We start from the raw sequence: 57671 nt of genomic DNA on the forward strand, positions 1-57671 counted from the left end.
TGTGAGAATATTCTTTGCATATAACCTTTTTTCTGAGCTTCTAATTGCTCAAGTTTTTTCTCTTCAAGTTCAATTTGCCGGTCGATCTTACTGAAGAAATCGCCAATTTTTTGTTGTTCTATCTGTTTTGGAATAAACTTTTTAATTTTTTAATCGTTGCTTTACTTAAGCTGGGGACGCCAGTTGATTCATCATATTTTTGTTAAATTTATTTTTTTAAATAAATTTAACAAAAATAAAGTATCATTATTATTTTTAGATGTACAATAAAATAATGTATCGACTGTCCAAAATGGGGGGATTAATAAATATGGTTTATTAATTGTCCCTTTTCTTCCAATTCCTATGGCTAAATCATCGCAAAGATAGTCTGATACACTTGATATATAGCCTCCTGTGCCATATACAGGATATGATCCTTGTTTTAAGTGTTTATAATCTTTTCCAGAATTAACGAAAACAATATTATCCAAACTTTGTTCTTCCCACTCTTCATTAAACTCTGGAAACCTGAGTTCTGGTTTCATTCTCATCACACCTATGTATTTATTGTAACATCTTTATGCTGCAAAATATTCTTATATTCACGTTCGACTCGATAGTCATTTATATTTGTTGGACTGTTCATTTTACTTCTCCTTGGGTATCATAGAATTTTCGCTCCTTCCAATACTTATTTATTATATTATATACTCTTTAGTGTTCATATTGACAATTTATATTAAACCTTAGCTTTCATCTACTTTACTTTCAATAATTTTAAGCACCTGTCTTACTTTATGAGATGTGATATCTTTAGGTAAAGAATAGGTGAAGTAATTATTTTTATTCGTTTTAACTTCGTAAACAATTTCATTTAATTTTATTTTGCAGTTTAAAATTATCAATTCTTGTCTCCTTAAAATAGATAAATTCAATATACCTCATACAATCTATATACTCTCAACGGGTCAAACGTAATAGAGTAATTGGCGTAGTGGAATGTGATACATATAAAGTGCGTACCACATTCACTCAAAAATTTGATAGTTATAAATCACTTTACCTATCACTTCAATTTCATCTGTATTGTCAATATCATATGTATTCGTTTTAAACTCATCTGAATAACTGACAGGGTCTAAATGTAATTTTGTTTCTGTTCGTCTCACTCGTTTTACAGTATATTCACCACCCAAACGCAAAACTAAGATATCGTTATTATTCAATCTATAATCTTGGTTGCGTCTGTAATCATGTATAATGATATATGAGCCATTAGATAACACTTTGTTCATGCTATCTCCGTTCACTTGTAAAGCAATACACTCTTTAGGGTTTCGACCATTAAAAGCAATATCAGGAACTTCTAATTCTTTAGTATCAACTTCCACAGTTTCGAAATTACCAGCTGACACTTGACCGTAGTAAGGTACTTTGAATTGAGTGTTTATATTAGGCATTTCTACTTCTTCCACTTCACCTAACAAATAACTTTTTGAAACATTAAATAAACTAGAAATCTTTTCAACCATTCCCATTCTCGGCTCGTTTTTACCGTTTTCCCACATTCGTATTGTTCCTTCTGAAACATCTAATTTTTTAGCCATTTCAACTTTTGATAATTTGTTTTTCAAACGCACTTCTTTTATCGAATTTTTAAAAGCCACTTCAAAACCCTCCTTATATAGCAATTTTTTAACTACCTTTATTATACTATGAAAAATCATAATTTCAATACATAAAATACGATAATCAAAAATAAAAATTCGATTTTTTAAAAACAAATTATGAAAAAGGCTTGATTTCGTATTTTAGATACGATATACTTAAGTCAGTTCTTAAGCAAGGAGGAAACAAAATGAATGATACTAATCAAACGCTAACTTTAGAAGAATGGCGTAAAAGAAGACGACATACTCAAGAATCATTTGCTAAAGCTCTTGGTATATCATCTTCAACTTATAATATCTGGGAGAACAATCCTGACATGATTAGACCTAAAGAAGCGTTTAGAATTGCTAAAACGTTAGAAGTCTCAATTGATGAGATTATTTTTTAAAAGATAAATCGTATTTTAAATACGTTTTAGTTGAAGAAAAAGAACCACAAACAACTTAAAGGAGATGAAACAAATGCAAGAACAAAACAAAAAGCCTCAAACTACTCATGGCAGTGAGCAGAGTGAGGATAAGTATTCAGTCCAACACTTTAAGGGTGGACTAACAGTCAAATGTAAGAATGTTACCTTACATCAGAGTGAAAAATTATGAACGAACTTATAACAATTCTTGCAGGTAGTGTTTCTGGATTAATTCTTGTTTTGGCAATGCATTTCTATAATGTTCTGTCGAATACATTTCAGAAAGTAGCTGTGTGGATAATTGCGGTAACTTTAGTTCTTTTGATAACTTTTCCGATTCTTGTAAAGACTTTTTGATAATTAAATGACTGTGGTAATCAAGTATTTTAGCTAAAACTTCTTTTTTCTGAATGTCTTTATCTAAAGTTTCATGATTGTACTTTTTAAGTGTCAAATTATACTTTTTCCAATTTTCAAGTATTGCATTAGGCACATATTGAAAGTTCTCGATGATTATTTTAGATAATTTTTCATCGTGATAATAAGCAATGAAAGAAAAAAAGTCTAACAGTGATTGAGAAGGCAATCCATAGCACAACTTTAAAATTTCGCTGTAGTAATTATTGTATATTTCTTTCTTAACTGATTTTTCATAATTACTTTTAGACGCGACTAATCCTAATAAATAAGATACAACAACTGCAATTATCGGAACTATCATTTTAAGAAATTCTTTATAACTATCGTTCAAAAACTAATCACCTCCTAATAAGGAGTATAGCAGAAAGGAGCATAAACGATTGAAAGAATTACAACTCAGCAACGACTTAACCACAATAGAAACGGAAATCAAGAGTTATCAAAATATTGCAGGTCAATCTATTTTCGAGATTGGTCGAAGATTAAAGCATGTGAAAGAAAATGACTTAGCACATGGAGAATTTGGTAAGTGGTTAGAAAACATGAATTTTAATCATAGTACTGCGAACAAAATGATGAGAGTTTCTGAAAAATTAAATTCGTATACGTATACGAATTTGGGGTTAAATGCTTTGGATATGATAGCTACCCTACCTGAGCCTGAACGCACCAAAGAACATACTACATCAAAGGGTGAAGTTAAAACACCTGATGAAATGACAGTTCGAGAGTTACGCGAATTGAAGAAACAACTCAAACAACGTGACGAACAAAACGATCAACTCCAATCTCAAGTAGAACAAGCACAACGATCCGAAGAGATTGCTAAAAAACAACTAGAGGACGCAGAGAGTAGAGAACCGGAAGTGATTGAGCGAGAAGTTGTTAAAGAAGTTGTACCGGACGAAGTAAAACAACAACTCGAACAATTCAAGCAAAAGTTTGAGCGTGAAAGTAACAACGCTAATGAACTACGTGATGAATTACAGAAATACAGAAACAGTTTCAGCGACCCTAACCAAGCGTATGAAGAAAAAGAATTAACGAGGTTAGAACGTGAATCAAGTATCAACGCACATAAGATTTCAATTAGCATACAAAACTTTATCAAAGAGAATTCAGTAGAAACATACAGACTCGATACCGTTATCAAAGCAAACCCGAAATCGAAAGAAAGATTAGAAGAAAATGTAGCTTTGCTTAAAGAATTCACAAGTAATTTAGAGGCAATGTTAAACGGAAGAATCGTCGTAAATTAGGAGGAAAACAAAATGGCAAAACAAAAAGATGAATTAATCTTTTTACAAAATCATATCAAGCAAACAAATGAACAAGGCCAACAGTTAGAACAAGTTATAAACAGAATGCTAGACATGGAAGACCGAATTGAGAATCGAGTTTCATACGTTGAAGACATGGTCGAAGAAATCAAAAAAGAAGTTCCTATCACATATGAGCAACAAAAAGAATTGCAATCAATTGTTCAAACTAAATCAAATCAATTCACACGACAATACTATAAAAACGGATTTCCAGTAGACGGAAAATATCACAATGAATTATTCAAAAAGAAAAAAGGTCAATTCATCCGGGCAATGTGGACTAGAGTCAAAGAATATTTCAACGTACCACGTTATACAGCGATACAAAAAGTTGACTATGACCGTACAAAAAAATTTGTAGAAATGATAGATTTCAAAGATTTCAAACCTCTTGAATTAGAAGATAAAGCGAGTTGGAATATACCAGGATTAGTAGAGGAGTAATACCCACAATCGAACAAACAAAATAGGCCCCACCATTCATAAGAAAGAAGTGAAAGTGATGGAAGAAGAAAGAGTTAATTTGAAGAGATTAATTGAATCTGAAAATGAAGATCTACGTATACCCACATTGTTTATAAAATTGCAATCATTTTTATACAAAAACAATGTAAGCGTAGAAGAACGCAAGGTGCTATCTCGCATTTTCCACGCTTACTATGAAGATTAAAAATCAACTCGATCCATAAAGAAATCATTTAAATCATAGGAGTAATTTTTATTCACCTCCTTTCATAAGGAGATAAAACAAGTATAGCAGAGAGGATGAGAACCATGTTAAAACGTTGGAAAATTCATAAAGAGAAGAAAAAGTTAAAACTCGCTTTGTACAAATCGGCAAACTCAAGCTTAAAAAGAAGTGATAGCCCTGAACTATTGAGGGTAGTTGCAGAGCTATTAAAAATCCTTAAATAAATTCTAAATAGAGAATATCACAGCTGGTTGCTTTAAAGGTAATAAAAGATGAATAAAGGAGGTCAAGCAATGAATAAATTATATAAAATAACCCTCCTTACTACAATGGCAGTTGTAGCTTGGAAGGTTTGGAAAATAGAACAGTTATATGAAAGCGGATATAAAGAAATAAATTATGAATCGTATAAGCCTTCAGCAAACTTTATTGCTTCGATGTATTCGTAATAGAAAGTTCTACGGCGTTTCTTTAAATATTCATTATAAGCGCTTCTATTAGAGAATTCTGAGATAGGTTTTGCATTATCCAAAGTTTGAATATAGGCAGCAGCAAATTCTGAAGGGTTTATTTTAATTTTATCCATATTATCACCTCCTTTCATAAGGGGATAACGCTAGTATACACGAAAGGAGCTAACCATGGCACAACTAACAATAACCATACCGCAAGAATATATATTAATTACACAAGACGAATATCAGCAGTTGAAAGAAAAAGAAAAACCTGTTTGGTGGTCAATGCAAGATTTAATAGATGAAACAGGATTTGAATATAAATGGCTGAAAGACAACATTTTGATGAATCCAAAGTATATGAAGCAACTTAAGCACTTCGTATATTATCCAGATGGCAACAAATGGGCATTTAATAGAGAACCTATGCAACAATTTTTGAAAGAAAATTTCGAAGACATATTTAGTAAAGGGTGAAAATAAATGAGCAATGCATATAAATCACACATTATCGCGACGCTATTCTTCGGAGTAATGGGAATATTGGCAACTCTTATCGGTGTCGATATAATCATCGCATTTGGCATGAGCTGGTGCGCAAGTATACTCGTTTTCTTCTTTTTCTATTATTTCTATTACGATGAGGAGGTTTTAACAGATGAACACAATGTTTGAACTCGGAGAAAAATATATAAAACTACTCGAAATAATCATTGAGGAAGGTGACTCACAGGTACTTCAAGACACATTAGACAGTATTAACGATGCATTGGAAGATAAAGCCGACGGATGCGTTGCGGTTATCCGAAGACTTGAAGGAGATAATGAAGCAATAGATAAAGAAATCAAGCGTCTTAGACGACGTAAAACAACGAACAAAAATGGGATACAAAGAATTAAAGAATCACTGCAATATACGATGGAAACAACCAATAAAGAGAAGTTTAAAACAAAACTTAACAGCTTTACTATCGCTAAGAATAAACCAAGTTTAGACGTTACAGATGAAAAGCAAATACCTAAGGAGTATTGGGTATCTCAGGCACCTACCTTAAACAAATCAGAACTACTGAAAGATATTCAAAACGGAGAAGACATCCCAGGTGTTGGAACGAAACAAACGAGAAGCTTAAGAATAAGATAAAGGAGTATGAGTATGGCAAATACCAACTTATTTAGTCAGTTGAACCAACAAGATGTTAACGACTATGTAGAACAAAAGAACGGGTTTAACTATCTATCATGGAGCTATGCGCATCAAGAGCTCATGAAGATTGACCCTAACTATGAATTTAGAGTGCATGAGTTCCCGCACCCCGAAGTAAGTAATGAACAATATTTCGTGCCTTATCTCGCTACACCTGAAGGCTATAGTGTCACGGTTTCGATTACTTTAAAAGGGATTACCAAAACGGAAACTTTACCCGTGTTGGATCTTAAAAATAAGCCGGTTCCATATAAGCAAGGAAACATGTTCCAAATTAATAAAACATATAAGCGTGCGTTTGTGAAAGCTGCCGCTTTACATGGTTTAGGCTTATATATCTATAACGGTGATGTGATGCCTGAACAACCCTTTGACGAGGCAACAGAAGCCGAATATAAAGAAGTAAGTGAGTTACTAGATAAACTATCACCCATGATGGAGATGACGCGTAAACAGCTCGCTAGACGTCTTAAAATTGATTTGAACAAATTGTCAACTCAAGATGCAGAAGAAGCTATTGTTAGATTAAAAAATGGCGTCAAACAATATGAAAACAAAAAGGAGCATAAATAATGATTAACAGAATTGTATTAGTAGGACGATTAACAAAAGATCCAGAATTAGTAACCACGTCATCAGGAGTTAACATTGTGAACTTTACACTAGCAGTCAACCGACCATATACAAACGCGAAAGGAGAACAAGAAGTCGATTTTATTAACTGTGTCGCTTTCAGAAAGCAAGCCGAAAATATTAATAAATATTTAAGTAAAGGTAGCTTGGCTGGTGTAGATGGCCGTATTCAATCTCGGAGTTATAAAGATAAAGACGGCAAGAATGTATATGTTATAGAAGTGTTATGTGACAGTGTTCGATTTCTGGAGCCTAAGCGTAACAATACAAAACAGGAAGATTCATCTAAGGATGTTTTTAAAGATAATAATATAGCGGAGGATGATTTGCCGTTTTGATTTATTGAATTGAATATTTTTGTAGTTGAAAGGAGAGGGCAGATGAAAAAAAGCGACCATATCATTTATTTATCTTTAATTCTTTTAAATTTAATAGCGCTTGTTCTTTCGGTAATTTCTCTGATAGTTCAGTTTTAAAACTGCCTATACTAGTAAAAATTTCAAATTCATATGATCTCAATAACTTTTCTGAATCGATTACGATAAACGCTTCAAAAAATTATAACAGAAAGGAGATGAGAAATAGTGGGAATCATTAGAGCTAAAAAAACATCTGGTAATTACTTCATAGCTAGTAAACATTACGTAGAAGATGAAACACTATCGTGGAAAGCGAAAGGGCTTATGAGCTATCTGTTTTCTAAACCAGATGACTGGAAAATTTATCAATCTCAGTTAGAGAAAATTTCTACAGATGGGAGAATCAGCGTTAGATCAATTATTAATGAATTGATAGAAAAAGGCTACATGAACAGAATTCCATCAAGAAAAGATAACGGAGATTTTAACGGTTACGAATATACTTTGCATGAAAAACCGCGATGCACATTTCACGACTACGCGAATCACGACAGCGCGAAACGCGACGTCGCGAAACCTGCAACTACTAATAATGATTCAACTAATAATGATTTAACTAATAATAATAGTAATAGAGTCGACCACTTCGCATATAAAGAAATTATTGAATACCTAAATAGAAATACAGGTAAGAAATTTAATTTTAGAGCTAAAGCAAATCAAGAATTAATCAAAGCTAGATTTAACGAGGGTTATTCTAAAGAAGATTTCTTAAAAGTAATAGATAACAAAGTAGCTGAATGGATCAATGTTGATTCTATGAAAGATTACTTACAACCATCTACGTTATTTAGAAAAAGTAACTTTGATAAGTACTTGAACCAAACTGTTAAACAACCAACGAAAGAAGCAAATGTTTTAGATAAATTGATGAAGGAGGAATAACCATTGCCAATGACTAAAAAAGAAGCCGTAACCATACTCAAACTATTAGAGGATGTATATGACATAGGCTTCAATCAAAATGAGAGTAAGGCAAAGACATGGCTTAATTTCCTTATGGAAGATGGAGACTATGAACCTTCACTACAAATGGCAAAACGTTATATTAAAAATGGAAATACGTATCCTCCTAAGTTACCACATATATTAAAAGAACATCCTAAAACAGTAAAAGAAGCACCGATTGATGAAGAAACGGCAAAACATCGTTGGAGAATGGAACATGATTCAGCATATGTGGCACGGCGTAAAAAGATATTAGATGAATTCAAGGAAAAGCTCAATGCATTTGAGGTGCACAACCATGAATGAACGACATGAGATTGAAAGTACGATTGTTGGTAGCTTGTTACAAAAACCAGAGTTAATCGAGCGATTACGTGTCAAACCAGAAATGTTTACACACGAAGGTATGCGTACGTTTATGGCATATGTATTTGAAACAGGGAAAGTTGATCATAATGAGATATATTTAAAAGCAACAAAAGATAAATCGTTTTTAGATATCGATACCATGTCAAGCTTGTACAACTCAAAGTTTATTGGTTATGGATTCTTTGAAAGGTACCAACAAGATTTACTGAATCTATATCAAATCGAACAAGCACAAAATGTATTACAAGCATTTAATGCAGACCCTAATATGGATCGCTTTGATGACATGTTAAACAACCTTCAGAAAGTCAGTTTAATCAGTGCACATGAAGAGAGAGGGACAAAACAAATTGTTGAGCACTTTGTCGAAGAATTGTATAGCGAAGCACCTAAGCAACGTATTAATACAGGTTACAAGCTTATGGATTACAAAATAGGCGGTTTAGAACCTACACAGCTTGTTGTTATTGCTGCGAGACCTTCGGTCGGTAAAACAGCATTTGCACTTAATATGATGCTGAATATCGCCTTTCAAGGTTACCAAACTTCTTTTTTCAGTTTGGAAACCACAGGCATCGCTATATTGAAACGTATGTTGGCAACTGTAACTGGCATTGAACTCACACGAATTAAGGAGATCAAAGACCTTAACGATAAAGAGTTAACAAAACTCACAACGGCTGCAGATAAAATACTTAAACTCGATATCGATATTCACGACCAAAGTAACGTCACAACACATGATATACGTAAGCAAGCTATGAAGAACCAAACAGCTCAACAAGTCATCTTTATCGACTATCTCCAACTGATGCAAACAGATCAAAAGTTAGATCGTCGTAATGGGATTGAGAAGATATCACGTGATTTAAAAAATATCGCTAATGAAACGGGTGCCATCATTATCTTACTTTCACAGTTGAGTCGTGGTGTTGAATCAAGAAATGATAAGCGACCGATGTTATCTGACATTAAAGAAGCTGGAGGCATAGAAGCAGATGCAAGTTTAGCTATGTTGCTATATCGAGATGATTACTACAACGCAGACGATGTAGATGATTTCGATAAATCTACGGTTGAGTGCAACATTGCTAAAAATAAAGACGGTGAAACGGGTGTCGTTGAATTTGAATACTACAAAAAGACGCAGAGGTTCTTTACATGACGGTATTTGAATATCAAAAATTACTTGGCACGATGTACCGAGAAGATTATCGAGATGATTTACTTATAGCGCAATTACTGATTGAGGTTGGCTGGGCAGTTAAGCGATTGATAAATAATGGGACAATATCGCCGTTTGATAGCTACGAAAATGTTCGTGAGTTAATTATGGATGAAACAAAATGGAGGGACGAAAATGGGATATATCAAAGACCCTGAGAACCAATACAATTTATGCGATAGTCAAGGACGTATCGCTTTTGTAGTCTATCCGTTAGGCTATGATTCCAACGTTTTAATTAGCAAAAGCGGTTGGAGATATACAAGTAAAACATCGTTACGTATGAGTGATGAAGAGTTAATGAGATTTAAGGCAAATCGAGGTTTGTATTACGAAGAAGAATTAAACAAACAAATGGAACTATTCGATGATTAATGATTTTATCTAAAACGTCTGAGAAAGCTCACAGAGAGCTTATATAAGCGTTTATATAAAATAGGTAAAATAATACAAGAAATAATATAAAAACCTGTAATGAGCTTATTAGACGCTCATATGAGCTTTTAAATACTTTTGTACACAATATATGATAAAATTAGAGGTGTAACGATTGGAAATAGAGATTAAATTTAATGATGTGCAACAAGCACCGAAAGGTGCACCTCGACCACGTTTTAGAAATACAGGCAAATTTGTTCAAACTTATATGCCCGCTTCATATACACAACATAAACAATTTATACAAAAACAGTTACCACAAGCGATGCTAGAGACGAATTTAAAAATAGAAATATATTTTTATTACAAGCCGCCTAAGAGTTGGTCGAAGAAAAGAAAACATTTCGTCATGGGACAATATAAGGAAACAAAACCAGACATTGATAACTTAATCAAGACGGTACTTGATGCAGGAAATAATCATTTATGGAAAGATGACAAACAAATTGTAGAAATTCATAGTTTTAAACAATACGCGGAGAATCCGAAAATAATTATGAATGTTGAGGAGGTGTAAAGGTGGAACAAAAAGTAAGGATTGCTTATACACTGAAATTCAATCACACGATTACATGGGATATTAATTATAACGATGATACACAAGAACCGGAAGAAGAGATTGCTGACGATATAGAAAAGCATCCAAATGACTATATGGATGGAAATATCACTGATATAGAATTAACTTATTTAGAATGGTAAGGAGAATCGGACATGGAATTAGCAAGAGGTCGAAAAGTCGAAATAAAAAACAACCAAATTTATTACGTATTAATGAAAAATGGAGAGAAAATATACTTACCCGTAGAAGCGGTTCATCAAGCAGAGAAAAACGGGATTAGTTGGCACACGATATGGAATCGAATCCATAACTTAGACCACACAGTCGATCAAGCATTGACCCAATCATTTACAGAAAAGGGCGTCGATGATCTCATTGAAGAAGCAACACTGAAAAGATTACACGATGAAGAACGTGAGAGATTAGCACGAATTGAAAAACGAAAAGAAGCCAAATTACGAGAAAAGAAACCTTATTTATTTAATGTGCCACAAAAGCATCAAATGGGGCGATATGCGAAGCGTCTTTTTGAACATAACGCAATGGTTAAAATTAAAAAAGATAAATACGGTAGAGTACAAAGGGGATGAAAGAACAGAAAGATTAATTGAAAAATTGGAGGAAAGCCAATGAACATACAAGTGGCAACGAAGTTAGCGATGAAAAATGCGAGACCGATACATCGAATAAGTAATTTTGATAAAAATAGAAAACCAGATAAATAAATTATATCAGAATAGGAGATAATTGATATGAACGAACTAATTAAAGCAGTTGAACAATGGAGTAGAGATGAAGGTTTACACAATGACAATTCCGATTTTAAATTAATCAATGATTATCCTAACTATGTTATAAGCAAGAACGGAGACGTAATAGCACTATCGTACATCGGTGCTTCAGGACAAAAAAGAAAAATGAAAGTGCTAAAACAAATCACAAACGCCGACGGATATAAAAATGTCATTCTTTTAAATAACGAGGGTAAGAAATCATTTAGAGTTCATCGTTTGGTTGCACAAGCATTTATACCTAATCCAAAAAATAAAGAAACTGTAAATCATATAGATGGAGACAAAACAAACAACAAAGTTGATAATTTAGAATAGTCGACTAGAAAAGAACAAATGACACACGCTTATAAATTAGGATTGAAGAAAACAAATAACATTATGATTACAAGCTCTAATATAAAAAGTTGCAAACCTGTAAAAGTATATGTAAAGGAAACTAAAGAATTAATTTATTTTTTATCCGCAAGAGATTGCTCAAGACACTTTGGTTATTCGGATAGATGGTGCGATAAATTATTGAAAGAGATGAACGGAGAAACTAAAAAATATTTGTTTGAATATGTTTCTATAGATGAGGTTAAAAATAATACTGATAAAGTTACGTTTGCTACATTAGTTAGATTGATTGAATATTGGTCTTTCGAAAAAGGATTGCATAAATCCAACTCTGCGCAACAAACATTGAAGACGCTTGAGGAAATGGGTGAAGTTGCTGCAGCACTTTGTAGAAACGACAGAGAGGCACTCAGAGACGGCATAGGCGATGTTATCGTTACTTTAGTGATATTAGCTCAACAAAACCATATGACGCTACAAGAGTGCTTAGAACAAGCTTATGGAGAGATTAAAGACCGTAAAGGCAAAATGTCCGAAGATGGGAGTTTCATTAAGAGTTCAGACTTATAAGCATAAGGATATTTACGAAAGAGTTAAAGCATTGATTAAGGGATGAGGTGATTGATTCTGGTACGTAACTTCATAATCGATATATGCTGTTTAGCTGTTAGTTTCTTGTTAGCATGGGCATTAAATGCTTCTGAATTTATATTTGTTACTGCATTTGGCATGTTCGGTGTGTATAAGCTTATTGATTCCTTTGTGTATAATGTCATTAGGGGTGAATAAGTTGGAAGAAACGTTAATAACTAGTATAGCTACATTAGCAGGAGGTACTTTAATATATGTGGGTAAAGAAGTACTTAGGTTTATATTTGATTTAAATCTTAGTAGAAAAAAAGTCAATATCGAACATGTCTATCCCATTTATTTGTCATGTTTCAAACAAGCTAAAAAAGCGATCGGAGCACGAAATATCCCTAATGAGAATGATAAATTTGTCAATATTTTCGATGAAAATACCTATCTAGATTTAGATGATACACAAAAGGATATCTATAGAACAAACTTACCTTACAGACAATATATGAACTTACGTCATCGTTTAAATTTATTAGAAAGATATAAGATAGAGTTCAACAATGAAATTAGTTTAAATCAAATGTTTTTTAAAAGGCGATTTGTACATAAGACAATTGAAGTCGTTCAAGCATTAGAAGATGATATTTCATATTTAAGTGAATGGTTGGCGACGATTGAAGCACAAAAACAAGAGATTGACATGTCAAATATTATAAGCTCATCCTACAGTGATAAGTTACAGTTATATGAAGACTACTTAGACCGATTCGAATTAGAGATTAAAAAGCAATTTAAAATATGAGGTGATTAATGAATGATTTGGATTATTATCAGTATTATTGCGAGTATAACAGCGCTTATTTTAATTGCGGACAACAAAATTAAATCAGATAGAATTAAAGCGTTGGAATATGCATTATTTTATATGACGTTGGAAAAGATAGGACAAGATGATTATGAAGAAAAATTAAATAAGTTGCAGAACATTATTCCGTATCAACGTCCGAAAGATAAATAAGAACAATGGATGTGTGCTGATATTATGCTTAAAGATATTGAATTGAGGCGGATAATGAATGAGACTAAGTAAGAACGATTATTCTAAATTAGAGGAATATTTCAAGAATTATAATGATCTCAAAGAACAACAAAGGTTTAGACGATACGAAATATTGTATAGACCTTCTGATAACAACAGTGGTGGTGGTAAGACGAATATACCTCATTCGCCTGTAGAAAACGAAGTTATGACGTTGAACAAAGATTTGAAGTATAGAAATATTGCCGCAGCTATTCAAGCAGTCGAAGACGTATATAGATTATCTACACCAGAACAAAAGTTGTTGATTGAGTATCGTTATTGGGATAAAGATCCAACTGTATTTGAGTGGGAAGATATCGCACATGAAATGACTAAGTTGCGAGATGACAATAAAATCATTAGTCGTCACGCAGCACTACGTATGCGTAAACATATTTTGATGGCATTAGCTAAACGGATTGGATGGGTGACTTTTGGGTAACCGCACTTTCCGGGTACGTGAAGTGCGCTTCGAAAAGAGATATTATGCTAGTATAGAAAATTTAGAGGTTCACTCAGTTTAAGAGATAGAGCTGAACATATAGTAATCATATTAAGCGAGAGCATCATACATAGAGTTGTATGGTGCTCTTTGTATAGAGGTGATGGGATGCAGTTGGTGGTTGTATACGGTGCACCTAAAAGCGGTAAGACGACATATTTACAACAACATATGGAAGAGCAAGACATCGTTTATAATTACGATATATTGAAAGAGGCGATAACGTCAAAGGCACAAGGCTTCCATACGAACGCACATCAGCTACTACTCAACATACGGGATGCGATGCTTGATTATGCAAAGTGGAATGATACAGGCACGATGTATGTCATTACGACATTCATATCTAAAGTCATCATGCGTCGTATTAAACAGATAGATGTAGAGACAAGATATGTCAGGATGGATACGCCAATGCGAACATGCATGGAACGATTGCGTGAGTCTGATGTAGAAGACAAAGCCGATCAAGAGCAAGTCATTCGTGATTGGTATAAACGCTATGGCAATCAACCAGCAAGCGATCGTGTTGTAGATAAAGAAACGATGCGCTTCTATAAGTCAAAGCAGTGGCGCGATGTTAGAGAGCAAGTATTGAAGCGAGATAACTATGAATGCCAAGCATGCAAACGTCAAGGGAAAGTTACAACGATAGATAAATCCAAACATAAATCGTTGGATGTTGACCATATTTTAGAGTTAGAAAGTCATCCAGAACTTGCCTATGATATGGATAACTTGGAGACGCTTTGTGTGAGTTGTCACAATAAAAAGCACAATCGATATCAATCAAAATGGAAAATGAAAAATGAAAATTCAAAAGATGAAAAATGGTAAATTTATTTTTTGATTTTGAAAATATAAAATTTAATTTTAAAATTCAACTCCCCCGACTCAAATCAAATTGCGTACAATTAAGTAGGGGAGAAACGGCGATAAGGGGCTCGATTTCGAAAGTGCAAAATGCTAACCACAAAAGGAGGATACAGATGAATAAAGACGATTTAAGAGCTTATTTGGAGTCACAGCTCGATATGAATAACCAAACGAACCAAGAAAAGGTTAATCGCTACATTAAGCTTGTAGATGTATTTGAGAACCTTAGAGAAGCCATTGATGATTATGGTTATATTGTAGAAACAGAAAATGGAAGTCAGAAGTTTATTAAACCTAATCCTGCACTCGCAGAGATGAATAAAGTGAGTACTTCCATTAACAATTTAGAGCGTCTGATGAAGTTGGATAAACAAGAAAAAGATGACAAACCTAAAAAGAAAGCATTATTAGATGAATAAGCTACCTCAAGTTGTCACTGATTATATTGATGCGTGGCATGACGGCAAAATTAAACTTAATAAAGAACGTATTCAACTCATCGAACATTTAAATCGCTATGTATTTAGCAGAGATGACGTCTATTTTGATGAAAAAAACATCGAACAACTCATTGCGTTTGCAGAAAAATATTACTTTAAACTTGAATCATTTCAGAAATTTATTATTGCGTTTATTTTCTTAAAATATAAAGAAGATGACGCACTTTTTTATGAGCAATTTTTTATTATGATGGCACGTGGTTCAGGGAAAAATGGATTTTTAAGTGCTTTAGCGCATTATTTTATTAGTGAATTGCACGGCATTAAAAATTATAATATTTCAATCGTAGCTACATCTGAAGACCAAGCTAAAACATCCTTTGAAGAAATCAGACAAAGTATTTTAGACAACGAATTACAAGGTAATTTCGACCCTGCCAAAGGTCAGATCACAGGTTATGAGACGAATTCATACATTAAATACCGTACTTCAAACGCAAATACGAAAGATGGCTTGCGTGATGGTTGCGTGATATATGATGAAGTGCACGCATATGAGAATTGGGACACAGTTAATGTTTTCAGTTCAGGATTAGGTAAAACACGACACCCTAGAGAGTTCTTTATTAGTACTGATGGCATGGTCAGAGACGGATTTATAGACAAAATGAAAGAGCGCGTCAAAGATATTTTAAGTGGTGCTGAATTAGACGACCCAATGTTCCCGTTTATTTGTCGGATTGATGATGAAAAGGAAATTGATCAACCTGAAATGTGGGAGAAAGCAAATCCTATGTTTTGTCAACCGCGTTCAGAATACGCAAGAGGCCTTTTCAGAAAGGTTATGACGCAATATAAACAACTTCCTAACAATCCATCCAATAGACCTGAATTTATGACTAAGCGTATGGATTATCCTCAAGTTGATTTATCCCTTAATGTAACAAGTTGGGAAGATATATTAGCTACTAATCGACGCATTCCACCGTTAGAAGGAGAAACCTGCGTAGGTGGTCTAGATTATGCGGATATTAGAGACTTTGCGAGTGTCGGATTGATGTTTAAAAAAGATGGTGAGTATATTTGGAAAACACATTCGTTTGTTAGACAAGGATTTTTAAATAACGTCAAATTAAAACCACCAATTAAAGAGTGGGAGAAGAAAGGATTGCTCACCATTGTTGATGAACCCGTGATTGATATATCACACATTGTGCAATGGTTTGTTGAACAACGAGAAAAATATAATTTAAATGTGATTTGTGCAGATATGTACCGTTTAGATATCGTTAAATCAGCACTTGAGGAAGCAGGTTTCGAACTTGTTTATATACGAAATCCGAAATCAATTCATTCTATACTTGCGCCAAGAGTAGAGACCATTTTTAGTCAAAACCGTGTGATATTTGGCGATAATCCTTTAATGCGCTGGTTCACAAATAATGTCCAAGTCACAATTAAAAAAGACGGTAACAAAGTTTATGAGAAAAAAGACGAAGTGAGACGTAAAACAGATGGTTTCCAAGCCTTTATCCATGCGTTATGGATATCTGACAATTTCTTAAACGATGAAGAAGCGATGATTATGGACGATATTGACTTTTAGGAGGTTAGATAATGAGTATTTTTGATAAAATTGCTGGGAAAAATGAAGCTATTGACTTTAGTTATGACTTAGATTTTATTAAAGAAGCTTCAGAACGTGCTTATTTGAAACGTTGGGCGATTGATACATGTGTGAATCATATTGCTAGAACCATGAGCCAAACCAAATTCACAGTAGAAGACGAGGTCAATCAGAAAGACTATAGAACCGTGGAATATAAGTTGAATGTAAGGCCGAATACAGACGAAAGCGCAGCTACATTTTGGCAAAAACTAACGCGTAAATTAATTCTAGACAATGAAGTATTGGTCATTAAAACAGATACAGACGATTTAGTAATTGCTGATGATTGGGAACGTGAGGAATGGTCACTTTATGATGACATTTTTAAAAACATTGTAGTCGGGGATTACAAACTAGAGCGTAATTATCTGATGAAAGAGGTAATACATCTCGTTTTCAGCAACTCAACGCTCACCTCATATCTGAATGGGCTGTTTAGAGACTATGGACAGATATTCGGCCGTATGATTAAGATGAATTTAATGAGTAATCAAATCAGAGCCACCTTATCAATGGATAGCAACCAAGCGAATAACGAGGCAAATAAAAAAGCGATGCAAAATTTTATTCATAAAACTTACGAAGCGTTCGAAAAAAATGATATAGCCATCGCACCAGTTCAAAAGGGATTTGAATATAAAGAACACAGTTCAGGCGCTTCAGGAAATAAAGGGCAAAGCTTAATTGAAGACTTAGGCAAAGTCCCAGAACAATTATTAAAATTTGTAGCGCGTACTTTAGGTATTCCAGTGGGATTAATTTTAGGTGAAACTGCGGATGTTGAGGCAATGACTCAAAATTATATGAAGTTTTGCGTTAATCCACTGATAGAGAAAGTCACAGACGAGCTTAATGCGAAATTATTAAGCGAAAAAGAAAGCAAAAGCGGTGTCTATATTCAAGCATCATCAATTGATGAATACAATCCGATTGAAAAATCAGAAGCTATTGATAAATTAGTTGCCAGTGGGGCATTCACAAGAAATGAAGTTCGTAAAATGACAGGATATGAACAAGTGGACGATCCAGAAATGGACGAATTCATACTAACTAAGAACTATCAAACTCAAAAAGATGTAGAGGATGAAGAAGATTATAAAATTAAATTAGGATAACGACACACTGAATTCAAAGTGTGTCTTTTTTATGCCTTTTAAAGGAGGTGAGAAGTTGTCAGATTACGTTATAGACATTTATGGGCAAATTGACTCAACTGCTATAGATGAAAACATTGTAACCCCGCAACTCATACGACGGCAATTGAACGAGATGAAAGACGCTGAGTCCATTGTGGTCAATATCAACAGTAATGGTGGCGATGTGTTTAGTGGTGTGGCCATTTACAACATGTTAAAACGACATCCTGCCAAAATGATCGTTAATATTGATGGTATTGCAGCATCAATTGCTAGCGTTATAGCTATGGCAGGAGATGTGATTCACATGCCGAGTAATGCAGTCATCATGGTTCATAATGCTTGGTCAACAATGCAAGGGGATTCCAAGCAATTAAGGAAGCAAGCGGACGCGTTAGAAAAAATCAACAATGTCATTTATAACAGTTACTTATCAAGAAAGCTAAATATCAAAAGAGATGAGCTACAGTACTTGATGGACAATGAGACCTTTCTTACAGCTGAAGAAGCTAAGGAGATTGGTTTCATTGATAAGATTACGGCAAGCCAAAAATCGGCTGCTGCAATCCACAATATGATTTTTGGAGGGGAAGTAATGAGATACAATAATCGTTTTAGAAACGAAGATGAAGAAAAACAAAGTCAGCCATCACAACCAACTGCTGAGGATGTGATTGATTTATTAGAAGAAATTTTAGAAGTAGTTAAAGACACAAACGCAAAAGTAAAAGGAAAAGATTCAGAAGGTGACCCTAAAGAAAGTGAAGAACCTTCAAATAGTTTTGCTAGATTATTTAATATTTATAAATAAAGGAGTATTAACATGATTCAATTTAATAATAATGATAAATTTCAAAATTCAAAAGAAATTTTTAAAGAATTTGCGAACATGAGTAACCGAAGCACAGACGAACAAATTCAAAATAAGTACGCTGAGTATATGAATGCTTACACTGAAGACTTAGCAAACGCTATTCGAAGCGATATTCAGAAAGATAATTCAGATAGCAGTATTTTAAACTCACGTGGTCAACATCCTTTAACAACAGAAGAAAAGCAATTTTACAATAAACTTGTTACAGATGATGATTTAAACACTGAAGTGGGTTGGAAAGACGAAATTTTATTACCTGAAACGATTGTTGACCGTATCTTTGATGATTTAGAAGAAGATCACCCATTATTAAAGCACATCAATATCAAACGTACAGGATTACGTACGCGTGTGATTCGTTCTAATCCTGAAGGCCAAGTTGTATGGGGCAAAATCTTCAGTGAAATTCGCGGTCAATTAGATACAACGTTCTACGAACAAGACATTTCACTTGGTAAAGCGACAGCCTTTGTTGTTGTACCTAAAGATTTAGAAGATGCAGGTGTTAACTGGGTTGACCGTTATGTACGTACGCAAATCAAAGAAGCGTTCGCCGTTGCGATTGAAAAAACAGCGGTTCAAGGTAGAGGTAAAGCACAAGATGAACCAGTTGGACTCATGAAAGAAATTGATAGAACAACAGGCTCAGTAACAGATAAACCAGCATATCGCTCACTTACATTGGCATCACCTAAAATTGCAATTAAAGAGTTAAATGCAATTATTGCACACTTATCACTCAAAGAAATTTATGATAAAGACGGCAACGTTAAGAAAACTAAAAACGTGAATGTACTTAATAATGTCGTGATTGCACTAAATCCAGCTGACTACGTTTGGACATTGGGCGCATTTACGCAAGTGAACAACGGTCAATTTGTCAGTCCAGTACCGTTTAACGTTATTTTTGAAACAAGTGAATTTGTACCTCAAGGTAAAGCTGTCGCATTTGATAAACAACGTTATATGATTGGTGTCGGTTCTGAAACAATTGTACGTCGTTTCGATCAAACATTAGCGTTAGAAGATTGTGATGTATACACAGCTAAACAGTTCATTTATGGTGAACCAGAAGATAAATACACTTCATTTGTATTAAACTTAGACTTCTCTATACATGGCGCACCGCTTCCAACAGATGAAGAAGGTAACTCAGACGCACCAAATGAAGGCGCAGAGGATACTGAAGACTCAGTGAGCGCTCCAGAAAATGAAGAAACTCCAGAAGCCAAGCCTAAGGAGGTTAAATGATGGCTAAATTTAAAGTGTTAAATAGATTTAAAGACTTAAAGAAAGATGAAGTCCATGAAGCGGGTGAAACTGTAGATATGACGATTAAACGCGCAGATGAAATCAAAGCTAAATTAAAAGACTATAATAGAGACTTTTTAGAACGAATTGACAATAAGAAGTGATTAGATGATATCAGACGAATTAGTACAAACGTTTAAAGCGCGTAATCGTATTTTTTATGATATTGAGGATGAGCGTATTAAAAATGATTTAGCGTTATCTTATGCAGATATTGAAAGTAAATGTGGTTCGTTTGATATTGAACAATCTCCATCCGGTAAAGAATTGGTGCTGGAGCGAGCAAGATACGTATTTAACGATAAATTAGAAGCGTTTCATGATAATTTTCTTTCTAGCATCATTCAATTTCAGATAGAAAACAGCGAGGTGGAGGCTGATGAATAAAAAAGAATGGATCACAGGGGGGCACATGAAGACACCCGTCACTTTTTATAGAGCGGTGCCGAATGATAGCCCCGAACCAGGAGAGCATATTTCAGAGGTTTATTATCAATGTTTTGCTGATGCGTACGCACCATCAACTAAGGATTTAGAGATGACAAATAACGAGGCTGAGATTACATTAGAAACCTACTATCCTTTAGGATATAAAGTAACAACTGAAATGTACTTTGAAATTAACTTGCCTGCCTACAGCGAACAATATTTCAATATTCGTAGCATTGAAAATGATTTAAATAATAAAAAAAGCATTAAAATTATAGGAGTATTGAAAAAATGAGCGTTGAAATTGAAGGGGTAGAAGCGTTATTAGGCAAGTTAAATCAAAAGTATGGTGATTCTAATGTCAATAAAGCAACTGATCAAGCTCTTAACAAAGGTGCTAAGTATTATGAATCTCAAATAAAAAAGAATTTTGAAATTTTTAAAGACACAGGCGCCACTATCGATGAAATTAAACGCTCAAATCCGTATGCGGTTCACAAAAATATTAAAGAAGTGGCCATACATTGGCAAGGTAAGATGAACCGTTACGCTATCATCCACTTAAACGAATGGGGAACAGTCAAAAATCCTAATCCGAGAGGGAAAGGACAACTTCTAAAAACAGAAAGAGAAGCACGTAAACCTTATTTAAATATAGTAAGAGAGGAGATAAAGAAACAGTTATGATAGATATGATTGAACTTATTTATCTCCACTTAATGAAGAGTGACATGATTAGTGAACAGTGTAAGGGCAGGATAAAATTTTATGATTATCCCGAGACAGGAGATACAAGCGCCCCTTATATTTTGATTAGTCCTATCGGTGCTCCATTACCCGGGGAATTTGCGAGTAATAAAGAGCTTACAACGGACTACGTTTTCCAAATTGATGTGAGAGGGTCAGACAGAAAGCAAGTTAAAGCGTTGCAAGAAGAGATAAAACGCATGATGGAGTTGATTGACTTTCATGTCATAGGTGGCACAGACCAATACGATAGCGACATTAAAATATTTTTAGATGGTCGGCGTTACCAAGGTCAACCTTATACAGATGAAGCATTAAAACATATTGATAAAGACATTGCCCATACTGAGTAAGTAGGGCTTTTTTAATAGGAGGAATAATAAATGGGAAAATATAATTCATCTACAGGTTTAGAAAGATTTTATTATGGTGTATTAGATTCTAATGAGAAAGTAAAAAATGTAAAAGTTGTTGATTACTTAAAAGAAATTTCATTAGAATTTGATGAAGATTTGGAAAAAGCATATGGTTCAAATAAAGTAGCAGAAATCGCTAAATCAAATGGCGAAACGTCATTATCTGCGACTTTCCATCGTTTACCAATTGAAGCGCAACAAGATTTATTAGGATTAGTTCAACATAAAAGTTCAGATGGCGTGTATGGATTCTCAAATGCGACAGGTATTAATTATACCGCTTGTGTATTTGCACGTACCATGGAAGACGGTTCTAAAGAATGGTTCGGTCTGGGTAAAGGCGTATTCACTCGTCCAGCTAAAGAAGGACAAACAAAAGAAGATGGCGTAGAATTCGGTGAAGATGAAATCGAAGGTCAATTCATGGAAACTGATTTGGGTGGTTTTGATGATCAGTTAGCGGTTATTATGGCTTACGATGAAAAAGGACAAACCCAAGGACGTGATACAGTCTTTCAATCTGTTTTTGGAAAATCTTACAGTGAAGTGACAGAGGATTTAACTAAAGTTGAAGATGATTCCGAAGCGTCACAAGGTGGTAACGAAGATTTAAGAGATAAACTTAAAAATGGATTAGAAAATTTAAATCGTGATGAGCTTTCTGACCTTGTTTTCGGTATGCCTTATGATGAAGTATTAAAACAATTATCACCAAATTCTGAAGCAAGCGCAGAAAATAGCGAAGCTACGCCAGGTGAAGCAGTGACAGAATCTTCAAGCGGAGAAGAAGCATCAGAAACAGATGCAAATACTTCAGAACAATAAGTAAACAATTAAATATGATCAGATAAACATTAATTTAAAGAGGCGATATCAAATCGCCTCTATTATTTTGTAAAAAAGGAGAATAAATAATGGCTAAAAAATATATTGAATTAAGAACAGAAGATGGAAAGAAAAAACGTTATAACGCACCTACTTTTATTAAAGGTAGTGTAGCACGTGAAGGTTTAGCACTTGGTAAAAAGCTTGAAAAACAAGAGGAAGATTTCGACCCAGATATTATGTTAGAGCTCTATCAATTTATCGCTGATAAATTATACGAAGGAAAATTTACTGCCGAAGAATTTGAAGATGGTATTGATGCGAGAGAAATTTTAGGAGTTGCAATGGAACAACTAACTCAATCATTAGGCGACCCCCAGGAGAATTTGAAGTAGACGATAGCGATTTAAAAGATGAGGATTTTTCCTTTACGAAGCAAAAAGAGTATTTTGATGCTGTCGTATCTGAACTATATAAAATGGGTTATAAAGACCATGAGATTCAACAGGCAGATTTTTATGAAATGATACGCATCATAATGCAAACAAGTGATAAGCAAAGCAAAACAACACGCGTTAAGAAAAATGAGAGCCTTATTGGTGCGATTACTGGGAAAGACCCAAGAAAAAAATAAAGAAGGGAGGTTAGTATATGGCTGAACAATATGAGGGTGTAACGATAAAACTTGGATTTAATACGGCTAATATTGATCGAGGAATGCAAGCATTGTCTCGTAAAATGAAAACGTTGAACTCCGAGATGAAATCACATTTAAGTGCCTTTGATATGGCCGAGAAGTCATCAGATAAATATAATGGTAAAATTAAAATTCTGAACAAGCAACTTGAGATGCAAGGTCAAAAAGTAGCGTCTGCTGAAAATAAATTGAAGTCGTTAAGAGACGAACAAACGAAGGCGAACGAGAAAATAGCGGAGTCATCTCAAAAATTAAAGGCTGAAAAAGCAACACTTGATACGTTGAATCAAACATTATCGCGTCATAACTCAAAATTAAATCAAACGAAAGCGACCTATGATAAAGCTGATGCAGATTTAAAGCGCTATAAAAGCGATTTAGATTTACTCAAAGCGAAGCATCAAGAAGCTGGGGTTTCGGTAAAAACGCTAAAAAATAAGCTGACTGAATTAACGAATTCAAACAAGCAAAATACAGCGGAATTCAAACGAACGCAAGCGCAATTAAATGTAGTCGAATCAGAGTATAAACAATTGGGCGCAGAGGTCGATAAAGCGAATTTAAAATATCGTAGTCAAAAAAAGACCGTAGAAGAAACCAAACAAGCGCATCAAAAAATGTCGCAAACTGTTGATAAAGAGACGCAACAGTTAAAAGTTGACATAAAAGAACAAGAAAAAGTAGTCAATGGCGCTGAACAAGCTCATCAGAAGCTACAAAAACGAATTAGCGGGCTACCTGCTTCTATTGATAAAGCAGAAAAGGCTGTTCATCAAGAAAAGGCAACGTTCAATAGCCTTCAAAGACAGTTAAAGAATACAGGAGCGGAATACGAACGATACAAACAAGAAAATAGTCGCACAGCGCAAGTGACAAATAGAGCTAAAGAAGAAATCAGTGCTTTAACGACACAACTTAAACGTTCTTTGAATCAATTTAAAGCGACAGGTTCAAGTGTTTCTTCGTACCAAACACGGATTAATGATTTGAAAAATGCGCATACACAGCTTAAAAATAATATTGCGATGTTAAATCATGAGCACCGCCGTTTATCTGGTGAACAAGGACGCAATAGTGAAGCGGCTAGAAAACTTGCGGATAAAATAAACGTAGAAAAAATTAAGATGAATGAGCTCTCTACTCAAATCAAACAAACAGAAGGCAGTTTGAAAGAATTTGAAAGAGAACAAAAAATCGCAGCTTCATTAAGTGCAACACCAGCAGGTCGTGCAGTACAAAGCATTAATAAATATCAAGATCGCTTAAGAGATACCGCTAACACAATGAAAAGTGTCGGTCGTACGTCTATGATTTACATGACCACACCGATAGTTGCAGGTATGGGTGGCGCTGTCAAAGCATCGATTGATTGGGAAGACGCTCTAACAGGTGTTGCTAAGACAACAGATATGACTGGTAAAGAATTATCCAATATGGGCGATAAAATCACTGACATGTCCAATAAAATGCCTTTTGCCGCAAATGAAATCGCTGGTGTAGCCGAAGCAGCGGGACAACTAGGTGTTAAAAAATCATCCATTCTTGATTTTACTAAAACGATGATGGATTTATCAGTGGCTACCAATATGACTGCTGATGAAGCAGCAACTCAATTTGCCAAGTTCGCGAATGCTGCCGGCATGCCTATTGATAATGTTGATCGTTTAGGCTCTGCTGTTGTTAACCTAGGTAATAATACAGCGACAACAGAGAAAGACATCGTTAATATGGGACAACGTTTAGCTGGTGCTGGTGCACAAGCTGGATTCAGTGCAGACGAGATTATGTCTATTGCAGCTGCTATGTCTTCAGTGGGTATTGAAGCTGAAGCTGGTGGTACAGCGATGACTCAAATTTTTAATAAGATGACTAAAGCAGCAGCTAGTGGAGGCGATGAGCTAAAAGGATTTGCTGAAACGTCAGGCATGAGTGCAGAGCAATTTGCGCAAACATGGGAGAACAACCCAACGAAAGCATTATCTGCCTTCGTTAAAGGGTTAGGTAATACTAAAGGTGGCGCTAAAGGTGTTCAAAAAGCGCTCGAACAAGTTGGTATTAGTGGCATACGTGAAGCAGATACAGTTAGACGTATGGCGAATAACCATAAAGTATTGGATGATGCTTTAAAAGTAGGTTCTGAAGGTTGGAAAGAAAATAATGCGTTAACTAATGAGGCACAACAAAGATACGATACATTAAAATCTAAGTTAATAGTATTAAAGAATAATTTTGTTAATTTCGGTAAAGAAATTGGGGCAACACTTGAACCTATTTTAACTCCTATCATAAATAAACTATCAGATGTTTTTAAAGGATTTCAAGGTGCCAGTAAGGGAACTAAATTATTCGTAGTTGGCCTTGGAGGTCTTGCGGCCGTTCTACCTCCTATTATCTTTTTAGCAGGTAGCTTTGCTGGTGCGCTTTTGAATATCACAAAAGTATTAACAAGGATACCTAAAATGGCAAGTGTATTTAGTTTACTTACTAATCCAATAGGAATTGCTGTAGCAGCGATTGCAGCACTTGGAACTGCTTTTGTTATTGCTTATAAAAAATCCGAAACGTTTAGAAATATTGTTCATACTGTGATTGACCCAGTTATCGAAGGTGTAAAACGATTATGGGGAAATATTAAACTTTTATTCCAAGGCATAAAAAACCTCTTTCAAGGTAATGATGACTTAGGAGGCAAGCTTCTTAATAAACTATTCCCGCCAGGAGTTGTTGAAGCGATAAGCAACACCATAGATTTTATTAAAGAGAAGTTCACAGTTGTATTTGGTGCTGTATCTGATTTCGCCCATAAAATAGGTGAGACCTTAAGTACTTTCTGGGAAGAAAATGGAACACAAATTATCGAAGCCCTTACAAACATAAAAAACTTTATACAACCTATTATAGAAGCGATAAAAAACATTATTGTTGGCGCAGCGAATATTATAAAAAGTATTGTTGTCGGTGCAATGATGACCATATGGAATATTATGAAATTCATTTGGCCTGCAATAGAATTGCTCATTAAATCTGTATGGGGAAATATTAAAGGCATTATATCAGGTGCACTTGACATTATATTAGGTATCGTTAAGATATTTTCAACTTTATTTATTGGAGATTGGAAAGGTTTATGGGACAGCATTGTTCAAGTTCTTAAAGGTATAGTACAGGTAATTTGGAACCTTGTTCAACTATGGTTTGTAGGTAAAATACTTAAATTATTTAAAATATTTGGTAAATTTGTTGCTGGTGTTTTCCGAGGGCTTTGGAAAAAAGTTGTGTCCATTTTCATTAAAATGAAAGATAGCGTTGTTCGTATAGCTACGGCGATTAAGAATGGCGTTTTAAAAGCATTCACTGCAATTAAAAATACGACTGTTAAACTATTCACTATAGTTAAGAACTTCTTAATCAAGGTATGGACAACAATTAAAAGTAAAGTTGTCAACTTAGCCCAAAGATTACGGAACGGAATCAAAAAGATTTGGCATACACTTAAAACAGTCACAATTAAACTTTTTACTACAATTAAAAACTTCTTAATCAAAATATGGACGACAATTAAAAATAAAGTTGTTAATTTAGTACGAAGATTATGGAATGGCATCAAAAAAGTTTGGAATACACTTAAAAAAGTCACAATCAAACTCTTTACTTCTGTCAAAAACTTCTTAGTCAAAGTATGGACGACAATTAAAAACAAAGTTGTCTCAGTAGTTAAAAAACTGTGGAACAGTATTAGACGCGTATGGTTTAATTTGACCAAAGGGTCTCGAAAAATATTCAATAAATTTAAAGTTTATTTTATTAATATATGGAAAAAAATCAAATCTACTGTAATTAATATCGTTTCTAAATTATGGAACCGCGTTAAACGTACATTTAACAATATGAAAGATGGCCTTGAAGGCATTATTGATAAAATCAAAGACCATATAGGTGGTATGGTTAAAGCAATTAAAAAAGGCTTAAATGGCCTAATTAAAGGATTAAACTGGGTCGGTGACAAATTAAATTTACCTAAAATACCTAAGCTATCCAAAGGGACACAAAAAATTAATCGCAAAATACGTACGACACACGACGGTAAGCTTAAATCTGGAACGATGGCCACCGTAGGCGATAAAGGTAGAGGCAATGGCAAAGGTCGTGACGGACGCAGAGAACTCATTCAATATCCTAATGGTCGTACAGCTCTTACACCTGCGAAAGACACGCACACATACCTTCCTAAAGGCTCAAGAGTGATTAACGGAAAACAACGCCAATCTGTAGAAGGGCCGCCGTTTAGTACGGGTACATTACCTAGATTCAGCAAAGGTAGCTGGTTCGGTAAAACGAAAGATTGGGTTGGAGACAAAGTAAGTAATATCGGTTCTGCCATCGGCAATGGTGCTAAGATGCTGGCAGATAAAGTCGGAGATGTTATGGATTACGTTAAACATCCAGGTAAATTGTTGGATAAAGTTTTATCTACTTTAGGTGTTGATTTCAAATCCATCACTAAAGGAATGGGTATGGTTGGAGAAATCACACGTGCTGCGTGGAAGCGTATTAAAAAAGCGGCTATCCAATGGATTAAAGACGGTTTCGATTCAATGGCGGGCGATGGTTCCGTGTTTGATGGCTATGACATCTTACAGCCATATTCGGCACCACCTAAACCGCCTAACCCCAACTATCCATTTAATGGTGGTGTCCATCACGGTGTCGACTATGATATGCCTGTAGGTACTGATGTACGAACACCAATGGCTGGTAAGGTTAAAAATTGGTATGACAGTTATGGCGGAGGTAACTCAGTCACTGTTGCTAAAGGTAAAACGTATTTATGGTTTATGCATTTAAGTAAACAACTGAAAAAAACAGGCGAACAAGTCAAAGCAGGCCAATTGATCGGTAAGTCAGGAAATACAGGCTCACAAACCAACTACAGACACTTACATTTCCAAGTCAACCAAGGTGGCGAAGCCAATAAATATTCAACTGACCCAATCCCATGGCTCAAAAAACATGATAAAACGGGTGGAGGCAAAAGAAAACCGAGTGAATGGCGCTCTACAATAGAAAAAGCGGCTAAAAGAATGAAAGTAAGTCCGTCAGAAGCGCAAATTAACGGTATTATTGCCCAAATTGAACGTGAATCAGGGGGAGATCCTGGCATTACACAAGGTAATATTGGTGATATTAATAATAGAAATGGAACCCCTGCGCAAGGTTTACTTCAATTTGTTCCTGCAACGTTCAAAAGCTTTGCGGTTAAAGGTCATACAAACATCAATAGTGGGTACGATCAATTGCTTGCCTTCTTTAATAACTCAAACTGGGCAAATGATATACAATATGGTAAATCCGGTTGGGGGCCACGTGGTCATAGACGTTTTGCGACAGGTGGATTAATCAGACAACCTGGTTTCTATCAGTTAGCAGAACAAAAATGGCCTGAGTGGGTCATCCCAACGGATCCTAAACGTCGCACAGATGCTCAAAAACTTTTAGCACTTGCAGGTAAAGATATCATGAGTGGTAAAAAAAATAGACGACCAAGTCATTTTAATTCATCTAGCGTTAAATACAATGAAACAGACAGAAAAGATAATAAAATGATTGAAATCATGGCACAACAGCTTAGAGAGACGCAAAAACAAGTGGAATTACTCACACGTCTTGTCGCAAGCAACCAAAGATTAGAAAATAAACCGAGCGGTTTTAACGAGCGCGACATAAGCAGAGCGCAAGGTGACAGATATCTATTAGATGCTTATTCACTAGGAGGCATATAATATGAAGGAAAAGCAAGTTGAATTGTTTAATGATTATTTTAATTACACATTGACGGATATACCTCGACTTAAGTTTTTAGAATTTGAAGAAGGAGAAGTTCAAAGAAAAAATAATGAAATTGAAATGGAAGGTAGCGATGGCGCACTTGTAGGCGCTTCAAACTTCGCTCCTTTTGAACTCAAGTTAATGTTTTCTTACTTGGGCGATAATATGAATGAATATAAGTTAGCTAAAGAAAAAGTCAGACAAATCATTAATCAGCGCGATCCTTATTATGTATGGCATTCAGAAATGCCAGGGAAGAAGTATGCGGTTGTTCCAAGCGGTCAGTCTATCGAGGATTTGACCGCTACTTTTGGGACTTTTGAGATTACTTTTTCTGTTTATAAAGGGTATTCAGAGTCATATAAAGATACATCTGACTTTGATTTTTCTGATGAAAGTTTTCAGTTTCAACAAGGTGTCATCGGAGATGAAGCGATTCAATACAACCATAATACGAGATATTTCAAAATTTATAATGGGTCTTCGGACACAATCAATCCCTTATTGCGACATAAGTTAAACATTAAATTAAGTGTTGTGGCACCTAATGGATTTGAACTATGCAATTTAACAACAGGTGATATCTTTGAATATAAAAAGGCGTTGAAAAAGCGTACAGAAATATCAATTTTAGGGGTACATCCTTATATTGATAATAAACGTGTAGGTAAAGATACCAATTATGATTTTATCACATTAGCTCCTGGTTGGAATGAAATATTGATTAGAGGCGAATCATTGACCGACAACCCCGAAATTGAATTCGTGTTTAATTATATATACAGATAAAGGAGCGGGCGCATGGAAAATTTAGTATTAGTTGAACGTAATAATGATTTTGCGGAAATTATCAATGATTTTGACTTTGGCTCTTTCAAATATGAGTATGAAATTAATGGTGACAGATCTATTAGTTTTGTTGCCTATAAGACATCTAATAATGCGGATATTTTTAATAATCTTATAAATGAAAATTATGTGCTTTGGAAGGGTCAAAAATATGTGATTAAATCGACAGAATTAAAATATGAAAATGCCGTTATAACAAATGAAGTTATTGCCAAACATATTAGCATGGAATTTCAAAACCATTTTGTGGAAAAGGATTTAAGTAATGAGGCGATGAATGATGAAACATCAGAAAGTGAGAATGATGAAGCTGTAACAATGAAATTGAATACATTTCTTAAAGATGTTTTTAAAAATAATAAGCTCGGTTTTAGTTATGAAGTTCATGGTAAGTTTAAAGATGCAGTCCAAGTTGAAGAAATAGGCGATAAGAACGGTATTGAATCATTACAAGATGGTGCTGAAGCTTTCGGTTACATTTATTTTGGAGATAATAAAACCATTCATATTTATAAGCCTGATGCGTTTTATGAGCCTTCAGATGAAATATTAGTTTACAAGTATAATACAAGTACAGTCAGTGCTAAGACGACGACAACGGAGTTACGCACGTTCATTAAAGGCTACGGCAAGAAGAAAAAGAAATCCGAAACTAAAAATTATAGTCCAATCAAACCGCAGAGTTTGTCCTATTCTGGTAAGTTCACTAAAGAGGGAACATGGAGAACCGAACAAGTCGGCGCAAGTTATTCCAAAACATTAAATTGTAAATGGGGTAATGAAAGTTTGACATGGAGCTTGAAAAAGATGTCTAAAGGTGGCATCGTAGAAGTTTTTTTAGATGGGAAAAGTAAAGGGAAATATAGCTGTTATAGTAAGAGCGCATCGACAGAAAAGATTGTCATTGCCACAGGTTTAAAAAAAGGAAAGCATACATTTAAAGCGATATTCAGAGGCGCAAAAGATGGTGTCGATTACAAAGATTCGAAACCGAATATGTATGTGGGTACCAAAAAGAGCAACGTATTAAATTTAACGGCTGTTTTAAAAGGTAAAGATATTTATCATACTTACGCAGAATATAAATCAGATCACTATGATACCTTCGGTCATGCAGAAGCACCTACTATTTATGACGATAATATCAAAACCAAAAGTGAACTGATAGATAAGTTAAAAGAATCCTTAGATGATGAGCCGACACTTGAAGTTTCAACAAACTATCTTGGTTTAGAGACTTTACACGAAAATAATACAATCCGATTTATTCATAAACCGCTCGGATTGAATGCAGACCTTAAAGTTGTGAAGCTTGTAGCCAAACATCCGCTTACGAATCAACCATTGGAAGTGGAATTCAGCAACGCTAAAACGGACATCATCAAAATACAGCAACAATTAAATAAAAAAATAAAAGGTTTTAATCAATCTATTAAAAAATCAAAGAGTGATGAAAAACAAATCGATGTTCAATCATTATTTGAAGGGTTTTCCGAAGATGTAGGGAGCGTGATTATAGATGAGTAAAGAAGTGATGTTAAAATATTTAATTGAAAATAACGAAAAATTCTTCCCGATGACTCATGTAGAAGCTATTATAGGTGCAGAAAATATTTATAACATGATAGATAAAAATAAAATAGAAATTGAATCACTGAAACAAGAAATTCAAGAATTAAAAAGAAAGGAGGATAATAAATGATTTTAACCTTAGATTTTCCAATTGAGATCGGGCATAATTTCAGAACTAAGATGATTACTAACTTTAAAATCATTTTAGATTACTATAATGAGTTAGACCACCAGCACCAAAGACATACCACAACGGAACCACACGCACATCAAGCGATACAAGTTGATTATAGACATACGAATGTATCTGCTTTTTTAGATTACCTCAATAGTGCCATTAATAATCTTGTTCTTGGTAATAATGGTGACGGGATAGCGGAAACAAAGCAAGCTCGTGTATCAATAGATGGAACAGTCCATCCCTTGTTGCAAGAGAGACTTGTATATGATTTCTTAGGCGTCCATAGTCGTTTGGAAAAACAAGAAAATGTGTTAGGAGATGCTAGTTATATTTGGTATCCACCTTATATCGGAAGTAATAAACTAGGTGAAGATGGGACACCTAATCATTGGGATCCAGAAGCACACTTGAACGCATTTGTTAATCCCCTCGTCGACAATGACTATGTCACTAAAAAGACGATCGGAAAGGATCAAAGTGGGAAATACAACGTTTATCGATATACGTTTGAACCGCAACATTACAGTAAAACGTTGCTTGTTACTTCTTGTATCCACGGAAATGAAACAAGCGGATTCTTTTCAATGTGTCATATTACAAATATGTTAGTTAACGAATGGGAGAAACACCCTCAACTGGCTTATATGCGAAAAAATGTGCGCTTGATTTGGGTTCCGATGGTTAATCCATGGGGGTTTGCGAATCAAGAAAGAGAAAATGTGAATAATTGCGATCTAAACCGTAACTTTGATTACAATTGGGATAAAAGCGGAGGGACAGACCCCGCAGAGAAAAACTACAGAGGGAAGGCGCCTTTCTCAGAGGCAGAATCTCAAAACATGCGTCAGTTGGTTCAAAGTATCAGCGGATTAACCGCACACATTGATTTACATGATATTATCTCAGTCAAAGCAGACTACTGTTTGTTTTATCCGAGATGGGCGAAACAAAGCACAAATCGAATGGCACAGTTAATTAATAAACTTAAAAACGAAGGTGACTTAGTTGTTTGGGGTACAAGTACGCTAGGTTCACTTAGTAACTGGGTTGGAATCAAGAATAACGTCACGTCTTATCTTTCTGAATTAAACGAGGGCAGAGTTGGAGATAAGAAAAGTCCAGCAGAAATGAGACGCTCTGTTCGTTGGATTGGTAATCTTGTTTTCGAATTATGCCAATTAAAATCAGGACAAAATGGGCAAACATCTAACGATCCGTTTATTAAAGCGATGATTTACGATGATAAATTTAACGATAAGACATCTGAAGTGATTACCTTAAGACAAGATCGGAACGAGTGGCAACGTATTATGATGAGCCAACAAAGATTCAGAGTAACCGCAAATGGTTTTGTTGAGTTATATGGCTATATCACAATCAATGTTGACCGTGATGTTACCGTCGGTATCAATCCTAATATCATTCAAAACTATCATCCATTTTTCAGTAAAACGAAAACAAAAGAGAGAAACTTATATAGCATCGAACATGTTATGAATAAAGGGAATACCACCGTTCCTATTTATGCGATTGCAGGTGTACAAATGTCCAGCATCACAGAGGAAGGTTCAGGTCGTGTAGATGAAGTGATGCCAATGCTTGACCTACTGAAAAAAGGAGAAGGTGTCGTCAAGCTCAAGCAAGTGAAGCTATTTGTGAAATTCACACCATCCAATAACGCAGGTGCCGTTCAAATCTTAAAATCAGGTGAGTATGGTAACTTGAAAGAAGATACATTTACACAAGTTTACCCTAATGATTCTAACTTTTCAGATATAAGAAATACCATTAATCCTAATCAATAAGGAGTGAGACGATGGAATTAAAGAAAATCGGAAAAATTGATATTAAAGATGAACCATATTTAAAGCCTATATCTGATTTAGATATAGGTTTTTATAATTTGGATAATCATACGTCCGTCTTACGATTTTATATCACTAAAGATGATCACCCTTTGCTTGTTAGCGATAAAAACGCTAATACCTATGTATATTTGGAATCAGCTAATGGCTCTAATCAAATTGTCGAAGATATCGCGTATATTAATCCGATGAAGGGGCTTGTGGAGATTACGATACCTATTGAATTCTTACAAGCTTCAACAGGTACAGCGGTCACGGGTCAAATTTACATCAGTGTTAACAATATTGGTGATCCTTCAGACGCTGATACTGTGGTGCTAAATGAATTTACGTTTAGTGTGGCAGATGCAAAAATAAATAAAATCAATGGCGCTACGAAAATCAGTTATATTCGCATGTTTGATGAATTGAAAAAGCGCATCGGAGAACGAGAAAAAGATATTCAAGAAAAGTTAGACAACATGGAGGATTATATAACAAAAGTTGAAGCGAAAACAGCTGAAGGCGTGAAAGAGATAGACACTAAATATAAAAACGCTTACGCCTCATTGTCGAAACTTGGACAAACTAGCGAGAATGAAATAAACGAAGCATTAGAGGGAGCCCTCAATACCTTAAATAATACGACGAATGACAATTACAGGAAAGTTAGGGATGTTGGGACAAAACATTTGCGTGATATACGGGCTGAGAAGACGAATATCGAGAATTTGCTTAATTCAAAGGGATTCGTAAGACACGAGACATTAGTGGAGCTTTCGACTGATCTTAAACAATCAGTTAACGAACTGATCCCCGAAGTCAGCGACTGGATCACGTATGATTTAAACGATGATGCAAGAAAAGATAAGCATTATAAAATAAAAAAACAAAATGGTTTTGATTGTGCGTATAAAACAATACAAAACCGAGATTATAAAATGGTTACGGTGCGAATAAATGCCGATACGTTTGAAAGTGGTGATGTTATAGCAAAATTGCCAGAAAATATTGTTACACATACACATACAGCATTCATTAGAGCGGTACCACAAAAGGCGTACGGTGCTCAAATCGTATTAGAACCGACGGGCGAGCTCAAGGTATGGATTAGTAACCCTGGTGAATGGGAAGCTGACGCATCACATTATATTTATGGTGAAACATGCTTTATCGAATAGGAGGTTTTTAAGGATGGCAGACGTTTACAACTCTATGAGCGAGCTCATAAGAAAAGAAAAAGATTATAAATTTGAATATTACGACCAAGGAAGTCACAACTTGATTACAGCGGTTCATGGTGGAGGTATTGAGTCGGGGACGTCTGAACTTGCACAATGTATCGCTGAAAAATCAAGATCGAATTATTTTAGTTTTAAAGCGATGAAAAGAAAAAATAATTATGATTTTCATGTGACCTCTACACATTACGATTACCCTACTTTGATTCAATGGAGTCAGAAGATGAAGCAAGTTATCGCAATTCATGGTGTTAAAGGGAATGATGTTATTACCTACGTAGGTGGTCGAGACAAAGAGATGAGAAATATCATTATTGAATTGTTAAATGGCAACGGCTTTAAAGCTGAAAGGGCGCCTAAACGGCTTGCAGGTACAAATCCTAATAACATCACGAATAAAAATGCGCGAGGTCAAGGTGTTCAACTCGAACTCTCAACACAACAGCGCAAGATGCTTTTTAAAAATAATGATTTTAGTCGCTCAGTTAGAGAAAAAGAAATCAATTGGAGCGACGATATGTATTTGTATGCTGATAGCATTTGTAGAGCGATTAAAAGAGGTGAATCAAGTTGACTAAGCATAAAAACATTTTAGTGCCCCAGAAAATAGCTACATTATCCCTTTTAGCATTGGGTGCATTTATAACGATTCGAGGATTTTATTTCGCAGTAAATCAAGAGGATGTCATACATGAAAGTGAGTTTTATACCACATTATATCGAGTGATGCCTATGTGGATATGGGGATCACTTTTAATTGTTTTTGGATTTTTGTTTATACTTGCAAGTTGCTTTTTTGGCAAACGCTCAACCAATAATATATCTAACTACTGTATGCTTATTGGAGGCGCTGGGGGAGCTATCATATATTTCTTTATCGCATCAGCAAGTATATACAACACGATTAATTGGATTTCACCCGCACAATTTATCACAATAACAGCATGGTTATGTTTTATTAGTTTTTTAGGTGGCAATGATATTTATGCCAGAAGATAAATATGTTTTAAAACATGAGTGGCAAGAAAGCAACGGAAAAATCAATGAAAAAATAAATCAAATTGATAACAAGCACACTAAAAACTATACTGATCTTTTGAATAAAATTGATAAGCAGACGATTTTGCAGGAAAAGTCTTTCGAATCACAATCTAAATCAGAACAACATTTGGAAAAAATAAGTACATCACTGAGTGACATGGGCTACCGCGTTAGGGATTTGGAACATGACTCAGATACAAATAAAAAAAACATTCAAATGATTCAAAATAAAATAGAAGATGAAGCTAAAGGTAATCGAGATGTTATTGTAGCCTGGATTAGTGTTGTGGGTGTGGTACTAGTACCGATTATCACACTCGTCGCAAACGTATTTTTTGAATAAGTAAGGGATCCTGAAAAGGGTCTCTTTTTTATATGGAGGTTTTGAATAATGAATTGGAAATTAAGATTTAAGAATAAACCAACACTCGTAGCTATTGTAGGTGCTTGTTTATTACTCGTTAAACAAGTCACAGAATTATTTGGTTTAGATTTAAGCGCACAACTTGAACAAATCGCAGACATCTTGGGCACAATTATTCTCTTACTTGTAACTGTAGGTATCATAAACGACCCTACAACAGAAGGTGTCAATGATACGGAGCTCGTTAAACAATATAACAAACCACGTAAACAAGGGTTGATGCCCGTAGATTTTGTTAAGCCACCTCAAAAAGAAGATGAAAATGTAGCTCCTGAAGCTAAAGCCAAAGAAATCGAGGATTTCGATACAAACCAGCCTTTCACAGACGATTCAGATGAAGTAGATTTTGATGTTGCAGATGATGAAGTAGACGAAACTTTAAAACGTGGCGCAAGCGCATATCACGATGATCAAATTTTAAAAGAGGATGATGAAAATGCCAGCGAAACTAACTAAAGAGGAAGCTAAAGAATTCATTAAAACGTTGAACGGTAAAATGTGGGATTACGATGGTGCCTACGGCGCACAATGCTTCGATCTAGCTAATGTTTACTGGGATAAATTATTCGGACATGGTTTAAAAGGACAAGGTGCCAAAGATATACCGAATGCAAATAACTTTAATGGTGAAGCACATGTATATAATAATACAGCTTCATTTAAGGCTAAAAATGGCGATTTAGTCGTATTCAACTCGAATTATGGTGGTGGATATGGCCATGTTGCTATTGTAGTTAATGGGAATCATGACGGTGATCTACAGCAACCCAAGTCTCTAGACCAGAATTGGCATGGAGGCGGTGAGGCTATGACAGAGCCAGCACAATACATCGTACATGACTATGATTTCCCAATGTGGTTTATACGTCCTATTTTCAAAAAAGGGAGCGAAACGAAAAAATCAACGCAATCAGCTACAAAAACAACTGAAAAGAAAAAGGAAGCTCCAAAGAAAAAGCCAATCAAACTAAAATATATTGAAGACGAAGTCATAGGGTATAAACTTGATAAGAGAGGTAGCAAACCGAAAGGTGTAGTTTTACACAACGATTGGGGTAGTGCAGGTGCCACAGCTGAATCTTATCATAAAGGGCTTGTCAACGCTTCACAAGAGCGTCTTGAACAAGGTATAGCGCACAGTTACATTAGCGGTAATACTGTATGGCAAGCTTTACCAGAAGAACGTATCGCATGGCATACAGCAAACTCAAACGGGAACAAAAATTATTATGGCATTGAAATCTGCCAAAGCATCGGAGCAAGTGATAAAACATTCTTGAAAAACGAACAAGCAGCCTTTCAAGAAGCGGCTCGGTTACTCAAAAAATGGGGTTTAAAAGCGAATCGTAACACTGTAAGATTGCATGTTGAATTTACTAACACAAGTTGTCCGCATAGAAGCGCATTGTTGCATACAGGACACGATCCAGAAAAACAAGGAATGTTGTCTAAGCAACAACAGAAAAAACTTAAAGACTACTTTATTAAACAAATCAGAGCTTTCATGGACGGCAAAGTCCCAACAGCAAAAGTTGTTAAAGGGAAATCATCTAGCAATACATCATCGACGATTGCTGGAGCATGGAAACGCAATAACTATGGAACTTACTACATGAAAGAAAAAGCGCGTTTTACAAATGGTGATCAGCCTATTATGGTTCGTACACAAGGACCATTCAGAAGTTGTCCGTACGCTTATGATTTCAAACCAGGTGGTTATTGCGATTATGATGAAGTAATGTTGCAAGATGAACACGTTTGGGTAGGTTACGATTGGAAAGGTCAACGATATTATTTATCAATTAGAAAATGGAATGGCGTAGCACCACCTAACCAAAGTGTTGGTGAGTTATGGGGAATAATTAATTAAATTTAACAAAAGCAATAACCTTGATAAAGTTTATACATGTTAGTACAATATATTCAGATGACGTTTCCTATTAGGGATAAGCATAACGGTGCTTGTCCCTGTTTTTTTATGTTCGATGATATGTTCGGTCTATCAAAAAACCAACCTTTGTAATAAAATTAATTTAAAAAAAACAAGGAAGTATAACTATGAGTGAAAAGTTTTTGTACATTGATGATTCAGGACAACTGAGCAACAATGGGACTCATGAATATTTTATATATGCCGGTATTATTTATCGAAAACAAAAATGCTATAAATGAACTAAAAAGACGTGTTAATGGTTTAGCAAAATCTAGAAAAATTAAAGGTGAATTTAAAGGTGCTGAGTTAGGTGGAAGACACCGCAGAAAAATACTTGAAATTATAAGTAATACAAATGAGGTTCATGTTTTCTTTGTGATTGAAAAAACAGAGTTGTTAACCAAAGTTAATTTTGATAACCCAAGTAGAGTTAGATTTCATAAAAACTATTTGATTAGAAGATTAATCGAAAAAATTATTGATAAAAAATTAGTTGACGACGAGGATTTACTTTATGCTTACATTGATAATGAAGCATCGAATGATACTAACCGAGCTAAATATCTGAACCAACACTTAAATAATTACTGGAAAAAAGATAATATAGGGAATTATCAAAAGCATCAATTTTATGCTGGGTGCATACCTTATTGTGATGTTAATATTAAAGTGAAATATTTAGATTCAAAACATGAGAGAATGATACAACTTGCAGATATATTAGCGAACTCTAAATATAAACGTTTCGCTGGTAAAAAAGGTTGTCATTCTGATATAGTGCACCCTGAATTTTGTTTGAAGCTCCCACAAACTTTTTACAGCCCCAAAAGTCATGTTTACAATACATAAATTTGTGGTAAAATAAAGTAACAGCATAGACTGTCTATAGCAAGTTAACCGAAGAGATTCTAAACGTATTAGTAAATACGTGGCGCTTGCTAGTAACCGTATCTTAATAGGTACGGTTATTTTTTTATGTCTAAAAAATAAACAAAACCGGGATAAATTCTCGATTAATTCAGGCTGCTGATTTCATTGCTGGTTGTGTACATCATTACTATACACATAATAATAATTTATGCTATAATTTAATTAAATCAAAACTTGACTGTAAATATCATTATCCTTATAATAATTTCTAGTGCACACGTAAACCTGTGTATTTCGTGCTCAACTTTTAGAAGCATAAAGGCGTTTTAACCGTCCTCGAATACATAGTAGTGTGCACTCTTTTTTTATGTTTAGAGTTTACAAAATAACACTTGAAGAGTATATTATTGTAGAAGGAAAGGAGGGGTTATAGTGGAACGACAACCTAATAAAACCTATATTATAGTTCAAAATTTAGTTTCAATTTATCAAGAAATCACTGGAAATAGTTTAGTGGGCGATGAAATGAAGGTTCAAAAATTGATGTATTATATTCAAAAGACATCTTTAGCTTTAACTGGCAAAACTATAATTGATGAACAATTTGAAGGTTGGGTTCACGGACCTGTTTTACCTTCCTTAAGAGGCTTATTTGAATACTATATTGAAGACGATAAAGCAAAAGAAAAAATAAATGATACAGAAGAATATATAATCGAAAATGCAATTTATCAATATGGTAAATATGCTACGTGGGCTCTTAGAGAAAAATCTCATAAAGAAACATCGTGGATAAATAGTCGAAAAGGCTTAGGGTCAAATGAAAGAGGACATAAAAAAATATTATTAGATGATATAATAGAAGATTCTAAAAAAATTAGATTGTACGATTACACATATGATATGTATATAGATGAATTTGAAGATATGGAGGAGGATTTTGTTAGTGTACAACAATAATCCTTCTCAATTGATAGGAAGTATAGTTAAAATAAGACTGCCTTTCTATAATATTTCTACACAACAAAAGCAATTCAAAAAAAGACCAGCTCTCATTATTGGATGCGAAAGAGAATCTTACCCGTGTGATTTTACTTATTTGCCAATATCAAAAATTTCTAATTCAGCTTATAGAGATTCAAAATATGATTTAGAAATAACTGGTTCAGATTGTAATGTTTTAAATTTAAATCATGATCCCTCATTTATTAGATGCCATAAAATAGGAACAGTTCATAGTAGTGAAATTCATAGAAAAATTATTAGTGATTTAAGTTCTAGCTTACCTCGACTATTTAATGAAGCAAAAAAGAAATACGAAGATTTTTCAAGTGAATTATTTTAGATATTAACTCTCTAATATTTGTAATAGGAAATTATTTAATTTATTGAACTAAACTATAAAAAACAACCATATCTTAATAGGTACGTTTATTTTTTGTGCCTAAAAATAAACAAAAACCAGGATAAATTCCCGGTTATTTTTGTGTCACTGATACCACTTTGTTGTAAAACTAAAAAAAATAAAAAAGTATAAAAGATATTGTCGATCCGCACTAAGTGGGAGTCATACCTATTGCATTTTTGGTTTGTGTCAACTTCACGTCAAAAAATGCTTTCATAGTGCGTGATTATAGTGTGTTTCACCTCCCTCACTCGCTGCCTGTCTCGTAGCCCAACTATCATAATCTTCGCCTTCTTGAACCCAATGGTTGCCTTCTGGAAATCCATTTGGATCATTCCAATATGGTTTACTCTCTTCTAATGCGCCTTCGTAATCACCTGTGCCATATCCGAGTTGTGATTCATCGTGTGTTGTCGGTTTAGTGCGATTCCATTCATCAATCTGTGCTTGCGTCATATAGCCTTGTTGTGTTTGAGTGTCATCAGTTACAGTATTAGGATTTTGTGCAGGTGCTTGCATACTATTTTGTTGTTCAGAGACATTTTCACTTTGGGGGATATTCTCATTTTCTTGTACTGGTTGAGCGCTGGCATGATTTTCTGTGTTTTGTTGAGACGCATTATTTTGCGCTGGCTGTGATTGATCCATTTGTGATTGAGCATCTGCTGATTCGTTGTATTGTGTATTATTATTTTCTTCTTGAGATGGTCGAGTTTCATTACTCTCGGTTTGTTTATTTTTAGTTGATGCTTTTTTAGAAGTATCTTTATCGTCTTTATTCTTCGTATGTTCTTTCTTACTTTCTTTACTACTCGTTTGCTTCTCATTTTTTGTTTCTGAAACATTTCCGTATTGGCTACAAGCGCTTAAAACGAGGGAACTCGTTAATATTAACCATAAAACTTTTTTCATTTTACCACCTTCAAAATTAATTTTTTTAAAGTAAAAAGGACAATACGAATTTATAATTCACTAAAACTGAAACGTAAAAGGTAGAAAACTTTAGATAGAGTAGTTTTACTTTTATTTATCTAGATGATCAATCGCATATTGTGCTTCTTCTTCTGTAAACTTGTTTCCCGCATCAGAAATGAGTTGGTTATATATTGCGCCTGTAGACATATTGAGTGTATTTCTGTAATTTTTAGCTGTTTTTAATGCATTTTCTTTATAATCAGCTTTTAAATGATCTACAGCATATTGAGCATCTTCCTCCGAAAATTTATCGATTTCTGACGTCAACTGACGATATATGCCATTCTTGGACATATGCATTGTTTTCGAATAATTTTTAGCTGATTTTAATGCTGCTTTTTCTCATTAGATATATTTGAAGTATTGTTTTTTGATGATTTATCTTTATCATCAACAACTTCTACTTCATTTAGATCTTTATCAACCGTATTCACAAATACTGCGGTACAAGCACTAAATAATATACCCATGAGAATGACAAAGAGTAGGCAACCGCCACAACCCCATAACCATTTCTTTGTGGTACTTCTTCTCTGCTGTTCTTTATATTCTTCAAATTGGCGCTGTTGTTGTCGTAAAAGTTCTTCATTAGAAATTTGTTTTTCTGGCATTTATTTACTCCTTTTTTAATATGCAAAAGAAACGCGATAAAGTTTTATACGGTCACATTTTTCTCACCTCCAAAATTTTAGATTTATTAATTTAGATTTTTAATATCAAAAAATACGGATTATTCGGAAAAATGAAAAGGTAAAGTTGAATGTCTGAGGGTGGGGGCATTTCTAAATGCATACAAAATGTAGTTATAAGATGAATCTCTAATTTTATTATATACTATTTTTCTGAGTTAAACAGTATAAAATTTACTAAGTGAAGAATTATATTGAAGTCATATAGGAGTAGGGATATGTATATGCACAGTACTTAAACTGAAGGTAGAGGATGGTTGAACAGTGAAATTTTAATTTTAACATTTTCACTTCATTTGAAAATGTAAGAGGGTATTTGCAATCGACTATATTGTGCGGTTTACAGGAGGAAAGGTGTTTTCACATAAAAAATGACTAGTCAGATTACGAGTTATTTAGAAACTTAAACTAACTTGATAGTTAAAAATAACTCACATTGCCTGACTAGTCTTAAGTACTTTATAAAAGTGGCGAAGATGATAAAGTCACTTATTTAGTTGTACAAAATCGTTGGTTAATTATTAAAGGCGATAACTTATTAAAGAAAAAATTTAAATGTTAACTTTCGGTTTGTACTTTAAATTAATTCGCTTCACAAGCAAAATTATCTTTGTCACGGTCATGTCTTGGTTCATAAGCAGGGTGATCGCTTGGCACACCATTTGGATAAACTTCTCTTAATGCAGTACAGTTTGCAAAGCTTTCGCTTGAACTAGCAAATGCTTGAACATTTTCATTTGGCACTTGAGTATTATCCACTGTATTATTTGCGCCAGTTGTATCATTAGCTGCATTGTTGTTTTCATTCGTTGCCGGTGCATTATTATTGTCATTAACAGTGGCATCGTTGTTATTATTGCCATTCGCATTATTTGCTGCTTCATCTTCAAATGCTGAACCTAAACTCCAAATGCCGATTTGTTCTGCTTTTGCTTGCTCTTGTGAAGCCTCTAAATCACTTAGATAGCGAGTGTTAGGAACGTAAACGTAAGCTACTTTTGCTAATCCTTCTCTAACTAAAATATTGTTTAATAATTTACCGTCTACATAAACGTATGTGAGATATCTATCATATTTGTCTTTCTTTTCGCCGACATCGAATTCAACTTCAATTTTTTTGGCTTGCTTGAGTAATTCAGCGGTACGGTTTGAAGCTTCTTCGCCAAAAGGTTGTTTTCCTACACGTGGGTGTTTGGTTTCGGGAGTATCAATAAGTAAGAATCTGAAGGACTTTACCGCTCCTTTGTAAATAAATTTAGCAGTATCGCCATCTACTGTAGCAGATAATTTCATTGGAATTCGCGCAGTTGTTCCTGCTGCAGGTTCTGCGGTCGTTTCGCTTTCTTTTTCTTTATTTGATTCTTCTGACTTTTCTTCGCCTTTTTGTTCATTTGTTTTTTCTTCTTTTGAGGTTGATTTATCCTTTTGCTTTTCTTCTTTCTTAGAATCATCTTTCTTCTTTGTTTCAGAAGCTTTACTTTCCTCTGAATCTTTTTTCTCCGAATCCTCACATGCGCCAAGCACTAAAAAACTTGCTAGCGTTAAAAATAATAACTTTTTCTTCATAATTCGACTCCTCACTTAAAAATTAATTTGAAGACGTTATATCAAACATTATTTTCTGGATCGTTCATCACGTTATTACAGTTTATAGAAAATGAAGAGAAGGGTGTAAAAAATTAAAAGTAAAGTGATGAAAGAGAGTATAAATTGAATTGCCATCTCCATAGTGCATTAATATGTGTGTATGCGTTTTCAAATTTGGTCATGTCTTTTGAAATTAACAAATAAAATAAGATAGTAATCTACACTATGGCTTTCAAATTAAGCGAGTATTTCAATTTTAGCTATTATTTTTATTTGCTTCTTTTAAAATATCCACACTATTTCTCTATATTAATCATAGGTATAAGACTATAAAAATTTAAATAGTTAAATGTCTTAGACAACTTAATAAAATAATAAGACAATTGTAGTGAAAAGTAAACAACTTTTAAGAAAAAGACAATACCCCCAACACAGATTTTAAGAATTATCTGTGAAGGGGGTATTTAGTAAATATCATACTCTATATTTTAAAACCAATGGCAAATACAATAGAGTACTTTGTTTATGGTTAATCTTAAATTTTAATCACTAGTTAATTATTGAGCGTCTTCAGAAGATTCGTCGTCAGAAGATTCATCTTCAGTTGAGTCGTCATCAGAAGATTCGTCATCAGAAGATTCATCTTCACTTGAATCGTCTTCAGTAGCGTCATCTTCAGAAGATTCGTCTTCACTAGATTCGTCTTCGCTTTGACCTTCATCTTCTGAGCTGCTATCTTCTTCGCTTTGTGACGGTTCGTTATCTTGAGAATCTTCGCCTTCCTCGTTACCACATGCTCCTAAAACTAAGAAACCAGCTAATGCTAAAAATAAAAGTTTTTTCATTCTAAAACTCTCCTTTTTGAAATATTTTTATCACCGTCGGTACTTTCATTATATCCCGAAAGTTTTGATTATTTGTAAATTCAGAATTAAATTTATGTTTTACTTTTGTTTATTGCAAAAGGCATAAATTTAACATTTTACAAAAAGGGGATGATGACAGGCTTAAGATAATGCAATATACTTTGCATATTTCCAAATAGAGAGTGAAAAATTATATCATTTTTTTGTGAGAGAGGGTTGTTTTTGTGAAAATAAGGCCATTTTTATCCACCTATAGTGTTATTTTAAACTTAAAATGGCTATTTATTAAAACTAGCTTTACATTCTATTAGTAAAAAGTGAAGCTATCATATCATTTCTCCCTATTATTTTAAAAATTACTTGAAATAGGGGAAGAATCATTCATTTTTGTACTGATCGTATACGCCATTTTCAATTTTTTCTTCTTCTTCTAAAATTTTATTGTATACTTCTTCAGCATCATCACCATCATAACGTCCCTGTTCAATAAGATGTTTCGTTTGTAATTCTGCTGAAGAAAGCCCACCATTGTATTTCTCACGTAATGCGTTATAGTATTCTTCTTCTGTTTCAGCAGTGTTGATTTTAGCATTAACATCCTCATATACATTATCTTCTGTTTCGTTTCTATCATATATAGAGGATTCTGCACCACTTTCAACACGAAGCGAGCTTTCATAAGCTGCAGTTGCTGGACCTTCTAACACATTACCCTGCGGAATAATACCATTAGCTACGGCATTATTGTAAGCGAGTATTTTATCGCCTTCACTGAAATCTTGACCATAAAGTACACGCTCTAACATGGCTCTATCAGCGATGTTATTGATGTCTATTTGTGCTGGCATTTCATTTGAATTTTGTGTGATTACTTCATTATCTTGTGTTTGAATCTCATTACTTTCATTGTCTTTAGTTTCATTTTCATCAGCCTTATTATCTTTTAACTTCTGATTGTTATCCTTTTGTTTGACTTCTGATTTAGATTTTTTATCTTTCTTCGTATCTTTTTCCTTCGAAGCATTGACTTTATTGTCCTTGGCATCATCTTCATTTCCACATGCACTCAATAAGAGAAAACTCGCTAAACTTAAATATAATAATTTTTTCATCATTTTTCTCCTTTATCCACTGATCTTTTAAATACCATTAAATAATACAAGAAGATTTAACGCATCTGTCTATTTATATATAGAAATAGGACATAACATGTGTAGAATCATCTCGTTCAATTTAAATGTTAAATAGCCAGTAGCTTTTATTATTGTTAGTTAAAGTTATTATACACTAGTGCAATGTGTTTATCGACGCTATTAGATTACAATCTAGATAATAGTACATTAATTAAAATGAGTTATATATAATATGAAAAAATTTAAAATCGATAAATAAAGAGCTTTCTTTGTTTTGAGTCATCTACCTATAACTATTCTTTACAATTTATGACTTTCAATAAAGTATCATTATTTTATCAAGATGATCATACCAGTGATGTATTCGCTTACTTAAAAATAGAAAACTGATTTAAATTTTTAACGTTTATTTAACAATCTAAAGTGTTTGTAAAATTATACGCAAAGCCAATAATTTAGAATTATCGTGTGATAAGCTGTAAGTGAGCCAAGTAAAGGGAGGAATTGTAAGTGAAAAAGTTCGGTTTTGCAGCTGTAACTGTTTTGACTGGTTCATTAATGCTAACTGGTGGGTCTGCTAACGCCCAAGAAGGACCATACGAAGTCGTTGCAGAAGACAACGCAACAGCGATTGCTCAAGACGTTGCTTCTCAAAATGAAGCATACGATCCTTCACAACAAAATTTCGCTGAACCAGAATCACACGGTGATTTTTACCAAATAGAGACAAGCAATAAATCAGGAATCGACGCGGGTGCGTACCGAGTACACGATAACGGCGTTGTAGAATTCAAATCTGGTTTAGCTTCTGATCGTGATGAAGATTATAACAAAGTCGGTCAATATGAATTTGCTATAACTCCCACACAAAACAATTCAACAAAATCAAAAGATAATAAAGTAGATAGAAAAATGGAAATCGGCCAATCACCGCAAGATCCAAAAGCCGACAAAAAAGAAGATACACTACCTAAAACAGGCGAAAGTGATCATCATACAGGTAGAAATTTAGCGGCGACACTGTTATTAACAATGGGTACAGTGCTCACAATCACTAAAAGAAATGCAAAAGAAGCATAGTAGGGGACAGACAAGTCACGCATTTCTCGTTAAGATGTAAAACCTAACGAGAAATGTGTTTTTTTATTGCTAAAATTAATCCAAGCTCGACACATTACTTATAAATAACGTAGTAAATCTCCTCAGTTATAGCAAATGAATAGTAAAACGTGCAATTCAACCACAAAAAAATTCAGTGAGTAAGAATTTAAACATGAGCCTCAAAAATACTATTAAAAACGTTATAATAGAAAAAGAGATATAGGAGGTAAATGACAGTGGAAGCTTGGTTAACACAACGTGCAACAACTCAAAAAGACAATGTATTTATAGATGATGGCAAGCAACGACTGACATATGGTGCATGTTACGAACAAGCATCGAAATTCGCTCATGTGCTACATCAACTATCCAGACCAAGAATCGGTGTCTATGTAGACAATTCTATGGAGGCTGTTATTTTAATCAATGCAGCATGGTTGGCGGGTATCGAAATTGCAATGCTCAATACGCGTTTAACAACGAAAGAAATGATTGCTCAAATGCATTCTATTCACGTAGACACAGTGATCACAACGATGCCGTTAACGTTAGATGCTTCTATAAAGGTCTACAATTATCAACATCTTGAGTCATTCTTAACGGATGAATCATATGTAGTGCCATATGACGAGAATCGCATTGCTTCTATCATGTTTACGTCAGGGACAACTGGGCCTCAAAAAGCGGTCCCTCAAACATTTAAAAACCATGAAGTCAGCGCAAAAGGTTGTGAACAAAGTTTAGGCTTTGATCGTAACAGCGTATGGTTATCTGTGCTACCGATTTATCATATTTCAGGACTCAGTGTGATGTTGCGTGCGCTTACGAAAGGTTTTACCATGCGTCTTGAACATAAATTTGACGCACAACGTATGCTACGTATCATCATGGACGAGGAACCCACGCATGTTTCTTTAGTCCCTCAAACATTAAAATGGCTCATGGATGCAGGATTGCACGAACCATATCATCTAGAAAAAATTTTACTGGGTGGGGCAAAGCTTTCTGCAGGTTTGGTTCAACAAGCGCTTGAGTACCATTTACCGATTTACAATTCCTTTGGTATGACTGAAACGTGCTCCCAGTTTTTAACTGCTGCGCCAGAAATGTTAGCTGAGCGCCCGGATACAGTGGGCAAACCAAGTGATAATGTGATAGTTAAAATCAAGCAACCCAATAAAGATGGCCATGGTGAACTCCTCATTCGCGGTGATAATGTGATGAATGGATATTTATATCCTGAAGGTTTAACAGATGTATTTGAAGAGGGCTATTTTAATACGGGTGATATCGCAGAGATTGATGACCAAGGCTATGTCATGATTTATGACCGACGTAAAGATTTGATTATCAGTGGTGGGGAAAATATTTATCCTTACGAAATAGAATCTGCAGCCAAACAATATCCTGGAATAGTGGATGCGATGTGTGTGCCTGTGACAGATGATACATGGGGTCAGACGCCTTATTTATATTACATTTCAGAACATGAGATTGAAACGCAATCATTACAGCAACATTTTCAACAACATTTAGCAAAATATAAAATTCCAAAATCATTTGAGCGTGTCACTCAATTACCGTATACCTCTACGGGTAAATTGCAACGCGGTCGGCTGTAAGGGAGAAACTGATGACGCTACATACACTAAAATCACTACATTTTTATCAGTATAGCGAACCATTTAAAGAAACGATCACTACACCTAAAGTGACACTTAAGGAGCGAGAAGTACTTGTAATAGGTTTAGAAACAGAGGAAGAACAATATTTTGGAGAATGCAATGCCTTTCGTACTGCATGGTATGATGCCGTAACGATAGAGGATGTCGTCTCTCGTTTGAAAGACTGGTTTCAAAACGTGAAAGGTACGACGATTGAGACATTTGAAGATGCACAAAAGTTAGCGGACGCACTCAACGATTGTCCAAGCGCCAGAAGTACCGTGATCATGGCGTTATATCAAATGTTTTATCCACTTAAAGCGTTCGCTGTAGACTATGGAGCCACTGTGAGCGGGATGACACAAACCAAGCTCAAACAGCTCAAACAGACCGCCCCGAAAAGGGTGAAACTCAAATGGTCTGCAGATGTACTAGATGATATACGAGCCGTGCAGGGGTTGCCATTTTCATCTTCAATTGCACTCGATGCTAATGAATCGTTAACATTTCAAGATATGACATTATTAAAACAATTAGATCACGATGCTATTTTATATTTAGAAGAACCGTTTATTGATTTTCAAAATGATCTCATGGATGAAGCATCAGCATATGCACCTCTAGCTATTGATGAAAAAGCAACGAGTGAAGAAGATATGATGCATCTCGTCAAGCAATACCCTATTGATACCGTTATATTGAAGCCATTTCGCCTTGGGGGCATAGATAACCTGTATACAGTGATGAAGCAATTACAACAACATGGGATTCATGTCGTAGTCGGTGGCATGTATGAATTTGGATTGAGTCGCTATTTTACCGCATTATTAGCACGATTGGGTGATTTCCCTGGAGATGTAACACCTGACGGGTATTATTTTGAACAAGATTTTGTACCTCAATCAGGTATATTAAAAGGAGGCTCAATTTATTTTGAACCTCCTGAAGTAGATGCGGATCGTTTAACGCTTATTGATTCGATTTTTTAGGATCTTCTTTTTTAATGGCACAGGGTCAAAACCACCTTTATGGAAAGGATGACATTTTGATATTCTTTTAATGCCAAGCCATAAGCCTTTAATGGGTCCGTGAATTTCAATAGCTTCTCGCGTATATTCAGAACAAGTTGGATAGAATCGACATGTCGCAGGGGTCAATGGTGAAATATAGTGTTGATAAAAATGGATCAAAGCGAGAAATATTTTTTTCATAATTAATCCTCCAACAAATTGATTATCATACATTTTAACACAAGTAGAAAGGGATGGCGTGTGTGAAGTTTAAAGATAAAGAAAATGATGATGTTTACCTTACCTTTAAGTCAGATGAAACGGATGAACCAGATGGAAAACATGTATTAATTATTCCATTATGGGAGGGACAATATCTGTTTACGCAACATAAAGAAAGAGGGATTGAATTCCCAGGTGGTAAGGTAGAAAAAGGGGAAACATCGATGCAAGCAATGCATCGAGAATTATATGAAGAAACAGGTGCTGTTGTGAAAGCATATCAATATATCGCTCAATATTATGTTGATCGTACACAAGGCAAGGGATTTTATAAGGATGTATTTGTAGCATCGATTAAGCATATTAAGGAAAAAAGCGATTATTTAGAGACATTAGGGCCAGTTTCTTATACAGATTTGACTGACATACCTCATGAGCAAAAGAGCTATCTTTTAGAAGATCCTGCAATTTTAGCTTGCGTCGAATACGCGAAAAAAATCTCATTAGAGGCAGAGAACTAAATCTTTTTATCATAGGTATAAAAAAGACGAGACTCAACAGAGAGCCTCGTCCTTTTTTGATTTTATCGAGTTTCATTGTTTTTAAATTTTATTTTTTGAAGCCGCCTTGTTCAGCAATATCAGCAACATCTTCACCGAATTTTTCAAAGTTATCATTGAATCGTTGGATGAGATCGTTTGCTTGTGCTTTGTAAGCTTCTTGATCACTCCATGCATTGATCGGGTTCAGAATAGTTGTTGGTACATCTTCAACGACTTTAGGAATACTTAAACCAAATGTATCATCTTGGATGAATTCAGTGTCTTTTAATTTACCTGTGATGGCTTGGTTAACCATTTGACGAGTATAAGCGAGGTTAATACGACGGCCTGTACCGTATTTACCACCTGTCCAACCAGTGTTCACGAGGTATACATCTACGTCATGTTTGTCGATGAGCTCACCAAGTAAGTTTGCGTAAACTTTTGCGTTTAATGGTAAGAATGGTGCACCGAAGCATGTAGAGAATGATGGTTCAGGTTCTGTGACACCACGTTCAGTACCTGCTAATTTAGCAGTGAAACCACTTAAGAAATGGTACATCGCTTGTTCACGAGACAATTTAGAAATCGGTGGTAACACACCAAATGCATCCGCAGTAAGGAAGATAATTGTATTCGGATGTGCTGCTTTAGATGGTGATACGATGTTATCGATATAATGAATCGGATACGCAGCACGTGTGTTTTCTGTATAGTAATTATCATCAAAGTCGATTGTGCCATCATTATCAACCACGACGTTTTCTAATACCGTACCGTATTTGATGGCGTTATAAATTTGTGGTTCTTTTTTATAAGATAAGTTGATTGCTTTCGCATAGCAACCGCCTTCGATATTGAAGATACCATTATCATTCCAACCATGTTCATCATCACCAATTAAATTACGTGATGGATCTGCTGAAAGCGTCGTTTTACCTGTACCAGATAGTCCGAAGAATAAGGCTACATCACCTTTTTGACCAACGTTGGCTGAGCAGTGCATGCTCATGATATCGCTTTTCGGTAAAAGGTAGTTCATAACTGAGAAGATACCTTTTTTCATTTCGCCCGCATATTCTGTACCACCGATGAGTACAATTTTGTGTTTGAATGAGATGATGACAAATGTTTCTGAATTTGTGCCATCGACAGCTGGATCAGCTTTGAATAAAGGAGCTGAGACAATCGAGAAACCAGATTTGATTGATTCAGCTTCTTTTTTACTGCTTGGTCGAATAAACATATTTTGGGCAAAGAGATTATGCCAAGCAAATTCGTTCACGACAGTGAGTTTCAGTTGTGAATCTTCATCGCTGCCTGCATAGCCTTTAAATACGTATAGTTCTTCTTTTTCGTGTAAATAATCTAACACTTTATCTAATAAGTTTAGGAATGTTGTTTCTTCAATCGGTTGGTTCACGTCGCCCCAATCAATATCGTCCTTGTAAGAAGGTTCTGCCACGATAAATTTATCTTTTGGAGAACGGCCTGTATATTTACCCGTACGTGCATTAACGGCACCTGATTGTGTTAATTCGCCTTCATTGTTTTGTATGATTTTGTAATAAAGTTCAGTTGTAGTTAATTGAAATTGGGAACTTTCTTTTGTAATAAGTTCTTTAATTTTATCCGTATAAGTATACGTATCTCGCGTCAAATTGATCCCTCCACTGGAAATAATATGTAAGCCTTTACAATTAAAAAGTATAACATATTTCTTTCATTAATCCATACCAAATTACATCATCATTTTCATACTCATATTAAATTGACATCCCACTACCGATTCGGTAATATAAGGAAAGACGGATTCTCTTATCCTGAGTGGTGGAGGGACATGGACCCAATGAAACCCAGCAACCTCTTCTCGAGCATGAAGAAAGGTGCCAAACCGTTTGCAGACATAACGTCTGAACGATAAGAGCGAATGGACGTATCGAGCCTTCTCTCTATTTAATAGTGAAGAAGGCTCTTTTTTATAAATTGGCTCAAGATAAGAAATTCTCGTACTATGCATTGAAGGAGAAAAAGATGACACATAACAAACGATTATTTACTTCCGAATCTGTGACAGAAGGGCATCCTGATAAAATTGCAGACCAAGTTTCTGATGCGATTTTAGATCAAATTTTAAAAGATGATCCGAACGCAAGAGTCGCTTGTGAGACAATGGTCACAACAGGTCTAGCTTTAATCACAGGTGAAATAAGTACAACCACATATGTAGATATTCCTAAAGTCGTAAGAGATACTATCGAAGGTATTGGTTATACACGAGCAAAATTCGGTTATGATAGCCAAACTATGGCGGTGCTCACGGCAATTGATGAGCAATCACCTGATATCGCACAAGGTGTCGATCAAGCACTCGAATATCGGAATGAGATATCTGAGGAAGAAATCGAAGCAACTGGTGCCGGGGACCAAGGTTTAATGTTTGGTTACGCCACAAATGAAACGGATACGTATATGCCATTACCGATTTTCTTATCTCATCAGCTCGCGCAGCGCTTAGCCGATGTGCGCAAAGATCATATTATTGATTATTTACGTCCAGATGGTAAAGTGCAGGTCACGGTTGAATATGATGAGGACAATCAACCTGCTCGCATTGATACAATCGTTGTATCAGCACAACATGCTGAAGACGTTGAACTAGAACAAATTCAACAAGATATTAAAACACATGTCATTTATCCGACAGTTCCTGAAAAATTAATCGACGACGATACAAAATTCTTCATTAATCCAACAGGACGTTTCGTTATCGGAGGACCTCAAGGAGATGCAGGTTTAACAGGTAGAAAAATCATCGTGGATACATATGGCGGTTATGCACGTCATGGCGGTGGATGCTTCAGTGGTAAAGATCCGACGAAAGTCGACCGTTCTGCAGCGTATGCCGCACGTTATGTAGCGAAAAATATTGTAGCGGCAGAACTTGCAGAGCAATGTGAAGTGCAACTAGCTTATGCGATAGGGGTGGCAGAACCTGTGTCTATATCCATCGATACATTTGGTACAGGAAAAGTATCTGAACAAACGCTTGTAGATGCCGTACGCAAACATTTCGATTTGCGCCCTGCTGGCATTATTAAAATGTTGGATTTAAAACAACCGATTTATAAACAAACTGCGGCGTATGGCCACTTTGGACGTACTGATGTGTTGCTCCCTTGGGAAAAATTAGATAAAGTTAACGTTTTGAAAGATACAGTTAAAGCATAAAAGGCTCTTTTTTAAAACATCAAACATAGCAACAGAGCTGAAAGAATAGAGAAAAACGACTATAATAGAGTTATTGAGGATATAAAAGGAGCGTTATTTTAACATGATGGATAGTAGCTTAATCTTTGTAATCGGAGCAATCATTGTTGCTATTGTGTTTTTAGTGTTATGGATCGTTACATTGATCAGTAAAAAGAACACGAAACAGAAAATTGAAGAATCATATGCATCTAAGCACAAACAATTAAATGATGATTATGAAGATGCGTTAGAAAAAGAACGCATTGAAAATAAAAAAGCAGTCACAAAACAAAAAGAAGAATATGAAACGACGGTTGCTAACAAAGATAAAGAAATTGATGCGTTGAAATTATTCACTAAAAATCATAGTGAATATATCACTGATATGAAATTGATTGAAATCAGAGATCGACTCGTGAAAGAAAAACGTATTCGTCCAGAAGATATGCATATCATGGCAAACATCTTCTTACCAGGTAATGAATATGGCGATGTGAGACGTGTGAGTCATCTTGTATTGACACGTACAGGCTTATATATCATTGACTCTAACTTATTGAAAGGTCATGTGCTCAATGGTGTGAGTGCAAATCAATTTAAAGAACAACCGTTATTAGAACAAGTGTTTACTACATTGAACTTAAATCCACAACAACCTCAAACAATTGCTTTAGATCAAAGTGACGAAGATCAACATCAATTAACATTCGTAGATTATACGAAACAGCTAGCAGACGTTGAGGCTCTAGCAGGTGATATGCAAACAGAGCTCAACTTAAAATACACACCAACAACGATTTTATACTTCAATCCTAAACGTGAAGGTGCTGTATCTATCGCTAATTACGCACAAAGCTCTAGTTCAAAAATATTGGTTGGACCAGAACAACTCGACGAATTCTTTAACAAATTTGTATTCCATGGCCGCATCCAATACAGTGTCGATGATTTACAACGCATTATGGATGAAATCGAATCATTTAATTAAAGTGAATATCTATAGCTTAACCGGGGCGTCACGTCGTCCCGGTATTTTTCTGCCTTTTGTTTTTTAAATCAGTGTGTCGCGCGTTTATTTCAATTTTGATTTACGTCATTTTCTTTATGTCCATTTTTTCTATATCATAGGATACGTGTTAAACTAAATATAAAAGCTATAATCGAAAGGGGATTGTGTCACGTTGAATCAAGTTACGTTTTATAATGGGAATGTGATGCCTAAATTGGGATTTGGTACGTATCGCATAGAAGATGAAGCAAAGTGTAAAGAAGCGGTACAACATGCAATTGAAGTGGGATATCGAAGCATTGATACAGCGATGGTTTACGAAAATGAACAAGCGGTCGGTGAAGGTATTAGAGCGGGATTAGAAAGTACTGGATTAACACGCAGTGATTTATTTATTACATCTAAATTATGGATAGACGATTACGGAAGTGGCAATGTAGAAGCGGCGTATGAGACATCACTCAAGAAATTAGGTCTTGATTATTTGGATTTATATTTGATGCATTGGCCGGGTACCGATGAAGCATTAATGGTAGATACATGGAGAGGTATGGAAGACTTATACAGAGATAATAAAGTGAAAAATATTGGTGTGAGCAATTTTAATGTTTCACACTTAGAAGCACTGTTTGCTCAAGTATCTATTAAACCGGTCATTAATCAAATCGAATTTCATCCTTATTTTCTGCAAAAAGAATTGAATATGTATTTAGATGTTCAAAACATATTGATGGAATCATGGTCTCCATTGTTAAATGGTGATTTATTGAATGATGAAACCGTCCAATCTGTTGCAAATGAAGTCGGACGTACACCAGCCCAAGTCATCATAAGATGGAATTTACAACACGATGTGGTCGTTATACCTAAATCTCAAACACCAGCTCGTATAGAAGAAAATATCGATGTGTTTGATTTTGAATTAACTGAAGATCAGATGGCAACATTAGATAATCTCAATGAAGATAAACGTACTGGCCCTGATCCTGATCACTACCACCGTTCAATTAAATAGATATCGAAGTTCGTTTAATGGATTATATCCACCTATAACCGATAAAGCAGGCAACAAAGCACAAACCATATTGCAACATTGAATAAACGAGCCATTTTAACCATTGTTGTGCTTGTAACATTTGCGCCAATTCATACATTAAGGTTGAAAATGTCGTTAACCCACCTAAAAAGCCTACAATGACGAGCGGGTACATACTATCATTAAACAAAGCAATGTGGGCAAATATGCCGATACAAAGGCTACCGATCAAGTTGACAAGCAATGTCGCGATAGGGATGGTTTGGCGTAAGTGCTGTTTATACAAGTCTGTGATCCAAGCGCGAACGACGGCACCTATACCACCACCGATGCACACACCTAATAAGTTAAGCATGTCGTCTACCTCCTAACTTCATACCCATTAAACAAGCAGCAAGGCCACAAACATAGCTCGTAATAGCATAAATAAAGAGCATCGGTATGTTATCTTGTTCGAATAAATGGATGAGTTCAAACTGGAAGGTAGAAAATGTGGTCAGTGCACCGATGAGCCCAGTTGTTAAACCTTTCTTCAATTTAGGACGTTGATTTAACAAGGAGAGGGCTGTCGTACTGCACCAGGCCATCGCAAAAGCGCCAATGATATTTACAAGCCATGTACCTAATGGAAAGGTAAGTCCGATATTCAACTGTGAAATGAGGTAACGCAAGCTAGCTCCGATTGCACCACCCACAAAAATGTAAACATATTGCACTGTTACGACCTCCTAACAGGAAATAAAAATGTAGGATCTCAACCTTTATTCAATTGCAAAAGGTATGGATCCTACGTTGGTTTCATATTAAAATAAAAAGCCAAACGTGCTGAGTGCAGCTACGATATGTATAAGGATGACCACGAGTAAAATATACGGTAACGCATGACTTGCACCTCTTACCCAGCTTTTGCGGTCATTTAAGTTCTTGATTGATTTGTCTGCAAATATAATCGCTAATATTAAAATAATCGCATTAATCACACTGCACACAAAGATGATTTTAAAAACGGAATTAAAATGCGTGTTCAACAAAGGATTTCTCGTATTAAAATAAAAGCTTATAATGATTAATAAACTTGATAAATAAAAGTAAATCTTTGATCGTCTCATCCTTAGTTCCTCCTGCAATTCGTTATCTCATCATACCATAAGTTGAAATAAAAAAGGAATTATTTTTTAACTTATCACACACATACATAGAAAGATTTTTATTATTACCACAAAGTATAAGCAAAAATATAGAATATACATCATGCTCGTGATATAAATGACATTGAATTGAAACATATTTAATGATAACAAACTAAACTGGTATCAATCGATAGGATGAAATATTACCTTACTTAGTTGTTATCACAGTTCGGAGGGAAAATAATGGCAAGAGAGCAATTAAATGTTGAAGTTTTCGCTGATGGTGCTGACATTGAGTCAATGAAATCAGCTTATAAAAATAATGAAGTAGACGGTTTTACAACTAATCCAAGCTTAATGGCTAAAGCAGGTGTATCAGATTATAAAGCTTTTGCAGAAGAAGCGGTTCGTGAAATCCCTGATGCTTCTATTTCATTCGAAGTGTTCGCAGATGATCTCGACACAATGGAACGCGAAGCAGAAATTTTAAAACAGTACGGTGACAATGTATTTGTTAAAATTCCAATCGTCACAACTGATGGTGAATCTACCATTCCATTAATCGAAAAACTTTCCGCTAATCAAGTTCGTTTAAACGTGACAGCAGTTTATACGTTAGACCAAGTTAAAGCAATCACAGAAGCAGTGACAGAAGGAGTACCTACGTATGTATCTGTCTTTGCTGGTCGTATTGCAGATACTGGTGTAGATCCACTTCCACTCATGAAAGATGCTGTTGAAGTGACACACAGTAAAGATGGTGTGAAATTATTATGGGCAAGCTGTCGTGAAGTCATCAATGT

Annotated in this window: 72 protein-coding genes, 3 pseudogenes and 1 riboswitch (1 of these 76 running past the window's edge); of the genes and pseudogenes, 59 read left to right on the forward strand and 16 right to left on the reverse strand. The window is 35.0% G+C overall.

Going from position 1 to position 57671, the window contains the following annotated elements:
- The 3 genes and pseudogenes from ACSBRB_RS00005 to ACSBRB_RS00015 all read right to left on the reverse strand — a co-directional run.
- Positions 1-533 (reverse strand): annotated as a pseudogene (locus ACSBRB_RS00005) (restriction endonuclease subunit S); the annotation flags it as partial.
- A 195-nt stretch (positions 534-728) separates the two neighbouring features.
- Entirely contained in the window at positions 729-887 is a 159-nt protein-coding gene (locus tag ACSBRB_RS00010) for a hypothetical protein (RefSeq protein WP_435031044.1), read from the reverse strand.
- A 123-nt stretch (positions 888-1010) separates the two neighbouring features.
- On the reverse strand, positions 1011-1649 hold the full coding sequence (locus tag ACSBRB_RS00015) for a S24 family peptidase (protein ID WP_053027814.1): 639 nt from the start codon (positions 1647-1649) through the stop codon (positions 1011-1013).
- Positions 1650-1840: 191 nt separating this feature from the next.
- Here ACSBRB_RS00015 and ACSBRB_RS00020 point away from each other — a divergent pair.
- Positions 1841-2100, forward strand: a pseudogene (locus ACSBRB_RS00020) (helix-turn-helix transcriptional regulator).
- Between the two features lie 158 nt (positions 2101-2258).
- Here the strand turns inward: ACSBRB_RS00020 and ACSBRB_RS00025 are convergent.
- On the reverse strand, positions 2259-2813 hold the full coding sequence (locus ACSBRB_RS00025; RefSeq protein WP_435031046.1) for a hypothetical protein: 555 nt from the start codon (positions 2811-2813) through the stop codon (positions 2259-2261).
- Between the two features lie 49 nt (positions 2814-2862).
- Here ACSBRB_RS00025 and ACSBRB_RS00030 point away from each other — a divergent pair, with 49 nt between their 5' ends.
- From ACSBRB_RS00030 to ACSBRB_RS00050, 5 genes and pseudogenes are all read left to right on the forward strand, one after another.
- Complete coding sequence (locus tag ACSBRB_RS00030) at positions 2863-3741, forward strand: DUF3102 domain-containing protein (RefSeq protein WP_435031047.1); 879 nt, start codon at positions 2863-2865, stop codon at positions 3739-3741.
- Positions 3742-3753: 12 nt separating this feature from the next.
- Positions 3754-4248, forward strand: coding sequence for an ORF6C domain-containing protein (locus ACSBRB_RS00035; RefSeq protein WP_435031049.1), 495 nt, complete (start codon positions 3754-3756; stop codon positions 4246-4248).
- Between the two features lie 58 nt (positions 4249-4306).
- Positions 4307-4474 (forward strand): hypothetical protein, encoded by a 168-nt coding sequence (locus ACSBRB_RS00040; RefSeq protein ID WP_435031050.1) that lies wholly within the window; start codon positions 4307-4309, stop codon positions 4472-4474.
- Between the two features lie 104 nt (positions 4475-4578).
- Positions 4579-4719, forward strand: coding sequence for a hypothetical protein (locus ACSBRB_RS00045; RefSeq protein ID WP_435031052.1), 141 nt, complete (start codon positions 4579-4581; stop codon positions 4717-4719).
- A 69-nt stretch (positions 4720-4788) separates the two neighbouring features.
- Positions 4789-4863: pseudogene (locus ACSBRB_RS00050) on the forward strand (hypothetical protein); the annotation flags it as partial.
- 29 nt (positions 4864-4892) lie between these two features.
- Here ACSBRB_RS00050 and ACSBRB_RS00055 read toward each other — a convergent pair.
- Positions 4893-5081 carry a hypothetical protein gene (locus ACSBRB_RS00055; protein WP_325966596.1) on the reverse strand — a complete coding sequence of 63 codons (189 nt, stop codon included), beginning with the start codon at positions 5079-5081 and terminating at the stop codon, positions 4893-4895.
- A 55-nt stretch (positions 5082-5136) separates the two neighbouring features.
- Here ACSBRB_RS00055 and ACSBRB_RS00060 point away from each other — a divergent pair, with 55 nt between their 5' ends.
- From ACSBRB_RS00060 to ACSBRB_RS00280, 45 genes are all read left to right on the forward strand, one after another.
- Positions 5137-5427, forward strand: coding sequence for a DUF771 domain-containing protein (locus ACSBRB_RS00060; RefSeq protein WP_107393177.1), 291 nt, complete (start codon positions 5137-5139; stop codon positions 5425-5427).
- A 6-nt stretch (positions 5428-5433) separates the two neighbouring features.
- Positions 5434-5625, forward strand: a complete 192-nt coding sequence (locus ACSBRB_RS00065; RefSeq protein ID WP_435031053.1) for a hypothetical protein — start codon at positions 5434-5436, stop codon at positions 5623-5625.
- A complete protein-coding gene (locus tag ACSBRB_RS00070) occupies positions 5609-6094 on the forward strand; it encodes a siphovirus Gp157 family protein (RefSeq protein ID WP_435031055.1) in 486 nt (161 codons plus the stop codon). The genes ACSBRB_RS00065 and ACSBRB_RS00070 overlap by 17 nt, the downstream gene beginning before the upstream one ends.
- A 12-nt stretch (positions 6095-6106) precedes the next feature.
- A complete protein-coding gene (locus ACSBRB_RS00075; RefSeq protein WP_435031057.1) occupies positions 6107-6730 on the forward strand; it encodes a Sak single strand annealing protein in 624 nt (207 codons plus the stop codon).
- Entirely contained in the window at positions 6730-7128 is a 399-nt protein-coding gene (locus ACSBRB_RS00080) for a single-stranded DNA-binding protein (RefSeq protein ID WP_435031059.1), read from the forward strand. Before ACSBRB_RS00075 ends, ACSBRB_RS00080 begins: the two co-directional genes overlap by 1 nt.
- Before the next feature lie 246 nt (positions 7129-7374).
- Positions 7375-8094, forward strand: a complete 720-nt coding sequence (locus ACSBRB_RS00085) for a conserved phage C-terminal domain-containing protein (RefSeq protein ID WP_435031061.1) — start codon at positions 7375-7377, stop codon at positions 8092-8094.
- A gap of 9 nt (positions 8095-8103) precedes the next feature.
- Positions 8104-8463 (forward strand): replicative helicase loader/inhibitor, encoded by a 360-nt coding sequence (locus tag ACSBRB_RS00090; protein ID WP_225309989.1) that lies wholly within the window; start codon positions 8104-8106, stop codon positions 8461-8463.
- Positions 8456-9691, forward strand: a complete 1236-nt coding sequence (locus ACSBRB_RS00095; RefSeq protein ID WP_435031063.1) for a DnaB helicase C-terminal domain-containing protein — start codon at positions 8456-8458, stop codon at positions 9689-9691. The genes ACSBRB_RS00090 and ACSBRB_RS00095 overlap by 8 nt, the downstream gene beginning before the upstream one ends.
- Positions 9688-9909 carry a hypothetical protein gene (locus tag ACSBRB_RS00100; RefSeq protein WP_435031064.1) on the forward strand — a complete coding sequence of 74 codons (222 nt, stop codon included), beginning with the start codon at positions 9688-9690 and terminating at the stop codon, positions 9907-9909. Before ACSBRB_RS00095 ends, ACSBRB_RS00100 begins: the two co-directional genes overlap by 4 nt.
- The gene (locus tag ACSBRB_RS00105; RefSeq protein ID WP_435031065.1) at positions 9887-10126 is read left to right on the forward strand and encodes a DUF3269 family protein; all 240 of its coding nucleotides are present in this window, start codon (positions 9887-9889) and stop codon (positions 10124-10126) included. Before ACSBRB_RS00100 ends, ACSBRB_RS00105 begins: the two co-directional genes overlap by 23 nt.
- A 175-nt stretch (positions 10127-10301) precedes the next feature.
- The gene (locus tag ACSBRB_RS00110; RefSeq protein WP_435031066.1) at positions 10302-10706 is read left to right on the forward strand and encodes a RusA family crossover junction endodeoxyribonuclease; all 405 of its coding nucleotides are present in this window, start codon (positions 10302-10304) and stop codon (positions 10704-10706) included.
- Between the two features lie 2 nt (positions 10707-10708).
- Positions 10709-10891 carry a hypothetical protein gene (locus ACSBRB_RS00115; protein ID WP_203072013.1) on the forward strand — a complete coding sequence of 61 codons (183 nt, stop codon included), beginning with the start codon at positions 10709-10711 and terminating at the stop codon, positions 10889-10891.
- 12 nt (positions 10892-10903) lie between these two features.
- On the forward strand, positions 10904-11341 hold the full coding sequence (locus ACSBRB_RS00120) for an SA1788 family PVL leukocidin-associated protein (protein ID WP_435031067.1): 438 nt from the start codon (positions 10904-10906) through the stop codon (positions 11339-11341).
- A 162-nt stretch (positions 11342-11503) separates the two neighbouring features.
- Positions 11504-11860, forward strand: a complete 357-nt coding sequence (locus ACSBRB_RS00125) for an HNH endonuclease (RefSeq protein WP_435031068.1) — start codon at positions 11504-11506, stop codon at positions 11858-11860.
- A 306-nt stretch (positions 11861-12166) separates the two neighbouring features.
- The gene (locus ACSBRB_RS00130; RefSeq protein ID WP_435031772.1) at positions 12167-12451 is read left to right on the forward strand and encodes a MazG-like family protein; all 285 of its coding nucleotides are present in this window, start codon (positions 12167-12169) and stop codon (positions 12449-12451) included.
- A gap of 220 nt (positions 12452-12671) precedes the next feature.
- Positions 12672-13265 (forward strand): hypothetical protein, encoded by a 594-nt coding sequence (locus tag ACSBRB_RS00135; protein ID WP_435031069.1) that lies wholly within the window; start codon positions 12672-12674, stop codon positions 13263-13265.
- Between the two features lie 12 nt (positions 13266-13277).
- On the forward strand, positions 13278-13481 hold the full coding sequence (locus ACSBRB_RS00140; protein ID WP_435031070.1) for a DUF1514 family protein: 204 nt from the start codon (positions 13278-13280) through the stop codon (positions 13479-13481).
- Positions 13482-13539: 58 nt separating this feature from the next.
- Entirely contained in the window at positions 13540-13986 is a 447-nt protein-coding gene (locus ACSBRB_RS00145) for a DUF722 domain-containing protein (protein WP_435031071.1), read from the forward strand.
- A gap of 606 nt (positions 13987-14592) precedes the next feature.
- A complete protein-coding gene (locus ACSBRB_RS00150) occupies positions 14593-14883 on the forward strand; it encodes an HNH endonuclease (protein WP_150888424.1) in 291 nt (96 codons plus the stop codon).
- 152 nt (positions 14884-15035) lie between these two features.
- Positions 15036-15341, forward strand: coding sequence for a P27 family phage terminase small subunit (locus tag ACSBRB_RS00155; protein ID WP_107393148.1), 306 nt, complete (start codon positions 15036-15038; stop codon positions 15339-15341).
- Positions 15334-16968: a terminase TerL endonuclease subunit gene (locus ACSBRB_RS00160; RefSeq protein WP_435031072.1), complete on the forward strand. Its 1635-nt coding sequence runs from the start codon at positions 15334-15336 to the stop codon at positions 16966-16968. The genes ACSBRB_RS00155 and ACSBRB_RS00160 overlap by 8 nt, the downstream gene beginning before the upstream one ends.
- An 11-nt stretch (positions 16969-16979) precedes the next feature.
- The gene (locus tag ACSBRB_RS00165; RefSeq protein WP_435031073.1) at positions 16980-18146 is read left to right on the forward strand and encodes a phage portal protein; all 1167 of its coding nucleotides are present in this window, start codon (positions 16980-16982) and stop codon (positions 18144-18146) included.
- Positions 18147-18201: 55 nt separating this feature from the next.
- A complete protein-coding gene (locus ACSBRB_RS00170; RefSeq protein ID WP_435031074.1) occupies positions 18202-18978 on the forward strand; it encodes a head maturation protease, ClpP-related in 777 nt (258 codons plus the stop codon).
- A gap of 12 nt (positions 18979-18990) precedes the next feature.
- A complete protein-coding gene (locus ACSBRB_RS00175; protein ID WP_435031075.1) occupies positions 18991-20292 on the forward strand; it encodes a phage major capsid protein in 1302 nt (433 codons plus the stop codon).
- Positions 20292-20456, forward strand: coding sequence for a hypothetical protein (locus tag ACSBRB_RS00180; protein WP_198648049.1), 165 nt, complete (start codon positions 20292-20294; stop codon positions 20454-20456). The genes ACSBRB_RS00175 and ACSBRB_RS00180 overlap by 1 nt, the downstream gene beginning before the upstream one ends.
- A gap of 4 nt (positions 20457-20460) precedes the next feature.
- Complete coding sequence (locus tag ACSBRB_RS00185) at positions 20461-20739, forward strand: hypothetical protein (RefSeq protein WP_435031076.1); 279 nt, start codon at positions 20461-20463, stop codon at positions 20737-20739.
- Complete coding sequence (locus ACSBRB_RS00190; RefSeq protein ID WP_435031077.1) at positions 20732-21076, forward strand: phage head-tail adapter protein; 345 nt, start codon at positions 20732-20734, stop codon at positions 21074-21076. Before ACSBRB_RS00185 ends, ACSBRB_RS00190 begins: the two co-directional genes overlap by 8 nt.
- Positions 21073-21468 carry an HK97-gp10 family putative phage morphogenesis protein gene (locus tag ACSBRB_RS00195; protein WP_435031078.1) on the forward strand — a complete coding sequence of 132 codons (396 nt, stop codon included), beginning with the start codon at positions 21073-21075 and terminating at the stop codon, positions 21466-21468. Before ACSBRB_RS00190 ends, ACSBRB_RS00195 begins: the two co-directional genes overlap by 4 nt.
- Positions 21465-21881, forward strand: a complete 417-nt coding sequence (locus tag ACSBRB_RS00200) for a hypothetical protein (RefSeq protein ID WP_203071902.1) — start codon at positions 21465-21467, stop codon at positions 21879-21881. The genes ACSBRB_RS00195 and ACSBRB_RS00200 overlap by 4 nt, the downstream gene beginning before the upstream one ends.
- 30 nt (positions 21882-21911) lie before the next feature.
- Positions 21912-22769 (forward strand): major tail protein, encoded by an 858-nt coding sequence (locus ACSBRB_RS00205; RefSeq protein ID WP_435031079.1) that lies wholly within the window; start codon positions 21912-21914, stop codon positions 22767-22769.
- 89 nt (positions 22770-22858) lie between these two features.
- The gene (gene gpG / locus ACSBRB_RS00210; RefSeq protein ID WP_150888717.1) at positions 22859-23164 is read left to right on the forward strand and encodes a phage tail assembly chaperone G; all 306 of its coding nucleotides are present in this window, start codon (positions 22859-22861) and stop codon (positions 23162-23164) included.
- A 256-nt stretch (positions 23165-23420) separates the two neighbouring features.
- Positions 23421-29246, forward strand: a complete 5826-nt coding sequence (locus tag ACSBRB_RS00215; protein ID WP_435031080.1) for a phage tail tape measure protein — start codon at positions 23421-23423, stop codon at positions 29244-29246.
- 1 nt (position 29247) lies between these two features.
- A complete protein-coding gene (locus tag ACSBRB_RS00220) occupies positions 29248-30081 on the forward strand; it encodes a phage tail domain-containing protein (protein WP_435031081.1) in 834 nt (277 codons plus the stop codon).
- A gap of 12 nt (positions 30082-30093) precedes the next feature.
- Complete coding sequence (locus ACSBRB_RS00225; protein ID WP_435031082.1) at positions 30094-31668, forward strand: phage tail protein; 1575 nt, start codon at positions 30094-30096, stop codon at positions 31666-31668.
- Entirely contained in the window at positions 31661-31843 is a 183-nt protein-coding gene (locus ACSBRB_RS00230; protein ID WP_435031083.1) for a hypothetical protein, read from the forward strand. The genes ACSBRB_RS00225 and ACSBRB_RS00230 overlap by 8 nt, the downstream gene beginning before the upstream one ends.
- Complete coding sequence (locus tag ACSBRB_RS00235) at positions 31840-33699, forward strand: M14 family metallopeptidase (protein ID WP_435031084.1); 1860 nt, start codon at positions 31840-31842, stop codon at positions 33697-33699. Before ACSBRB_RS00230 ends, ACSBRB_RS00235 begins: the two co-directional genes overlap by 4 nt.
- 11 nt (positions 33700-33710) lie before the next feature.
- The gene (locus ACSBRB_RS00240; protein WP_435031085.1) at positions 33711-34919 is read left to right on the forward strand and encodes a BppU family phage baseplate upper protein; all 1209 of its coding nucleotides are present in this window, start codon (positions 33711-33713) and stop codon (positions 34917-34919) included.
- A 13-nt stretch (positions 34920-34932) separates the two neighbouring features.
- A complete protein-coding gene (locus ACSBRB_RS00245) occupies positions 34933-35553 on the forward strand; it encodes a poly-gamma-glutamate hydrolase family protein (RefSeq protein ID WP_435031086.1) in 621 nt (206 codons plus the stop codon).
- Positions 35550-35978 (forward strand): hypothetical protein, encoded by a 429-nt coding sequence (locus ACSBRB_RS00250; RefSeq protein ID WP_435031087.1) that lies wholly within the window; start codon positions 35550-35552, stop codon positions 35976-35978. The genes ACSBRB_RS00245 and ACSBRB_RS00250 overlap by 4 nt, the downstream gene beginning before the upstream one ends.
- Positions 35965-36363, forward strand: a complete 399-nt coding sequence (locus ACSBRB_RS00255) for a hypothetical protein (protein WP_435031088.1) — start codon at positions 35965-35967, stop codon at positions 36361-36363. Before ACSBRB_RS00250 ends, ACSBRB_RS00255 begins: the two co-directional genes overlap by 14 nt.
- 48 nt (positions 36364-36411) lie before the next feature.
- Positions 36412-36900, forward strand: a complete 489-nt coding sequence (locus tag ACSBRB_RS00260) for a phage holin (RefSeq protein ID WP_233647567.1) — start codon at positions 36412-36414, stop codon at positions 36898-36900.
- Positions 36881-38314: an SH3 domain-containing protein gene (locus tag ACSBRB_RS00265; protein WP_435031089.1), complete on the forward strand. Its 1434-nt coding sequence runs from the start codon at positions 36881-36883 to the stop codon at positions 38312-38314. Before ACSBRB_RS00260 ends, ACSBRB_RS00265 begins: the two co-directional genes overlap by 20 nt.
- 237 nt (positions 38315-38551) lie before the next feature.
- The gene (locus ACSBRB_RS00270) at positions 38552-39226 is read left to right on the forward strand and encodes a DUF3800 domain-containing protein (protein ID WP_435031090.1); all 675 of its coding nucleotides are present in this window, start codon (positions 38552-38554) and stop codon (positions 39224-39226) included.
- 453 nt (positions 39227-39679) lie between these two features.
- On the forward strand, positions 39680-40207 hold the full coding sequence (locus ACSBRB_RS00275) for a Panacea domain-containing protein (protein ID WP_435031091.1): 528 nt from the start codon (positions 39680-39682) through the stop codon (positions 40205-40207).
- Positions 40194-40592, forward strand: a complete 399-nt coding sequence (locus ACSBRB_RS00280; RefSeq protein WP_435031092.1) for a type II toxin-antitoxin system PemK/MazF family toxin — start codon at positions 40194-40196, stop codon at positions 40590-40592. The genes ACSBRB_RS00275 and ACSBRB_RS00280 overlap by 14 nt, the downstream gene beginning before the upstream one ends.
- A 273-nt stretch (positions 40593-40865) precedes the next feature.
- On the opposite strand, the gene ACSBRB_RS00285 is transcribed toward ACSBRB_RS00280, so the two are convergent.
- From ACSBRB_RS00285 to ACSBRB_RS00310, 6 genes are all read right to left on the reverse strand, one after another.
- A complete protein-coding gene (locus tag ACSBRB_RS00285; protein ID WP_435031093.1) occupies positions 40866-41564 on the reverse strand; it encodes a hypothetical protein in 699 nt (232 codons plus the stop codon).
- Positions 41565-41675: 111 nt separating this feature from the next.
- Entirely contained in the window at positions 41676-41921 is a 246-nt protein-coding gene (locus tag ACSBRB_RS00290) for an Ltp family lipoprotein (RefSeq protein ID WP_435031094.1), read from the reverse strand.
- Positions 41922-41953: 32 nt separating this feature from the next.
- On the reverse strand, positions 41954-42238 hold the full coding sequence (locus ACSBRB_RS00295; RefSeq protein ID WP_435031095.1) for a hypothetical protein: 285 nt from the start codon (positions 42236-42238) through the stop codon (positions 41954-41956).
- A gap of 660 nt (positions 42239-42898) precedes the next feature.
- Positions 42899-43882, reverse strand: a complete 984-nt coding sequence (locus ACSBRB_RS00300) for a thermonuclease family protein (RefSeq protein WP_435031096.1) — start codon at positions 43880-43882, stop codon at positions 42899-42901.
- Positions 43883-44460: 578 nt separating this feature from the next.
- On the reverse strand, positions 44461-44748 hold the full coding sequence (locus ACSBRB_RS00305) for a hypothetical protein (protein WP_435031097.1): 288 nt from the start codon (positions 44746-44748) through the stop codon (positions 44461-44463).
- Between the two features lie 398 nt (positions 44749-45146).
- The gene (locus ACSBRB_RS00310; protein ID WP_435031098.1) at positions 45147-45881 is read right to left on the reverse strand and encodes a hypothetical protein; all 735 of its coding nucleotides are present in this window, start codon (positions 45879-45881) and stop codon (positions 45147-45149) included.
- A gap of 531 nt (positions 45882-46412) precedes the next feature.
- On the opposite strand from ACSBRB_RS00310, the gene ACSBRB_RS00315 reads away from it, so the two are divergent.
- From ACSBRB_RS00315 to menC, 3 genes are all read left to right on the forward strand, one after another.
- Positions 46413-46982: an LPXTG cell wall anchor domain-containing protein gene (locus tag ACSBRB_RS00315; RefSeq protein WP_435031099.1), complete on the forward strand. Its 570-nt coding sequence runs from the start codon at positions 46413-46415 to the stop codon at positions 46980-46982.
- Between the two features lie 257 nt (positions 46983-47239).
- The gene (gene menE, locus ACSBRB_RS00320; RefSeq protein ID WP_435031100.1) at positions 47240-48625 is read left to right on the forward strand and encodes an o-succinylbenzoate--CoA ligase; all 1386 of its coding nucleotides are present in this window, start codon (positions 47240-47242) and stop codon (positions 48623-48625) included.
- Positions 48626-48636: 11 nt separating this feature from the next.
- Positions 48637-49656 carry an o-succinylbenzoate synthase gene (gene menC, locus ACSBRB_RS00325; protein ID WP_435031101.1) on the forward strand — a complete coding sequence of 340 codons (1020 nt, stop codon included), beginning with the start codon at positions 48637-48639 and terminating at the stop codon, positions 49654-49656.
- Here menC and yidD read toward each other — a convergent pair.
- Positions 49630-49878 (reverse strand): membrane protein insertion efficiency factor YidD, encoded by a 249-nt coding sequence (gene yidD, locus ACSBRB_RS00330; RefSeq protein WP_435031102.1) that lies wholly within the window; start codon positions 49876-49878, stop codon positions 49630-49632. The two genes, menC and yidD, sit on opposite strands and share 27 nt — an antisense overlap.
- Positions 49879-49940: 62 nt before the next feature.
- Here yidD and ytkD point away from each other — a divergent pair, with 62 nt between their 5' ends.
- The gene (ytkD, locus tag ACSBRB_RS00335; RefSeq protein ID WP_435031103.1) at positions 49941-50420 is read left to right on the forward strand and encodes an RNA deprotection pyrophosphohydrolase; all 480 of its coding nucleotides are present in this window, start codon (positions 49941-49943) and stop codon (positions 50418-50420) included.
- A gap of 88 nt (positions 50421-50508) precedes the next feature.
- Here the strand turns inward: ytkD and pckA are convergent, their stop codons facing one another.
- Positions 50509-52101, reverse strand: a complete 1593-nt coding sequence (pckA, locus tag ACSBRB_RS00340) for a phosphoenolpyruvate carboxykinase (ATP) (protein ID WP_435031104.1) — start codon at positions 52099-52101, stop codon at positions 50509-50511.
- A 155-nt stretch (positions 52102-52256) separates the two neighbouring features.
- A riboswitch (SAM riboswitch) is annotated at positions 52257-52368 on the forward strand.
- Between the two features lie 107 nt (positions 52369-52475).
- Between pckA and metK the strand changes: the two genes are divergently transcribed.
- From metK to ACSBRB_RS00355, 3 genes are all read left to right on the forward strand, one after another.
- Entirely contained in the window at positions 52476-53672 is a 1197-nt protein-coding gene (gene metK, locus ACSBRB_RS00345; RefSeq protein ID WP_435031105.1) for a methionine adenosyltransferase, read from the forward strand.
- Between the two features lie 106 nt (positions 53673-53778).
- A complete protein-coding gene (locus ACSBRB_RS00350; RefSeq protein ID WP_435031773.1) occupies positions 53779-54681 on the forward strand; it encodes a hypothetical protein in 903 nt (300 codons plus the stop codon).
- A 193-nt stretch (positions 54682-54874) separates the two neighbouring features.
- Positions 54875-55717 (forward strand): aldo/keto reductase, encoded by an 843-nt coding sequence (locus ACSBRB_RS00355; RefSeq protein ID WP_435031106.1) that lies wholly within the window; start codon positions 54875-54877, stop codon positions 55715-55717.
- Positions 55718-55739: 22 nt separating this feature from the next.
- Here the strand turns inward: ACSBRB_RS00355 and crcB (ACSBRB_RS00360) are convergent, their stop codons facing one another.
- From crcB (ACSBRB_RS00360) to ACSBRB_RS00370, 3 genes are all read right to left on the reverse strand, one after another.
- Positions 55740-56093 (reverse strand): fluoride efflux transporter CrcB, encoded by a 354-nt coding sequence (gene crcB, locus ACSBRB_RS00360; RefSeq protein WP_435031107.1) that lies wholly within the window; start codon positions 56091-56093, stop codon positions 55740-55742.
- Positions 56086-56454 (reverse strand): fluoride efflux transporter CrcB, encoded by a 369-nt coding sequence (crcB, locus tag ACSBRB_RS00365; RefSeq protein WP_435031108.1) that lies wholly within the window; start codon positions 56452-56454, stop codon positions 56086-56088. Before crcB (ACSBRB_RS00365) ends, crcB (ACSBRB_RS00360) begins: the two co-directional genes overlap by 8 nt.
- An 87-nt stretch (positions 56455-56541) precedes the next feature.
- Positions 56542-56847 carry a hypothetical protein gene (locus ACSBRB_RS00370; protein WP_435031109.1) on the reverse strand — a complete coding sequence of 102 codons (306 nt, stop codon included), beginning with the start codon at positions 56845-56847 and terminating at the stop codon, positions 56542-56544.
- A gap of 264 nt (positions 56848-57111) precedes the next feature.
- Here ACSBRB_RS00370 and ACSBRB_RS00375 point away from each other — a divergent pair, with 264 nt between their 5' ends.
- Positions 57112-57671: the 5' portion of a transaldolase gene (locus ACSBRB_RS00375; protein WP_107391642.1), read on the forward strand. 160 nt of this gene lie beyond the right edge of the window; the window shows 560 of its 720 coding nt (coding positions 1-560); it begins with the start codon at positions 57112-57114; its stop codon lies off the right edge, out of view.

This window comes from Staphylococcus auricularis (assembly GCF_051172115.1).
Classification (GTDB): Bacteria; Bacillota; Bacilli; order Staphylococcales; family Staphylococcaceae; genus Staphylococcus; species Staphylococcus auricularis_A.

Bases quoted from the DNA above. Each gene is read 5' to 3' on its own strand.
- ACSBRB_RS00265 (WP_435031089.1), top strand. From the start codon at position 36,881: ATGCCAGCGAAACTAACTAAAGAGGAAGCTAAAGAATTCATTAAAACG.
- menC (WP_435031101.1), top strand. From the start codon at position 48,637: ATGACGCTACATACACTAAAATCACTACATTTTTATCAGTATAGCGAA.
- ACSBRB_RS00245 (WP_435031086.1), top strand. From the start codon at position 34,933: ATGGCAGACGTTTACAACTCTATGAGCGAGCTCATAAGAAAAGAAAAA.
- ACSBRB_RS00215 (WP_435031080.1), top strand. From the start codon at position 23,421: ATGGCTGAACAATATGAGGGTGTAACGATAAAACTTGGATTTAATACG.
- ACSBRB_RS00285 (WP_435031093.1), bottom strand. From the start codon at position 41,564: ATGAAAAAAGTTTTATGGTTAATATTAACGAGTTCCCTCGTTTTAAGC.
- ACSBRB_RS00150 (WP_150888424.1), top strand. From the start codon at position 14,593: ATGCGCTTCTATAAGTCAAAGCAGTGGCGCGATGTTAGAGAGCAAGTA.
- ACSBRB_RS00290 (WP_435031094.1), bottom strand. From the start codon at position 41,921: ATGTCCAAGAATGGCATATATCGTCAGTTGACGTCAGAAATCGATAAA.
- ACSBRB_RS00070 (WP_435031055.1), top strand. From the start codon at position 5,609: ATGAACACAATGTTTGAACTCGGAGAAAAATATATAAAACTACTCGAA.
- ACSBRB_RS00045 (WP_435031052.1), top strand. From the start codon at position 4,579: ATGTTAAAACGTTGGAAAATTCATAAAGAGAAGAAAAAGTTAAAACTC.
- ACSBRB_RS00235 (WP_435031084.1), top strand. From the start codon at position 31,840: ATGATTTTAACCTTAGATTTTCCAATTGAGATCGGGCATAATTTCAGA.
- ACSBRB_RS00260 (WP_233647567.1), top strand. From the start codon at position 36,412: ATGAATTGGAAATTAAGATTTAAGAATAAACCAACACTCGTAGCTATT.
- ACSBRB_RS00100 (WP_435031064.1), top strand. From the start codon at position 9,688: ATGACGGTATTTGAATATCAAAAATTACTTGGCACGATGTACCGAGAA.
- ACSBRB_RS00295 (WP_435031095.1), bottom strand. From the start codon at position 42,238: ATGCCAGAAAAACAAATTTCTAATGAAGAACTTTTACGACAACAACAG.
- ACSBRB_RS00160 (WP_435031072.1), top strand. From the start codon at position 15,334: ATGAATAAGCTACCTCAAGTTGTCACTGATTATATTGATGCGTGGCAT.
- ACSBRB_RS00190 (WP_435031077.1), top strand. From the start codon at position 20,732: ATGAATAAAAAAGAATGGATCACAGGGGGGCACATGAAGACACCCGTC.
- ACSBRB_RS00185 (WP_435031076.1), top strand. From the start codon at position 20,461: ATGATATCAGACGAATTAGTACAAACGTTTAAAGCGCGTAATCGTATT.
- ACSBRB_RS00220 (WP_435031081.1), top strand. From the start codon at position 29,248: ATGAAGGAAAAGCAAGTTGAATTGTTTAATGATTATTTTAATTACACA.
- gpG (WP_150888717.1), top strand. From the start codon at position 22,859: ATGGCTAAAAAATATATTGAATTAAGAACAGAAGATGGAAAGAAAAAA.
- ACSBRB_RS00370 (WP_435031109.1), bottom strand. From the start codon at position 56,847: ATGAGACGATCAAAGATTTACTTTTATTTATCAAGTTTATTAATCATT.
- ACSBRB_RS00080 (WP_435031059.1), top strand. From the start codon at position 6,730: ATGATTAACAGAATTGTATTAGTAGGACGATTAACAAAAGATCCAGAA.
- ACSBRB_RS00065 (WP_435031053.1), top strand. From the start codon at position 5,434: ATGAGCAATGCATATAAATCACACATTATCGCGACGCTATTCTTCGGA.
- ACSBRB_RS00105 (WP_435031065.1), top strand. From the start codon at position 9,887: ATGGGATATATCAAAGACCCTGAGAACCAATACAATTTATGCGATAGT.
- ACSBRB_RS00075 (WP_435031057.1), top strand. From the start codon at position 6,107: ATGGCAAATACCAACTTATTTAGTCAGTTGAACCAACAAGATGTTAAC.
- ACSBRB_RS00230 (WP_435031083.1), top strand. From the start codon at position 31,661: ATGAGTAAAGAAGTGATGTTAAAATATTTAATTGAAAATAACGAAAAA.
- ACSBRB_RS00270 (WP_435031090.1), top strand. From the start codon at position 38,552: ATGGGACTCATGAATATTTTATATATGCCGGTATTATTTATCGAAAAC.
- ACSBRB_RS00205 (WP_435031079.1), top strand. From the start codon at position 21,912: ATGGGAAAATATAATTCATCTACAGGTTTAGAAAGATTTTATTATGGT.
- yidD (WP_435031102.1), bottom strand. From the start codon at position 49,878: ATGAAAAAAATATTTCTCGCTTTGATCCATTTTTATCAACACTATATT.
- ACSBRB_RS00055 (WP_325966596.1), bottom strand. From the start codon at position 5,081: ATGGATAAAATTAAAATAAACCCTTCAGAATTTGCTGCTGCCTATATT.
- ACSBRB_RS00300 (WP_435031096.1), bottom strand. From the start codon at position 43,882: ATGAAGAAAAAGTTATTATTTTTAACGCTAGCAAGTTTTTTAGTGCTT.
- crcB (WP_435031107.1), bottom strand. From the start codon at position 56,093: ATGCTTAACTTATTAGGTGTGTGCATCGGTGGTGGTATAGGTGCCGTC.
- ACSBRB_RS00060 (WP_107393177.1), top strand. From the start codon at position 5,137: ATGGCACAACTAACAATAACCATACCGCAAGAATATATATTAATTACA.
- ACSBRB_RS00225 (WP_435031082.1), top strand. From the start codon at position 30,094: ATGGAAAATTTAGTATTAGTTGAACGTAATAATGATTTTGCGGAAATT.
- ACSBRB_RS00305 (WP_435031097.1), bottom strand. From the start codon at position 44,748: ATGAAAAAACTTTTATTTTTAGCATTAGCTGGTTTCTTAGTTTTAGGA.
- ACSBRB_RS00255 (WP_435031088.1), top strand. From the start codon at position 35,965: ATGCCAGAAGATAAATATGTTTTAAAACATGAGTGGCAAGAAAGCAAC.
- ACSBRB_RS00175 (WP_435031075.1), top strand. From the start codon at position 18,991: ATGATTCAATTTAATAATAATGATAAATTTCAAAATTCAAAAGAAATT.
- ACSBRB_RS00095 (WP_435031063.1), top strand. From the start codon at position 8,456: ATGAATGAACGACATGAGATTGAAAGTACGATTGTTGGTAGCTTGTTA.
- ACSBRB_RS00195 (WP_435031078.1), top strand. From the start codon at position 21,073: ATGAGCGTTGAAATTGAAGGGGTAGAAGCGTTATTAGGCAAGTTAAAT.
- metK (WP_435031105.1), top strand. From the start codon at position 52,476: ATGACACATAACAAACGATTATTTACTTCCGAATCTGTGACAGAAGGG.
- ACSBRB_RS00140 (WP_435031070.1), top strand. From the start codon at position 13,278: ATGATTTGGATTATTATCAGTATTATTGCGAGTATAACAGCGCTTATT.
- ACSBRB_RS00090 (WP_225309989.1), top strand. From the start codon at position 8,104: ATGACTAAAAAAGAAGCCGTAACCATACTCAAACTATTAGAGGATGTA.
- ACSBRB_RS00350 (WP_435031773.1), top strand. From the start codon at position 53,779: ATGGATAGTAGCTTAATCTTTGTAATCGGAGCAATCATTGTTGCTATT.
- ACSBRB_RS00165 (WP_435031073.1), top strand. From the start codon at position 16,980: ATGAGTATTTTTGATAAAATTGCTGGGAAAAATGAAGCTATTGACTTT.
- ACSBRB_RS00145 (WP_435031071.1), top strand. From the start codon at position 13,540: ATGAGACTAAGTAAGAACGATTATTCTAAATTAGAGGAATATTTCAAG.
- ACSBRB_RS00180 (WP_198648049.1), top strand. From the start codon at position 20,292: ATGGCTAAATTTAAAGTGTTAAATAGATTTAAAGACTTAAAGAAAGAT.
- ACSBRB_RS00120 (WP_435031067.1), top strand. From the start codon at position 10,904: ATGGAATTAGCAAGAGGTCGAAAAGTCGAAATAAAAAACAACCAAATT.
- ACSBRB_RS00040 (WP_435031050.1), top strand. From the start codon at position 4,307: ATGGAAGAAGAAAGAGTTAATTTGAAGAGATTAATTGAATCTGAAAAT.
- ACSBRB_RS00155 (WP_107393148.1), top strand. From the start codon at position 15,036: ATGAATAAAGACGATTTAAGAGCTTATTTGGAGTCACAGCTCGATATG.
- ACSBRB_RS00240 (WP_435031085.1), top strand. From the start codon at position 33,711: ATGGAATTAAAGAAAATCGGAAAAATTGATATTAAAGATGAACCATAT.
- ACSBRB_RS00035 (WP_435031049.1), top strand. From the start codon at position 3,754: ATGGCAAAACAAAAAGATGAATTAATCTTTTTACAAAATCATATCAAG.
- ACSBRB_RS00200 (WP_203071902.1), top strand. From the start codon at position 21,465: ATGATAGATATGATTGAACTTATTTATCTCCACTTAATGAAGAGTGAC.
- ACSBRB_RS00310 (WP_435031098.1), bottom strand. From the start codon at position 45,881: ATGAAAAAATTATTATATTTAAGTTTAGCGAGTTTTCTCTTATTGAGT.
- ACSBRB_RS00125 (WP_435031068.1), top strand. From the start codon at position 11,504: ATGAACGAACTAATTAAAGCAGTTGAACAATGGAGTAGAGATGAAGGT.